Annotated in this window: 44 protein-coding genes (1 of these 44 cut by a window edge); 26 read left to right on the top strand and 18 right to left on the bottom strand. The window is 61.0% G+C overall.

All coding sequences use genetic code 11. The features are described 5' to 3' along the window. Positions 1–667 carry the 5' portion of a carboxypeptidase-like regulatory domain-containing protein gene (locus I5L79_RS12925; protein ID WP_196955477.1) on the bottom strand. 56 nt of this gene lie to the left of the window's left edge, so 667 of the gene's 723 nt are visible here — the first part of the coding sequence; it begins with the start codon at positions 665–667; the stop codon falls past the left edge of the window. A gap of 245 nt (positions 668–912) precedes the next feature. On the opposite strand from I5L79_RS12925, the gene I5L79_RS12920 reads away from it, so the two are divergent. The 4 genes from I5L79_RS12920 (at position 913) to I5L79_RS12905 (ending at position 9,444) form a co-directional block, all read left to right on the top strand. Further along, a complete protein-coding gene (locus tag I5L79_RS12920; RefSeq protein ID WP_394368804.1) occupies positions 913–2,691 on the top strand; it encodes an amino acid permease in 1,779 nt (592 codons plus the stop codon). Between the two features lie 102 nt (positions 2,692–2,793). After that, positions 2,794–7,677 carry a DUF3320 domain-containing protein gene (locus tag I5L79_RS12915; protein ID WP_196955476.1) on the top strand — a complete coding sequence of 1,628 codons (4,884 nt, stop codon included), beginning with the start codon at positions 2,794–2,796 and terminating at the stop codon, positions 7,675–7,677. A 56-nt stretch (positions 7,678–7,733) separates the two neighbouring features. Then, positions 7,734–8,330 carry a transposase gene (locus tag I5L79_RS12910; RefSeq protein WP_196955475.1) on the top strand — a complete coding sequence of 199 codons (597 nt, stop codon included), beginning with the start codon at positions 7,734–7,736 and terminating at the stop codon, positions 8,328–8,330. A 112-nt stretch (positions 8,331–8,442) separates the two neighbouring features. Continuing rightward, positions 8,443–9,444, top strand: coding sequence for a lipid A deacylase LpxR family protein (locus I5L79_RS12905; protein WP_196955474.1), 1,002 nt, complete (start codon positions 8,443–8,445; stop codon positions 9,442–9,444). 54 nt (positions 9,445–9,498) lie between these two features. Here I5L79_RS12905 and I5L79_RS12900 read toward each other — a convergent pair whose 3' ends face one another. Together I5L79_RS12900 and dusB are read right to left on the bottom strand one after the other, a co-directional pair. After that, positions 9,499–10,461 (bottom strand): DMT family transporter, encoded by a 963-nt coding sequence (locus I5L79_RS12900; protein ID WP_196955473.1) that lies wholly within the window; start codon positions 10,459–10,461, stop codon positions 9,499–9,501. 166 nt (positions 10,462–10,627) lie between these two features. After that, entirely contained in the window at positions 10,628–11,617 is a 990-nt protein-coding gene (dusB, locus tag I5L79_RS12895) for a tRNA dihydrouridine synthase DusB (protein ID WP_196955472.1), read from the bottom strand. Between the two features lie 150 nt (positions 11,618–11,767). On the opposite strand from dusB, the gene I5L79_RS12890 reads away from it, so the two are divergent. From I5L79_RS12890 to I5L79_RS12875, 4 genes are all read left to right on the top strand, one after another. Beyond that, a complete protein-coding gene (locus tag I5L79_RS12890; protein ID WP_196955471.1) occupies positions 11,768–12,814 on the top strand; it encodes a CPBP family intramembrane glutamic endopeptidase in 1,047 nt (348 codons plus the stop codon). A gap of 49 nt (positions 12,815–12,863) precedes the next feature. Further along, a complete protein-coding gene (locus I5L79_RS12885; protein WP_196955470.1) occupies positions 12,864–13,808 on the top strand; it encodes a phosphatidate cytidylyltransferase in 945 nt (314 codons plus the stop codon). A gap of 231 nt (positions 13,809–14,039) precedes the next feature. Beyond that, positions 14,040–15,329 (top strand): Glu/Leu/Phe/Val family dehydrogenase, encoded by a 1,290-nt coding sequence (locus tag I5L79_RS12880; protein ID WP_196955469.1) that lies wholly within the window; start codon positions 14,040–14,042, stop codon positions 15,327–15,329. 190 nt (positions 15,330–15,519) lie between these two features. After that, positions 15,520–16,200: a phosphatidylserine decarboxylase family protein gene (locus tag I5L79_RS12875; RefSeq protein ID WP_196955468.1), complete on the top strand. Its 681-nt coding sequence runs from the start codon at positions 15,520–15,522 to the stop codon at positions 16,198–16,200. A gap of 229 nt (positions 16,201–16,429) precedes the next feature. On the opposite strand, the gene I5L79_RS12870 is transcribed toward I5L79_RS12875, so the two are convergent. The 4 genes from I5L79_RS12870 to ribD all read right to left on the bottom strand — a co-directional run bounded on the left by I5L79_RS12870 (position 16,430) and on the right by ribD (position 20,240). After that, positions 16,430–17,605, bottom strand: coding sequence for a glutathionylspermidine synthase family protein (locus tag I5L79_RS12870; RefSeq protein WP_196955467.1), 1,176 nt, complete (start codon positions 17,603–17,605; stop codon positions 16,430–16,432). Between the two features lie 150 nt (positions 17,606–17,755). Then, complete coding sequence (locus tag I5L79_RS12865) at positions 17,756–18,439, bottom strand: hypothetical protein (RefSeq protein ID WP_196955466.1); 684 nt, start codon at positions 18,437–18,439, stop codon at positions 17,756–17,758. Positions 18,440–18,540: 101 nt separating this feature from the next. Beyond that, complete coding sequence (locus I5L79_RS12860) at positions 18,541–19,023, bottom strand: GAF domain-containing protein (protein ID WP_196955465.1); 483 nt, start codon at positions 19,021–19,023, stop codon at positions 18,541–18,543. A 176-nt stretch (positions 19,024–19,199) separates the two neighbouring features. After that, the gene (ribD, locus tag I5L79_RS12855; RefSeq protein ID WP_196955464.1) at positions 19,200–20,240 is read right to left on the bottom strand and encodes a bifunctional diaminohydroxyphosphoribosylaminopyrimidine deaminase/5-amino-6-(5-phosphoribosylamino)uracil reductase RibD; all 1,041 of its coding nucleotides are present in this window, start codon (positions 20,238–20,240) and stop codon (positions 19,200–19,202) included. 69 nt (positions 20,241–20,309) lie between these two features. Here ribD and prmC point away from each other — a divergent pair, with 69 nt between their 5' ends. From prmC to rfbA, 7 genes are all read left to right on the top strand, one after another. Then, complete coding sequence (gene prmC, locus I5L79_RS12850) at positions 20,310–21,176, top strand: peptide chain release factor N(5)-glutamine methyltransferase (protein ID WP_196955463.1); 867 nt, start codon at positions 20,310–20,312, stop codon at positions 21,174–21,176. 143 nt (positions 21,177–21,319) lie between these two features. Beyond that, a complete protein-coding gene (locus I5L79_RS12845) occupies positions 21,320–21,913 on the top strand; it encodes an acyltransferase (RefSeq protein ID WP_196955462.1) in 594 nt (197 codons plus the stop codon). A 56-nt stretch (positions 21,914–21,969) separates the two neighbouring features. Next, complete coding sequence (locus I5L79_RS12840) at positions 21,970–23,265, top strand: nucleotide sugar dehydrogenase (protein WP_196955461.1); 1,296 nt, start codon at positions 21,970–21,972, stop codon at positions 23,263–23,265. A gap of 107 nt (positions 23,266–23,372) precedes the next feature. Then, positions 23,373–24,392 carry a UDP-glucose 4-epimerase GalE gene (gene galE / locus I5L79_RS12835; protein ID WP_196955460.1) on the top strand — a complete coding sequence of 340 codons (1,020 nt, stop codon included), beginning with the start codon at positions 23,373–23,375 and terminating at the stop codon, positions 24,390–24,392. 92 nt (positions 24,393–24,484) lie between these two features. Next, positions 24,485–25,540 (top strand): dTDP-glucose 4,6-dehydratase, encoded by a 1,056-nt coding sequence (rfbB, locus tag I5L79_RS12830; RefSeq protein ID WP_196955459.1) that lies wholly within the window; start codon positions 24,485–24,487, stop codon positions 25,538–25,540. A gap of 105 nt (positions 25,541–25,645) precedes the next feature. Then, positions 25,646–26,653, top strand: a complete 1,008-nt coding sequence (locus I5L79_RS12825; protein WP_196955458.1) for an SDR family oxidoreductase — start codon at positions 25,646–25,648, stop codon at positions 26,651–26,653. 93 nt (positions 26,654–26,746) lie between these two features. Then, a complete protein-coding gene (gene rfbA, locus I5L79_RS12820) occupies positions 26,747–27,625 on the top strand; it encodes a glucose-1-phosphate thymidylyltransferase RfbA (protein ID WP_196955457.1) in 879 nt (292 codons plus the stop codon). A gap of 82 nt (positions 27,626–27,707) precedes the next feature. Here the strand turns inward: rfbA and chrA are convergent, their stop codons facing one another. Together chrA and I5L79_RS12810 are read right to left on the bottom strand one after the other, a co-directional pair. After that, positions 27,708–28,928: a chromate efflux transporter gene (chrA, locus tag I5L79_RS12815; protein ID WP_317191380.1), complete on the bottom strand. Its 1,221-nt coding sequence runs from the start codon at positions 28,926–28,928 to the stop codon at positions 27,708–27,710. A 139-nt stretch (positions 28,929–29,067) separates the two neighbouring features. After that, on the bottom strand, positions 29,068–30,045 hold the full coding sequence (locus I5L79_RS12810; protein WP_196955456.1) for an isopenicillin N synthase family dioxygenase: 978 nt from the start codon (positions 30,043–30,045) through the stop codon (positions 29,068–29,070). 143 nt (positions 30,046–30,188) lie between these two features. Between I5L79_RS12810 and I5L79_RS12805 the strand changes: the two genes are divergently transcribed. Both I5L79_RS12805 and I5L79_RS12800 read left to right on the top strand, forming a co-directional pair. Beyond that, a complete protein-coding gene (locus tag I5L79_RS12805) occupies positions 30,189–31,010 on the top strand; it encodes a hypothetical protein (RefSeq protein ID WP_196955455.1) in 822 nt (273 codons plus the stop codon). Between the two features lie 289 nt (positions 31,011–31,299). Continuing rightward, a complete protein-coding gene (locus tag I5L79_RS12800) occupies positions 31,300–33,351 on the top strand; it encodes an OmpA family protein (RefSeq protein ID WP_196955454.1) in 2,052 nt (683 codons plus the stop codon). Positions 33,352–33,602: 251 nt separating this feature from the next. On the opposite strand, the gene floA is transcribed toward I5L79_RS12800, so the two are convergent. Continuing rightward, positions 33,603–34,604, bottom strand: a complete 1,002-nt coding sequence (floA, locus tag I5L79_RS12795; RefSeq protein ID WP_196955453.1) for a flotillin-like protein FloA — start codon at positions 34,602–34,604, stop codon at positions 33,603–33,605. 90 nt (positions 34,605–34,694) lie between these two features. Beyond that, the gene (locus I5L79_RS12790) at positions 34,695–35,159 is read right to left on the bottom strand and encodes an NfeD family protein (protein WP_196955452.1); all 465 of its coding nucleotides are present in this window, start codon (positions 35,157–35,159) and stop codon (positions 34,695–34,697) included. Positions 35,160–35,280: 121 nt separating this feature from the next. On the opposite strand from I5L79_RS12790, the gene I5L79_RS12785 reads away from it, so the two are divergent. Further along, positions 35,281–35,877: a Crp/Fnr family transcriptional regulator gene (locus I5L79_RS12785; protein ID WP_196955451.1), complete on the top strand. Its 597-nt coding sequence runs from the start codon at positions 35,281–35,283 to the stop codon at positions 35,875–35,877. Positions 35,878–35,963: 86 nt separating this feature from the next. Beyond that, entirely contained in the window at positions 35,964–36,545 is a 582-nt protein-coding gene (locus I5L79_RS12780; protein WP_196955450.1) for a DinB family protein, read from the top strand. A 112-nt stretch (positions 36,546–36,657) separates the two neighbouring features. On the opposite strand, the gene proS is transcribed toward I5L79_RS12780, so the two are convergent. Further along, positions 36,658–38,133: a proline--tRNA ligase gene (gene proS / locus I5L79_RS12775; protein ID WP_196955449.1), complete on the bottom strand. Its 1,476-nt coding sequence runs from the start codon at positions 38,131–38,133 to the stop codon at positions 36,658–36,660. A 196-nt stretch (positions 38,134–38,329) separates the two neighbouring features. Here proS and I5L79_RS12770 point away from each other — a divergent pair, with 196 nt between their 5' ends. Then, on the top strand, positions 38,330–39,556 hold the full coding sequence (locus I5L79_RS12770) for a hypothetical protein (RefSeq protein WP_196955448.1): 1,227 nt from the start codon (positions 38,330–38,332) through the stop codon (positions 39,554–39,556). Positions 39,557–39,610: 54 nt separating this feature from the next. Further along, positions 39,611–41,134 (top strand): OmpP1/FadL family transporter, encoded by a 1,524-nt coding sequence (locus I5L79_RS12765; protein ID WP_196955447.1) that lies wholly within the window; start codon positions 39,611–39,613, stop codon positions 41,132–41,134. Between the two features lie 85 nt (positions 41,135–41,219). Here the strand turns inward: I5L79_RS12765 and I5L79_RS12760 are convergent, their stop codons facing one another. Next, on the bottom strand, positions 41,220–42,149 hold the full coding sequence (locus I5L79_RS12760; RefSeq protein ID WP_196955446.1) for a hypothetical protein: 930 nt from the start codon (positions 42,147–42,149) through the stop codon (positions 41,220–41,222). A gap of 142 nt (positions 42,150–42,291) precedes the next feature. Here I5L79_RS12760 and I5L79_RS12755 point away from each other — a divergent pair, with 142 nt between their 5' ends. Both I5L79_RS12755 and I5L79_RS12750 read left to right on the top strand, forming a co-directional pair. Continuing rightward, entirely contained in the window at positions 42,292–44,583 is a 2,292-nt protein-coding gene (locus I5L79_RS12755; protein WP_196955445.1) for a S9 family peptidase, read from the top strand. 88 nt (positions 44,584–44,671) lie between these two features. Next, the gene (locus I5L79_RS12750; protein ID WP_196955444.1) at positions 44,672–46,174 is read left to right on the top strand and encodes an ArnT family glycosyltransferase; all 1,503 of its coding nucleotides are present in this window, start codon (positions 44,672–44,674) and stop codon (positions 46,172–46,174) included. A 12-nt stretch (positions 46,175–46,186) separates the two neighbouring features. On the opposite strand, the gene I5L79_RS12745 is transcribed toward I5L79_RS12750, so the two are convergent. Then, positions 46,187–47,629 (bottom strand): aldehyde dehydrogenase, encoded by a 1,443-nt coding sequence (locus I5L79_RS12745; RefSeq protein ID WP_196955443.1) that lies wholly within the window; start codon positions 47,627–47,629, stop codon positions 46,187–46,189. Positions 47,630–47,734: 105 nt separating this feature from the next. Here I5L79_RS12745 and I5L79_RS12740 point away from each other — a divergent pair, with 105 nt between their 5' ends. Then, positions 47,735–49,486 (top strand): glycosyltransferase family protein, encoded by a 1,752-nt coding sequence (locus I5L79_RS12740; RefSeq protein WP_196955442.1) that lies wholly within the window; start codon positions 47,735–47,737, stop codon positions 49,484–49,486. Positions 49,487–49,551: 65 nt separating this feature from the next. Here I5L79_RS12740 and I5L79_RS12735 read toward each other — a convergent pair whose 3' ends face one another. From I5L79_RS12735 to I5L79_RS12720, 4 genes are all read right to left on the bottom strand, one after another. Further along, positions 49,552–50,496: a glycosyltransferase family 2 protein gene (locus tag I5L79_RS12735; RefSeq protein WP_196955441.1), complete on the bottom strand. Its 945-nt coding sequence runs from the start codon at positions 50,494–50,496 to the stop codon at positions 49,552–49,554. A gap of 26 nt (positions 50,497–50,522) precedes the next feature. Next, entirely contained in the window at positions 50,523–51,272 is a 750-nt protein-coding gene (locus tag I5L79_RS12730; protein WP_196955440.1) for a class I SAM-dependent DNA methyltransferase, read from the bottom strand. Positions 51,273–51,322: 50 nt separating this feature from the next. After that, positions 51,323–52,039, bottom strand: coding sequence for a glycosyltransferase (locus I5L79_RS12725; RefSeq protein WP_196955439.1), 717 nt, complete (start codon positions 52,037–52,039; stop codon positions 51,323–51,325). A gap of 264 nt (positions 52,040–52,303) precedes the next feature. Further along, positions 52,304–54,556, bottom strand: coding sequence for a hypothetical protein (locus tag I5L79_RS12720; RefSeq protein WP_196955438.1), 2,253 nt, complete (start codon positions 54,554–54,556; stop codon positions 52,304–52,306). A 103-nt stretch (positions 54,557–54,659) separates the two neighbouring features. Between I5L79_RS12720 and I5L79_RS12715 the strand changes: the two genes are divergently transcribed. After that, positions 54,660–56,234: a glycosyltransferase family 39 protein gene (locus I5L79_RS12715; protein WP_196955437.1), complete on the top strand. Its 1,575-nt coding sequence runs from the start codon at positions 54,660–54,662 to the stop codon at positions 56,232–56,234. A gap of 17 nt (positions 56,235–56,251) precedes the next feature. Further along, a complete protein-coding gene (locus tag I5L79_RS12710; RefSeq protein ID WP_196955436.1) occupies positions 56,252–57,658 on the top strand; it encodes a hypothetical protein in 1,407 nt (468 codons plus the stop codon). Positions 57,659–57,671: the final 13 nt, after the last annotated feature.

Raw genomic sequence — 57,671 nt, 5'->3', positions numbered from 1 at the left:
CAGTTGGCCGGCTAACCGGTTGAAGTAGCCCAATACCTCCAAGTATCATCCCTGTATAGCGAGACTTTAGCTTTATAACTGACACATGCGTCTTCCCCGGTACCAATCGAACGGGCCGTTCTGCGCTTTCGTAATCGGCCGAAGAAAATCGAAGCGTGGTCTTGCCCTTCTGCGTTCCTAAAGCTTCCACGCTAATTGTAAATGAGCCATCAGCGGCCGTTTGGGCTCCCGCGGTATTGTCATCAAGCATCACAATTACACCGCTGATACCCTGGCCCGTTTCCTGATCAACAACACGGCCATACAGCGTAGACTTTACTTTTTTAAAAGCTTTATCACTAGAATCCGAGGGACGAGACTTCCCATGAGCACCCTCCGGCTCGGGCTGCTGCCCCAGCTGTGAAACTGGCGCCTGTGCCCGTGCGGTACTTGCTACCACCTCACTCAGCCCTAGCGCCAACGCTACTGCCGTCAGCCAGCGGCGCCACGGCTTGTGCGCTGCTGGCACTACCAACGGGCGGTTGAGCTGCTGCGAAGTGAACCGGCCGCAGCTGGTAGCGGGCTGCCGGTGTAGAAAACCCAGTAGCTCCGCGTCGCTCATGCGGGTGAAGTCGACCACGACTTTGCTGCAGGCGCCGCAGTAGCGGCCCTGGGTAGCGGGCGTCATGGCCAACCAGCTTTCGTGGCAGGGCTGAGGTACGGTGAGGGTAGGGCGGGCCGGCATTGGTGGTGAGACTAGGTTTCTTTGTTGATGCGCCCGCGGGCCGGATTCCACACGAGCACCCTATTATTCCCTTGGAAAAAGCGGCTGCCTGCTCGCCGGCAGGGGCTGAATACCGTGCCCCGCCGCATTATTCTCTATCTTTTGGGCCTGAAATTCCCGTACCCTCTCTCCCAGCCCCTGCACCCACATTGTCTACTCCGCTTCCTCCCTCGCGTATCAGCGGCCTGTTCCGCCGCAAATCCCTGACGGATCTGCTCGTTAGCCCGCCGGCCGATACGGACCTGCACGGCACTCACCCCGGCCAGCATAGCCTGGCCCGCCACCTCACCGTGCGCGACCTGACCTCCCTCGGCATTGCCGCCGTTATTGGCGCGGGCATCTTCAGCACCATCGGCAACGCCTCCCACGACGGCGGCCCGGCCGTGTCTTTGCTGTTTGTGTTCACCGCTATTGCCTGCGCGTTTTCGGCTTTGTGCTACGCGCAGTTTGCGGCCACTATTCCCGTTTCAGGCTCGGCGTATACCTACGCCTACGCCTCCTTCGGGGAGCTGGCCGCCTGGATTATCGGCTGGGCCTTGATCATGGAATATGCCGTCGGCAACATCGTGGTGGCCATATCCTGGAGCGACTATTTTACCGGGCTGCTCTCGGGAATAGGCGTACAGGTGCCCGTCTGGCTCACGATGGGCATGCAGAGTGCCCACAAATACTACAACGAGGTGCTGGCGTTGATGCAAGCCGGCAAGGCGCTGCCCGCCGCCGAGTCGGCGCAGATGGTGGGCTACCGCGCCTGGAGCACGGCCCCCGAGCTGCCCGGCGGCCTACGTTTGGTTATCGACCTGCCCGCCGGCCTTATCACTCTGCTGATTACGGCCGTGGTGTACATCGGCATCAAGGAATCCAAAAACGCTTCCAACCTGCTGGTGCTGCTCAAGCTCATTGTGGTGGCTACCGTCATCGGGGTAGGCGTGTTCTACGTGAATCCGGCCAACTGGAGCCCATTTGCGCCCAACGGCGTGGGGGGAGTGCTCAAGGGCGTATCGGCGGTGTTCTTTGCCTACATCGGCTTCGACGCCATCAGCACTACGGCTGAGGAGTGCAAGAACCCGCAGCGCGACCTGCCCCGGGCCATGATTTACGCCCTCATTATCTGCACTGTCCTTTACGTTATCATCACGCTGGTACTCACAGGTATGGTGAGCTACACGGAGCTGGGCGTGGGCGACCCGCTGGCGTTTGTGTTTCAGAAAGTGGGTCTCAACTGGCTGGCCGGCGTGGTAGCGGTTAGTGCCATCTTCGCCATGGCCTCGGTGCTGCTGGTGTTCCAGATCGGGCAGCCCCGCATCTGGATGACCATGAGCCGGGACGGACTGCTGCCCCCGGTGTTTGCCAGGGTGCACCCGCGCTTCCAGACGCCCTCGTTCAGCACCATCGTTACGGGCTTTTTCGTGGGCGTGCCGGCTATGTTGCTGAACATGGATCTGGTGATTGACCTGACCAGCATCGGTACCCTGTTTGCCTTTGCGCTGGTGTGCGGCGGCATCCTCATTATCGACCCCTACGGCCGCTCCGATGCCCGCTTCAAGGTACCCTACATCAACGGGCAGTTCTTGGTGCCGCTCATCATGCTCATCGGGTTGGGGCTGCTGTTTGCCTACAACCAGGACGGCCTGCGCGCGTTCGGCAGCGCCGTGCGCGGCGACGGGGGCTACGAGGAGTTCCGCCACTACATTCCCATGCTGGTCTTCATCCTGTTCTGCCTCGGGCTGGCCTGGCTGTCGTTCCGCAAGAAGCTGAGCTTGCTGCCCACCTTGGGCTTGCTCACCAACCTCTACCTGATGACGCAGCTGGGTATCAACAACTGGCTGCTCTTCTTCGGCTGGCTGATTATCGGGCTGGCTTTGTACTTCAACTACGGGTTCAAGCATTCGAAGCTGGGGCTGAAAAACCGCCCGGCGGCTGGCTAAGCCCGACCGCTCTGGTTAACTTTCCCAAACCCGTCAGCTGTTGCAGGTGGCGGGTTTGCTGCGTTTGGCACCTACTTCACTTAGTATTTATCCTGATGTACTATGCCCGGTGATGCTACGCTAGCCGCCCGCCTCGAAGCCTCGCGCCAGGAACTGCTCGATCTAGGCCTGCGCAACCCCCTGCTCAACTTTCGGCCCTCCCCGGCGCGGGGTGTAAAGGTGGTGCGGGAGCAGTCGGCGCCGGTATTCGATCTGCTGGTGCGACAAGGAAAAACCATGTACTTCGCCGCCTCTGCGCCGGAGAAGCCTAAGTTACCAGTCGCCGCCCCACCTACCAGCGCCAAAACCGCTCCGCCCGAAGTCACAGAACCAGTAACCGCCGGTGGGGCCGCGCAGCGCGAGCGAAGCAGCCCCACCCCGTTGCTGATGTCAGGCTCCCCCCTCTCCACGGGAGAGGGGGGCCGGGGGGGTGAGGCCCTCACCGACAACAAGCTGCAAACCGATGAGCCGGTGGACAAGCTGGAAAGCCGGCTGCTCAACACCTACTACACAGCCCGCACCAGCCTGGAAGAAACCGGCGTCAACGTCCTCTACCTGGCGCTGGGGCAGCTCAACTGGTACGATGCGGAAAGCAGCCCAGAGCCCCGTCAGGCCCCGCTGGTGCTGGTGCCCGTGGTGCTGGAGCGCGGCGCGGTAGCCGAGCGGTTTAAGCTTACCTACTCCGGGGCCGAGGTGGAAGGCAACCTTAGCCTGCAGGCCCGCCTGAAAGCCGACTTCGGCATCCTGCTGCCTTTGCCCGACTTTGACATCCAGCCGCTACCCGACTACTTTGCGGCCGTGCAGGCGGCCCTGGGTGGCCGCAGCCGCTGGAGCGTGGAGGCCGATGCCATTGCGCTGGGTTTCTTCTCTTTCAGCAAGCTGCTGCTCTACCGTGACCTGGACCCGGCCACCTGGCCTGCCACGGCTGAGGGTACGTCCATGCTGCTGGAGCACCCGGCCATTCGGGCTTTGCTCGACCACGAAACCGGCTTCGACGATACCGCGCCGAGCGTGGGCGAGCAGGCGTTTCTGGACACCGAAAGCCCGGCTCACGAGCTGCACCAGGTGCTCGATGCCGACTCCTCACAGCTGCTGGCTTTGCTGGCCGTGCAGGAGGGGCGCAACCTCGTCATCCAGGGCCCGCCCGGCACCGGTAAGTCGCAGACCATTGCCAACCTGCTGGCCGAGGCTATCGGGGCGGGCAAGAAAGTGCTGTTCGTGGCCGAGAAAATGGCCGCCCTAGAAGTAGTCAAGCGCCGCCTCGATGCGCTGGGGCTGGGCGTGGCCTGCCTGGAGCTGCACAGCCACAAAGCCAACAAGAAAAGCCTGCACGACGAGCTGAGGGCCACGCTGGCCCTCGGTCGGCCCGCTGCCGTTGCGGCCGTGCAGGACCAGACCGATCAGCTGCCGCGCTACCGCCTCGCCCTCAACGACTACGCCCTGGCCGTGAATGCGCCCATTGGTCGCAGCCGCCGCACCGCCCAGCAGGTGACCGGCGAGCTGCTGCGCCTGCGCACCGAGCAGGGCGGGGCAGAGCTGGCGCGCGTTCCGTTCAGCGGGCTGCCGGAGTGGACCGATGCCGATGCTGCCCACGCCGAAGACCTGGCGGCCCGCCTGCAGGCCACGTTGCTCAAAACCGGCGCCCCCAAGCAGCTGCGCTTCTGGGGCAGCGAGCTGACCGTGCTGCTGCCCGCCGACCAGGACCAGCTAACCCGGCACCTGCAGCGGGCCGCCGCAGCCGTAGCCGCGCTGCAGCAGCAGGCCGAAGCCCTGGCCCTGCACCTGCAGCTCCCGGTGCCGGCTGCCCGCGCTGCCGCCGAGGCCCTGCTGCCCGCCGCCCGTCACGCGCAGCTGGCCCCGGCCCTGGCCGGCGTGGCCATGGCCGATGCAGCCTGGGCGCAGCAAGCCAGTCAGCTGCACGAAATTCTGCAGGCCGGGGCCGAGCACAATGCCCTGCATCAGCAATACGACGCCCTGCTGCTGCCCGAAGCCTGGCAACAGCAGCTGCTGACTGAGCGTGCGGCGGTGCTGGCGTACGGCGACAAATGGTGGAAATTGCTGAGCGGCGACTTCCGCCGGGCCCGCAAACGCCTGCAAAGCCTGTGGCGCACGGTACTGCCCGCCGAGCCCGCCACCCTGGTCGCCGCCATCGACGCGGTGCACGACGCCGGCCGCCACGCCCAGGCTGTGGCCGACGCCCGCAGCCTCGGCCAACGGCTATTCGGCTCCGGCTGGCAGGAGCTGCGCTCCGACTGGCCAGTCCTGCGCCGCACCACCGACTACCTTACCCTCACCCACCAGCGCATTCAGCGGGGCGAGCTGCCTGCCGCTCTGCTCAGCTACCTGGCAAGCCGGAGCGGCACCCAAGGCCATAACGGCGCTACAGCCGAGCAGCCCGGCTTCGCCACAATGCCCGACGAACTGAGCAAGCTGCTGGCTGGCCTGGAAGCGGCGCTGTCCGAGCACCGCACGGCCGTGCAGGCGGTGGTGGAGGCGCTGCGCCTGAACGAGGTCCGGCGTTTCGGTCCGGAAGGCCGGCTGCAGTTTCAGCCGTTCAAAGAGCAGAGCGCCGTGCTGGCCGCCTGGCAGGCTCACCTGCCCGAGCTGCACCTGGCCACGGAATGGAACAACGTAGCCGCCGCGGCCCAGGCCGAGCACCGGCCCGAACTGCTAGTGCTGGCCGAAGCCTGGCCCGATGCGGGGCAGCACCTGCGGGCCGCCGTGCGCCAGACCTGGCTGGAGTTTTTGCAGAAACAGGCCTACGAGCAGCACCCAGCGCTACGGCAGTTTGAGCGCGCCAGCCACGAGGAAACCGCCGCCCGCTTCCGCGCCGCCGACCGCGCCAGCCTGCTGCACAACCGCGCCCGCGCCATGACGCGGCACCACGAGAGCCTGCCCAACCCGCAGCTGCCCACGGCCGGCGGGCAGATGGCCATCCTCAAAAACGAATTCGCCAAGAAAACCCGCCACCTGCCCATTCGCCAGCTCATGCAGAAGGCCGGCCGGGCGGTGCAGGCCATCAAGCCGGTGTTTATGATGTCGCCGCTGTCGGTGGCCAGCTTCCTGCCGCCCGGCGCGGTGGAGTTCGACCTGGTGGTGTTCGATGAAGCCTCGCAGGTGAAACCGGTGGATGCGCTGGGGGCCATTGCCCGGGGCAAAAAGCTGGTGGTGGTGGGCGACTCCAAGCAGCTGCCGCCCACATCCTTCTTCGACTCTTTGACCGGTACCGGCGAGGCCGCCGACGAGGAAAACGTAACGGCCGACATACAGAGCATCCTGGAGCTGTGCAAGGCCCGTCAGATGCCCGAGCGGATGCTGCGCTGGCACTACCGCTCCCTGCACCAGTCCCTGATTGCGGCTTCCAACCACCTGTTTTACGAAGACAAGCTGGTGATTTTCCCTAGCCCTGGCGGGCAGGGCCAGCTGGGCTTGGTCTACCATCACCTGCCCGAAACCTACTACGAGCGGGGTACCACGCGCACCAACCCGCGGGAGGCGCAGGCGGTGGCCGCAGCCGTGCTGCACCACGCCCGCACCACGCCCCGGCTCACGCTGGGCGTGGTGGCCTTCAGCACCGTGCAGCGCCAGGCCATTCAGGACGCGCTGGAAGTGCTGCGCCGCCAGCACCCCGAAACCGAGGCTTTCTTCGCCGCGCACCGCCACGAGCCCTTCTTCATTAAGAACCTGGAAAACGTGCAGGGCGACGAGCGGGACGTGATTCTGATCAGCATCGGCTACGGGCGCACCAGGGAGGGCTACCTCTCGATGAGCTTTGGGCCGCTGAACGGGGAAGGCGGGGAGCGGCGCCTCAACGTGCTCATCACCCGGGCCCGGCAGCGCTGCGAAGTCTTCACCAACCTCACCGCCGATGATCTGGACCTGAGCCGGACCCGCGCCCGGGGCGTGGCCGCGCTCAAAACCTTCCTGAACTTCGCCCAGCACGGCCGCCTGAACCAGAACGAGGAAACCGGCCGCGAAATGGAGTCGCCCTTCGAAGAAGCGGTGCACCGCGCCCTCACGGCCCGGGGCTACCAGCTGCGCCCGCAGATCGGCTCCCAGGGCTTCTTCATCGATCTGGCCGTGGTGGACCCCGAGCAGCCGGGGCGTTACGTGCTGGGCATCGAGTGCGACGGGGCCATGTACCACTCCGCCCGCTCGGCCCGCGACCGGGACCGGCTGCGCCAGCAGGTACTGGAGGCCGTGGGCTGGCGCCTCCACCGCATCTGGAGCACCGACTGGTTCCGCAACCCGGCTCGGGAAACCGAGCGGGCCGTGCAGGCCATTGAGGAAGCCCGCCGCCTGGCCGCCCTGGATGAGCCCGACGGGCCGAATGATGAGCCGTTGCCCGAACCCGCCGCGCTGGAGCGCGAAGAGCCCGCAGAAGCCAATGTCAATCCGCCCGTAGTGCTTTACCAGGTAGCGTTGTTGCCCGATGCCATCCGGCGGCAGGAGCTGCATCAGTATAGCCTGGGGCAGTTGGCGGGCTGGCTCAGCCAGGTGGTGCAGATAGAAAGCCCGGTGCATATCGAAGAAGCCACCCGGCGCCTGGCCAATGCCAGCGGCGCCAGCCAGGTGGGCGCCCGCATCCGCAAAGCGGGCCGCGAAGCCGCTTTACTGGCGAAAAACCTGCGCCACCTACGCCAGGAAGGTGACTTTCTGTGGACCCCTGCCATGCAGACGCCGCCCCTGCGCGACCGAAGCCAGCTGCCGGCCATTTCCCGCAAGCTCGCCTTCGTGGCGCCGGAGGAGCTGGCCCTGGCCCTGCGCACCGTGGTAGCGCAAAGCTTTGCCCTGCCCCGCGAGGCGGTGTTTCTGCCGGCCGTGCGCCTGCTGGGCTTTGCCCGCCTCAGCGACGACATGCGCCAGCAGCTGGAACCCATAGTAGCGGACCTACTGGCGCGGGGCGAGCTGGTGGAAGTCAACGGGATACTGAAGCCAGCCGACTGATAGAACAGCTCCGCGCCCTCCGCGCTAACCTCCGCGTCCTCTGCGGTCTGAAACCTATGCTACCTCCCGGCGAAACCCTGCTGCTTACTCTCCGCCTGGCGGGCTCGGTTCCCGGGCGGGCTGGCCGGGAACTGCACGCCCGTCGCGTGTCGGCTCAGGAAGCGGCCCGGCAAGCTTCCTCGCCCGAAGAAGCCCAGGCCCTGCACCGCCGCGCCGACAAGCGTTTCTTCGCCGACTTCGATGCCCTGCTCGACGCGGCCACGGTGGGCGGGGCGTACCTGGAAAAGGAAAAGCTGGCCGAAATGGTAGCCGGGGAGCTGCTGATGCTGGAGGAGCAGGGGCTGCGGGTGCCGTGCTTCGTACTGCTGCCCAACCACCTGCACGCAGTGCTGCATCTGCCGGCCAGCGCGGGCCTTTCCCTCTACAAAGCCGTGGAGCTGCTGCACCAGCGCACCGCCACCCAGGCCCGCCGCCTGCTGCGCGGCCAGCTCCCATCCGAAGCCGACTTCTGGCAGACGGGTTTTCACCACCTGCCGGTACTCGATGCGGCCGAGCTCAGTCGCGTCCGGCAGTACCTGCTGGCTCACCCCAGGCGCCTGGCCCTGCCACCCCGCTTCCATGAATGGCCGTACCTGCACGATGCGCCGCTTTAAAGTCTGTCCGGGTTTCGGAAGCGCCTAATGCGTAGCTATTTAGGCCAGCGGGCATTCTGCCTAGCCAAAGTGCCAAACCCGGCCGGCCGCAACCCTGCGTATGTAGTTCCTGATGCTACATTACCGACTTCGCTGGGCCGTAATAAGCGGGCTACTGGGCCTGCTGCCAGTGGGCGCGGCTGCCCAGGTGGCCACCGCCTCTCCCGGCTCCGCCTTCCTCAGTCCCGAACGTCTCATTGGCTACACCTTTGCCAACGACGCCTACTTCCGCACCGACTACTACTTCACCCAGGGCATGACGGGCACGGTGGTGCACCCCGCCCTGGCCTGGCTGCCCACCCACCACCTGCTGCGCCTGGGGCCGGCCAAGGGCACTGAGTATTTTGGTGTGCGGGTGCACTATGATGGATTCACGCCGCTGCGCATTCAGGATGCCTTCATTCGGGTAGGTGACCGGCCCTATGCTGCCTACCTCTACGCCGATTTCTTTCGCATCCTCAACCAGCCAACCCAGCGCCTGCGCCTGACTATGGGGCTGCAGCTCGGCGTCATTGGGCCAGCTGCTGGAGCCAAAGGGTTTCAAACCAAGCTGCACGAATGGCTGGGTGCCCCCACTCCCCGGGGCTGGGACTACCAGATTCAGAATGACCTGATACTAGGCTACTCGGGACGACTCGAAGGACAACTTGCCCGTGTGGGCCGGGCCGTGGAGCTGATTGGCGGGGCCACGGCTAGCCTCAGCTCCCTGCGCACCTACGCCTCCGCCGATGCTCGCCTGCGCGTGGGGTTGCTTGATCCTTATTTCGCGAATCTGGGTGTGACCAGCCGCGCCAGTCGATCCGGCCAGCGCCGCGTGCAACTCTACACAGAAATGCGCTTGGAAGGCCGCGCCGTGGGCTACGACGCTACCCTGCAGGGCGGCTTGCTCCGCCGCGACAACCCCTACGCGTTGCCTGCTCAAGCTATCAGCCGCACAGTGGCCCTGGGCACCGGCACGCTCGGCCTGGGCTACGCCGGCGTGAGGCTGGAAACCTCCGCCAGCTGGATTTCTCCGGAATTCGAAGGAGCCCGCTCCCATAAATGGACGCAGTTCAGCTTGTTGGTGGGGTTTTAAGAGGAAGTGCTGTCATGGTGAGGCGTAGTCAAAGCAACGAACGTCGGTTCTGCCTTACTTCGCCCGGTTGATGATAAATACGCTGAGCAGGATAATGGCCATGCCCAGCAAGTGCCAGCTGTTGATGGTTTCGCCATCGAGCACGCCCCAGGCCAGCGCCATTACGGGCACGAGGTAAGTATTGGAAGAAGCAAACAGGGGCGTAGACTGCTGAATGAGCTTGTTGAACAGAATCATAGCCACGGCGGTGCTCATGGTGGCCAGCAGGGCAATGTAGCCGAAGGCCGTCCAGGCGCCGGGCACGTGCTGGAGCTTGTACAGAAACTGAGTGCCAAGTAGCAGGTACAGCACCGCCGGTCCGCCAATGAGCATGAGCAGTAGCGCCGTGACAGCCACCGCCGGAATGCCGTGAAAGTGGTGCTTGATCATGTTGATGCTCACCCCGTAGCCCACCGTGGCCAGCACGATGTAAAGACCGTACCAGGCGTTGCCCTCGCCAGTGGGCGTGGCCGTGCCGCCGCTCCCGCCCAGGGCAATGAGCACAATAGTACCCAGCAAGCCCACGCCAATACCGGCCAGCCGCAGTCCTGTAATTCGCTGCCCGAAAAACAGGGCGCCCATTAGCAAAGTGAAAGCCACGGTGAGGGCGTTGAGTACGCCGGCCAGGCCCGAGGCTATTTTGGTTTCGGCGTAGGCAAACAGGAAAGCGGGCAGGAGGGTGCCAATCACCCCGCTCAGTAGCAGCCATTTAAAGCGGCTGCGCTCCACCTGGCGCACGTGGCGCAACGCAAACGGCAGCAGAATGAGGGCCGCCACCGTGACGCGGGTAGCGCCCAGTTCCAGGGCCGAAAACACTACCAGTCCCTTCTTCATCAGGATAAAAGAAGTGCTCCAGATGCCCGCCAGCAAAATTAGCAGCCCCCAGGCCGAAGCCGGTACGCGGTGGGGCGGGGGCGAGGCTACGGGCGGATTCTCGGGCGCAATGGAAACAGCTGGCGCGGGGGTATCAATAGGCATAGCGGTAGCAGATACTACGGAAACGATGGAATAGAGCAACAAATAAGACCGTCATGCTGAGCTTGCCGAAGCATCTTTACCTCTGGCTAATTTCTGGCGTGAGAACAAAGCGGTAGAGATGCTTCGGCTGCGCTCAGCATGACGGTCAGCTGTCAAAACGGCTACCTTACCCCACCAGCACCGGTTCGGCGGCAATGATTTCGTCCATGATGGCGTGGATTTCCGTGGGGTCGTTGCTTTCCACCAAGCGGGTGCGCCACTGGCGGGCGCCTTCCAGGCCGCGGAAGTACTGGGCGTAGTGGCGGCGCATCTCAAACACCCCGGCCCGCGGGCCCTTCCATTCCAGGCTCTTGTCGAAGTGAAAGCGGCAGGCCTGTACCCGCTCTTCCACGGTGGGCGGGGCCAGCAGCTCACCGGTGGCCACGTAGTGTTTCACCTCCCGAAAAATCCAGGGGTAGCCAATGGCGGCACGCCCAATCATGACGCCATCTACGCCGTAGCGGTTTTTGTACTCCACGGCTTTCTGGGGCGAGTCGATGTCGCCGTTGCCGAAGATGGGAATCCGGATGCGCGGGTTGTTCTTGATGGCCGCAATCAGCCGCCAGTCGGCCTCGCCCTTGTACATCTGCACGCGGGTGCGGCCGTGCACGGTAAGGGCTTCAATGCCGATATCCTGCAGGCGCTCGGCCACTTCCTCCACGTTCTTGGTGGTGTCGTCCCAGCCCAATCGGGTTTTTACCGTCACGGGCAGGTGGGTGGCTTTCACCACGGCCTCCGTCATCTGCACCATCTTCGGGATGTCGCGCAGCAGGGCCGCGCCGGCGCCGCGGCAGGCCACCTGCTTCACCGGGCAGCCGTAATTAATGTCAATGAGGTCGGGGCCGGCCTCGGTGCTGATGCGGGCGCACTCGCCCATGGTATCTACATCGGAGCCGAACAGCTGTATGCCGATGGGCCGCTCATAGTCGAACACGTCGAGCTTCTGGCGGCTTTTGGCCGCAGCCCGAATCAAGCCTTCCGAGGAAATGAATTCGGTGTACATCAAATCGGCGCCGCCCTGCTTGCACACGGCCCGGAATGGTGGGTCCGACACATCCTCCATGGGGGCGAGCAAAAGAGGGAAATCGGGCAGGGCAATGTTGCGGATGTGTACCACGGCAGGCTATTCTAGTATTTTGCGCAAATTTACGACTATATCAGGGTCTTAAGGCCTTGGAGGCTTAGCGTCTTGATTGACGTTCTTGCGTAAAGACGTTGCCCGGCCCCCAAGCCCCCAGAATCTTAAGCCCCAAGACCCCGAACACATATGAAAGGTTTCGTATCCAGCCGGCTACACCCCTTGCTCGCTCTGCTGCTGCTGCTTGCGCTGATCATAGGGGCAGCCTGCCTGGCGTATTTTCTTGTTGCGCTGGCTTGCATTGCGTTCTTTGGCGTTCGGAGTACGCAGGAGTTTGAAGCCTTGCTCCGGAACCCACAGCTGAGTGCCCACGGCTGGAGCGCGCTTATGTTGATGCAGGGCTTACTGCTGCTGATCGGGTTTGGGGGCGCGGCCCTGGCGCTGGCTTCAGCGCAGGGTGTGCCGTGGTCCGAGTACTTCGCCCCGCGCCGCCCTGTATCGGGGTGGTGGCTGGTGCTGGCGGCTTTAGTCATTGTGGTCAGCCTGCCCGCTATGTCGGGGCTGATTGCGTGGAACGCTGACGCGCAGTTTCCAACCTTTATGCACAAGTTTGAGGTTTGGGCCCGCGAAAAGGAAACCCAGGCTCAGGACCTCACCCGGTACCTCACTCAATTCACGTCCACGGGCCGCCTTCTGGTGGCGCTGCTAGTTGTTGCCGTGGTACCGGCCATCAGCGAGGAACTGGTGTTCCGGGGCGTGGTACAGAAGCAGCTTACGCGCTGGTTTGGCTCCTACCACGCGGGCGTGTGGCTGTCAGCTATTCTGTTCAGTGCCATTCACACGCAGTTTTTTGGGTTTGTGCCGCGCCTGGTGCTGGGGGCTGTCTTGGGCTACCTCTTCGCCTGGAGCGGCAACATTCTGGTGCCCATGGCCGCGCACTTTGCTCAGAACGCCGTGCAGATTCTGCTGCTCTACGCCCAGCAGCGCGGCGCCCTGGGCGCCTCCTACGACCCCGATTCTACAGAGGCATTGCCCTGGCCCTGGATGCTGCTCTCGGCCGTACTCACGCTGGGACTGTTGCGGCTGGCTTACCAGCAGTTTCGGGTGCCGGTGGTACCGGTAGTCAGCCATACGCTCACGGGCGCGGGCCTCGTCGTTGAGGGCCAGGCGCCGCCTGTCGGGCACACCCTCACCGGCCACGGCGTAGAGCCGGCCCCTGGCAGCCCGACCACGTAGACGGGTTTCGCCACTTTTTCTCTTTCCTGACTTCTCACGCTGCTGCTGCTTGCCCGACTCTCCCGCTCCCGCCCCTTCCTCTGCTTCCGAGAAAAAGCCCATGTCGAACCTGGCGCAGCGCCTGCTCTACGGCGTGCTGGGCGCCATCGTGCTGCTGTTCTGCATCTGGTACAGCGCCTGGACGTTCGCGCTGTTCTTTGCCCTGGTGCAGATGCGGATGCTCTGGGAGTTCTACCGCATGATGCGGGAAGCCGGCTACAAGCCGGCGGCTATGCTGGGCGGCGGGTTGAGTATTGTAATATTCGCCTCCATTTTCCTTGTCAAAGCGGGTGCCATTGGCTCTGTTAACTATGATTATGCAGTAGCTTCCGGTTGGCACACAATCATCCTTCCTGCTAATTTCATAGGTGCTCTTCTGAGCCTGCCGTTGCTGCTCCTGCCCACTATCCTCATCCTGCGGGAAATGTATGCCTGGCCGCGCAAAAACCAGCCATTTTCGCCGTTTGCCAACGTGGGCGTGGCCTTGCTGGGCTTGCTGTACGTGAGCCTGCCCATGAGCCTGCTGAGCGTGCTGGCCTTCGATGCGCACGGCTACGACTACCGCCGCATCTTCGCGCTGCTGCTGCTGGTGTGGTCGTCGGATATCGGGGCGTACGCGGCGGGCAAAAACTTCGGCAAGCACAAGCTGGCGCCCAAGATTTCGCCCGGCAAAACCTGGGAAGGCGCCATCGGGGGCTTCCTGCTCACGCTGGGTACAGGCTGGGCCCTGGGCTACCTGCTGCCCGAGCTGCCACTGGCTTACCGCCTAGTAGTGGCCGGGGTGGTTGCCGTCTTCGGCCCGCTCGGCGACCTGGCCGAGTCCATGCTCAAGCGCAGCGTGGGGGTGAAGGACTCCGGCCGCATCCTGCCCGGCCACGGCGGCCTGCTCGACCGGTTCGACGCCTTCCTGTTTATCCTGCCGGTGCTGGCTTTGCTGCAGTTGCTGCTGGGCTAGAGGCGCGGAAAGAATCCAGCCTTATAAGGTAAGCCCACCGTAGCTGTAACAGCCCGGAAAGCCCGCGCCACCCACAAATCCAGCCTACGCCACATCCTGGGCGCAGGCGGACGCGTATGGCATAAACTGCTACCTTTGGCGTCTTAAAAATTCGCGGTGTGCCAGGCAAATTTCCACCCTTGCCGTACGCCCGCCGTTTTCACCCACCTCCACCCTTTTTTCTTCACCCGTATGGCTACCACCACGGTGTACAAAGAACCCGCCCCCCGCGTCGATGCCGAAAACCCGCTGGAATCCATGATGTCGCGCTTCAACGTGGCCACGGAAATCCTGGGACTCGACGATGAAACCTACAATGTTCTTAAAGCGCCCGACAAGCAGGTTATCGTGCACATCCCCGTGACGATGGACAACGGCAAGGTGCGCGTGTTTGAGGGCTACCGGGTGATTCACAATACCATTCTGGGGCCTTCAAAAGGCGGCATCCGCTACGACAAGAACGTGCACCTGGACGAGGTGAAGGCCTTGGCTGCCTGGATGACCTGGAAGTGCGCCGTGGTAGATATTCCCTACGGCGGTGCCAAGGGTGGTATCATCTGCGACCCGACCACCATGAGTCCCGGCGAAATCGAGCGACTCACGCGTGGTTACACGCTGGCGCTGAAGGACGTGTTCGGCCCGGACAAAGACATTCCGGCCCCTGACATGGGCACCGGCCCCCGCGAAATGGCCTGGCTGATGGACGAATTCTCCAAAACCGTAGGGGCTACCTCCCCGGCCGTAGTTACGGGCAAGCCCCTGGTAATGGGCGGCTCCCTAGGCCGCACCGAGGCTACCGGCCGCGGCGTGATGGTATCGGCACTGGCCGCCATGAAGAAGCTGGGCATGGACCCCAATAAGGCTTCGGCCGCTGTGCAAGGCTTCGGCAACGTGGGCTCCTGGGCCGCCAAGCTGCTCTGCGAGCAGGGCGTGAAAATCAAGGCCGTGTCCGACGTAAGCGGGGCCTACTGGAACGACAACGGTATCAACATCGACGAGGCCATTGCCTACAAGAACGCCCACAAAGGCCGTCTGGATGGCTACACCGGTGCCGTGCTGATGGAAAATGCCGACGACCTGCTGCTGGCTGACGTAGACGTGCTGGTGCCCGCCGCCGTGGAGGACGTCATCACAGAACACAACGCCCACGACATCAAGGCCCGCCTGATTGTGGAAGGTGCCAACGGCCCCACCTCGGCCTCGGCCGACCCCATCATCAACGAGAAGGGCATCATGGTGGTGCCCGACATCCTGGCCAACTCCGGCGGCGTAACGGTATCTTACTTCGAGTGGGTGCAGAACCGCCAGGGCTTCAAGTGGACCGAGGAAATGGTAACCGAGCGCGCCGACCGCATCATGTCCGACGCTTTCGAGAAAGTGTACGCCACGAGCCAGAAGTATAAAATCCCGATGCGCATTGCGGCCTACGTGGTGGCCATCGACAAAGTAGCCCAGACCTATAAGTACCGCGGCGGCTTCTAAGCCGGCTAGGAACACCGAGAAATTTCTCTCCGTATAGCCCGGGCCGCATGGCTCGGGCTATATTTGTACGCCGCTGAAGGCTGAATTCCCGTATGCACTACGGACGCCCGCTGTACCGGCCCTTACCCCGACCCCTGCCTTGACGACTGAGGCCGCGCCCCCAAGCGTCTTCAGCGCAACTCAACGCTCTATGAAGATCCACAAAGAAGGACGACGTATTCTGTTCTTTACGCTGCTGGCCTTGCTGGCCGTGAACCTGCTGCTGTACCGCTACAATGCGCAGAACGACGGCTTCAACAAGGTATTTGCGGTTATATCCGTCATCGTATTTCTGACGCTGCTGCAGTTTTTCCGCAGCCCGGCCCGGCGCCTGCTCACCCACGAAGACCACATTATTTCGCCGGTAGATGGCAAGGTGGTGGTGATTGAGGACGTGCACGAGCCGGAGTACTTCGACGACGTGCGCAAGCAGATCAGCATCTTCATGTCGCCCATCAACGTGCACATTACCCGCAACCCGGTGTCGGGCATTGTGCGCTACTTCAAGTACCATCCCGGCAACTACCTGGTGGCCTGGCACCCCAAGAGCAGCACCAAAAACGAGCGGACCACGGTGGTGGTAGAATCGGAAGCCGGGCCGTTTGTGCTTTTCCGGCAGATTGCCGGGGCTATGGCCCGCCGCATTGTGTGGTACGTGAACGAGGGCGATGAAGTAAGCCAGGGCGAGGAGTTCGGCTTTATCAAGTTCGGCTCCCGCGTCGACATCTTCGTGCCCGTAGACACCGAGGTGAAAGTGCAGATCGGCGAAAAGGTGAAAGGTGGTCAGAGCATCATCGCCCAGCTCAAAACCGACACTCCCAGCATTTTCTAAAGCCTGCTTTTCTCTTTACGACAACGGCCGCTCCTGCACAGGAGCGGCCGTTGCTTTTGGGCTGCTGAGTTGGCTTTCTGCTTTGCTTGAAATTCTGCTTTGCTTGAAATAAAGAAAGCAAGGACATGCACCATGTCATTGCTTTGCACGGCGCATGTAAAGCAATGACATGCGCCGTGCAAAGCAATACTTTTTGCCCGAGTGCTTCTTCCATTGCTGCCCGGGCCGGCTATACCAGCAGGTGGGGCACGAACTCGGACAGGTTGGTGATAAAGCCCGCGTCGCGGCGGAAACCTAGGGCGCAGGCCTCGCCGGCCCAGAACACGCCGGCCTGGTAGCGGCGCTGTTGCGCGTCGGTTGGCAGCTCAGCCCACCGCTGGTGCACCTGGGGCTGCTCACCGAATTCGCCCTCGATGGTGGTACCGAGTTGCCCGTTGGGTTGAACTTCTGTCACATTCTGGCCTTCGCGGCCAAAGAGTGGTTTGCTGACGGCGTGACCCGCCAGCGGCTGCAGAGAGGCTTCCAACAGCAGCGGGTGATGCGGAAATACTTTCCAGAGCCAGGCCAGCATACCCTTGCTTTGGAATAGCAGCGCGTACGCCGGGTTGGCAATGATGACGTCGCGGGAAAGGAGCAAGTGCGTAAGGTCGGCGGTGAGGTCAGGCTCTTCCTCAGCCAGAATTTCCCAGGGTACCAGCTTGAACAAGAAGCCGAACCGCTGCCACTGCTCCGGCCCTACCTGCGCCCAAACACCCCGGTCTTCGCCCGCCACCGACACCTGCATAGCATCCACGGAGCATACGTGCGCGGTAGCAAAACCGGCTGCCCGCGCCGCCTCAGCTAGGATGGCGCAGTTGGTTTCGTCCTCGGCGCTGCCGGGCAGGTGCACCAGCAGCAGGCTGGGGTCGAGGTCGGGGTTGAGCTGACGCCATTCTTCCAGCTGACTTTGCAGGCCCTCAAACAAGCCGTTTGCCTGTCGCTCTTCGTCGGCCTGACCGGCAGCTACCAGGCTGGCCCACTGCACCACGGCGGTTTCGGGTAGGCTGGTGGCGGTATCGGCGTTGAACTCCAGGAGCTTGATGCCGTCGGGCGTCTGAGCCAGATCGAAGCGGCCGTAGAGGTGCCAGTGCCGCTCGTCGTTCCAGGAGTGACGCACGGCAGCCCACAGGTTGGCCGGAATAGCCAGCAGTTGGAGCAGGTCGTCGGGGATAGGGTCGGGAATGGCTTGCACCAGCATTTCGTAGAGCGTGTCGGCGGCCTCAAGCAGGGCCTCCGCCTCGGCCTCGGGCACCTGCACGGCTTCGCGGGCCACATAGCCGGCACAAGCATCTTCCACGGCCCAGTCCCAGCCCAGCGCCCGCACGGCCGGCGTCACGTCACCGGTAAGAGGAAGAAGGGAAACCATGTTTCTAATGTGCTAATGTGGTTGAATGTGGACAATGTGCTAATGTGGGAACAAGGTGCTAGCGTGGCGTCAATACTGGCTTGATGCGCACTATGACATCTCATGCATCAGCACCTTGTCCACATTCAACCACATTAGCACATTAAAAAGCTACCCGCCAAACCCACCACTACTGCGGCTGCCGAAGCCGCTGCTACGGCTCATGCGCGGAGCCGAGCTGCGGAAGGTGCCGGTGCGGTAAGCCGAGCGCCGGAACGAGGGGCTTTCCTGCACCCCGGCCGAGCGCGAGTTGCGGGCGCCCGTGAAGCCCCGGCCAAAAAAGCCCCGGCCCTCGTTTTCCCGCTCCCGGGTAATGCCCTGGCGCCAGCCCATGTTGCGCTGCATAAGGCCTGGGTTGGCATAGTAGCCGGGGTTAGGGGTGAGAAAGCGCCCGGCCATGTACCCGATGCCGCTCCACATCAGCACATCCATCATGCCCGTGCCCGCCACCCGGTTTTCGGGATTCTGACGGCTGTAGTCCTGCATCTGCTTTTGCAGGGCCGCGCCTTGCAGGGTATCCACCTTGCCATCGAAATGGTGCAGTATGGCGGCTACCTCTTCCTTGCCGGCCGGCTTTTCGGCCGTGATTTTCCAGTTGCCCGGCTGCACCTCGGTCATTTCCGTGATAACGCCCTGGCTGTAGGTTTCGCCGCTCCAGTCGCCGGTGGCGGTTTCCGTATCGGTGCGGTTATCAGAAGAACAGGCAGGCAGCGCACCCAGGCCCAGACTGGCGGCAGCGGCCATCAGCACCACGTTGCGGCGCCAGTCACCAAGAGAGTAAAACGGCTTTTTCATCGGGAATTCGGTTGAGAGCTGTCAGTTATTGGTTGCCCGTTGTGAGTTGTCAGACTGCGCTCAGCATGACGAGCAACAGGCAACCCACGATTGGCACCAAACTAAAACCAGCGGGCGGCCATCTGCATAAGCTGTTCCAGGGCCTGCTGGTCGTCCTGGTTGAAGTCGTTCAGCTGGTCGCTGTCTACGTCCAGCACGGCTACTACCTGCCCATCTTTCAGCACGGGCACCACAATTTCGGACTTCGACTCGGAACTGCAGGCAATGTGGCCGGGAAACTGCTCCACGTCGGGCACCAGCAGAGTGGCGGCTTGTGCCCAGCTGCTGCCGCACACGCCCTTGCCGTGCCGGATGCGGGTGCAGGCAATCGGCCCCTGGAACGGGCCCAGCACCAGCTCGTTGCCCTTCACTACATAAAAGCCCACCCAGAAAAACCCGAAAGCCTGCCGCAGCGCCGCCGCGGTATTGGCCAGGTTGGCTACCAGGTCAGGCTCGCCGGTGGTCAGGGCTTCAATCTGGGGCAGCAGTTGCCGGTATTGCTCGGCTTTGGTGAGCGTGGTATCGAGGTGCAGTTCTTCAGCCATTGTGTTTTGGGTGATGAGGTTACAGGTAACAGGCAAGAGTAACACGGGGCTGTTACGGAACAAAGGTCAAGACTTGCGAGGTAAAAATCGGTAGAGTGGGTAGCAAGGCAGCGAATTGGCTCCAGTTGGTCAGGCATTCCCTGTGTCACCTGTTACGTATCACCCAATCACCCGAATTACCCTTTCCGATACACGAACACCTGGTCCTCGCCTAACGTGAACTGCTCCCGCAGGCCGGTGAGGCCCAGGTGCGGGGCTGCTACGCCGCCGCCCAGCAGCTTCGGGCTGCGAATGACGCGGATTTCGTCCCATAGCCCGTCTTTCAGCAGAGAGTTGAGCACCGTAGGCCCACCCTCCACCAGCACCGACTGCACCTGCCGCTGGTGCAGGTTGGCCAGAATCTGCGGAAACAAGTCTTCCGCCTCCGACAGCGTAACGTAGCCCACGTTGTTGGTGGTAGCGCGGTGGCGGTAGGTATAGACTACCGTAGGCTGGCTGCCGTCGAGGAGGTTGTGCGTGGGCGGGAGGCTCAGGTTTTTGTCGATGACGAGGCGAATGGGGTCCTGGCCGGGCCACTCACGCACGTTCAGGCGGGGGTTGTCGTGCAGGGCCGTGCGTGTGCCCACCAATATGGCGTGCTCCTCGCTGCGCCACTGGTGCACGGCCACCCGCGCCAGCTCCCCGCTGATGGGCACTGGCTGAAAATACGGCCCTGCCAGGTAGCCGTCGGCGGTTTCGGCCCACTTCAGCACCACGTAAGGCCGCTGCTGCTCCTGATAAGTAAAGAAGCGCCGGTTCAGCCAGCGGCCTTCCGCCTCCAGCAGCCCTGTTTCTACGGATATACCCGCGTCGCGCAGCTTTTGCAGGCCCCGGCCGGCTACCAGCGGGTTGGGGTCGAGGTTACACACCATTACTTCTGCCACGCGCTTTTCGATCAGCAGGTCGGCACAAGGCGGAGTTTTGCCGAAGTGCGAGCAGGGCTCCAGGGTCACGTACACGCGGGCTTCGGGCAGCAGGTGCGGCTCCATCACAGAGGCCACGGCATTCACCTCGGCGTGGGGGCCGCCGTACCGCCGGTGCCAGCCTTCCCCAATCACGCGGCCTTGATGAGTGATAACACAGCCGACCATCGGATTGGGGCGCGTGTAGCCGGCACCCAGGCGGGCCAGGTCAAGGGCCCGGCGCATCATCAGCTGGTCAAAATCGGAGAAAGGCATAGGCGGAGCGGAGGCAGATGGGTCGGTGAAGATACGCGGCCCCGGGGTTTCGGGCGCTACCTTTGCCCCATGCCCACGCTCCGCCAGCTCACCCTCGACCTTACCACCGCGCTACAGGACGTGTACCCGCCCGAGGAAGCCGCTGCCATAGCCGGGCAGGTGCTGGAGCATCTGCTGCACCTCACACCCCTGCAGCGCAGCATGCGGGCCCGGGAAGAAGTAGCCGAGGCCGACCTGGCTGATTTGCCTAATGTGCGGGCCCGGCTGCTGCGCCATGAGCCTCTGCAGTACGTGCTGGGCGTAGCGCACTTTGCCGGCCTGGAGCTGGAAGTCACGCCCGCCACCCTCATTCCGCGCCCTGAAACCGAGGAGTTGGTAGCCCTGATTGTACAGGAGCAGCGGGGCCGCGCCGGCCTGCGTATGCTGGATGTGGGCACCGGCTCCGGCTGCATTCCGCTGGCGCTGGCGCTGGCTCTGCCCGGCAGCCAGCTTACGGCCGTGGATGTTTCAGCTGAAGCCCTGGCCGTAGCCCGCCGCAATGCCCACAAGTACTCGGTAGCCGTCGATTTTCAGTTGGTCGATATTCTGCAGGAGGCTCCGGCGCTAAGCGGGCCGCTGGATGTGCTCGTCAGCAACCCGCCGTACGTGCTGGAAAACGAGCGGCCGCTGATGCGTCCCAACGTGCTGGGCTACGAGCCCGGCACCGCGCTGTTTGTGCCCGACCACGACCCGCTGCTGTTCTACCGCCGCATTGCCCGGCTTGGTCAAACGCTTCTGGCGGCCGGTGGGAATCTGTATTTTGAAATCAACGAGCAGTTTGCCCGCGAAACGCTGGAGCTGCTGCACCAGCTGGGCTACACCGGGGCCGCCGCTCAGCTGGATATCTTCGGCAAAGCCCGAATGGTGCGGGCTGCGTGGCCGGGCCGGCAACCTTAGTTACGGGCGGTTTTGCCGGCTGTAAATGGTCCGCGCGGGGCGTTAGTAACCGGTAATGCGGAAACGCCCACCTGACGAGCTGCTTAAAGCGGTAAAACTCCTACCTTTGCCGGCTCAATTCCTGCTCACGGGCTTTACTTTGTATGGCTGACGCTTCCGGTTATTACGCGCACCCCACCGCCGTCCTCGACGAGGGCTGCCGGGTTGGGGCTGGGTGCCACATCTGGCATTTCACGCACGTAAGCACCGGGGCCGAGCTAGGGGAAGGCTGCAGCCTGGGCCAGAACGTGTTTGTGGCCGAAGGCGTGAAGCTGGGCCGCAACGTGAAGGTACAGAACAACGTGAGTTTGTACACCGGCGTGGAGTGCCAGGACGACGTGTTCCTGGGCCCCTCGGTGGTGTTTACCAACGTACTGAACCCCCGGGCCGCCGTGCCCCGCCGGGGTGCCGACCACTACCTGCCTACCCGTCTGGCACAGGGCGTCAGCATTGGGGCCAACAGCACCATTGTGTGCGGGGTAAGCCTCGGGGAATATGCCTTTGTAGGGGCCGGCTCGGTAGTCACGAAGGATGTGGCCCCTTATGCGCTGGTCTATGGCAACCCCGCTCGTCCGCGTGGCTGGCTCAGCACCCAAGGCCACCGGCTAACTTTCGACAAAGCGGGCCGCGCCGCCTGCCCCGAAACGCACGAGCAGTACCAGTTAACCGACGGCCGGGTTTGCCGTATCAGCCCCTGACCGTAGGGGCTTTGCTTCCTGAAATTCAATAAACTCCAGCTTTTAACCAGTTACCCGTGTACGAGCAACTTCTTCAGAAACAGGCCAAAATAGCCGTTATCGGCCTTGGCTACGTGGGCCTGCCCATTGCCCTCGAATTCGCCCGCAAACTAAACGTGATTGGCTTTGATATAAATGCCAAGCGCGTGGAAATGATGCGTAACAACATCGACCCAAGCGGCGAGCTGGAAGCCAAGGATTTTGAGGGATGCTCAATTGAGTTTACGGACTCCCTGGACGTGCTTCGCGAAGCGCAGTTCTTCATCGTAGCCGTGCCTACGCCTATTGATGAGCATGCCCAGCCCGATCTGAAGCCGCTGCTGGGTGCTTCGGGCTCCGTGGGCAAAGTGCTGAAAAAAGGCGACTACGTGGTGTTTGAAAGCACCGTGTACCCGGGCTGTACCGAGGAAGACTGCATTCCGGTGATGGAGGAGCTTTCGGGCCTGAAGTTTCCTGAAGACTTCAAGGTGGGCTACTCGCCCGAGCGCATCAACCCCGGCGACAAGGAGCACACGCTCAGCAGCATCGTGAAGGTGGTGTCGGGCTGCGACGCTGAGTCGCTGGAGGAAATTGCCAAGGTCTACGAGCTGGTGGTGAAAGCCGGCGTGCACCGCGCCTCGTCCATCAAAGTAGCCGAAGCCGCCAAGATCATCGAAAACACGCAGCGCGACGTGAACATCGCCCTGATGAACGAGCTGTCGATGATTTTCGACCGCATGAACATCAACACCTACGAAGTACTGGAAGCGGCCGGCACCAAGTGGAACTTCCTGAAGTTCTCGCCCGGTCTGGTAGGTGGCCACTGCATCGGCGTGGACCCGTACTACCTCACCTACAAAGCCAAGGAGCTGGGCTACGATGCCAAGGTGATTCTGAGCGGCCGTACTACCAACGACAACATGGGGGCTTACATCGCGCGCAAAACCGTGCAGACGATGATCAAGCAGGGCAAAGATGTAGCCAAGAGCCGTGTGCTGGTGATGGGCGCCACCTTCAAGGAGAATGTGGAAGATATCCGTAACTCCAAGGTGGCCGACGTCATTCAGGAGCTGAAAAACTTCTCGGTGAACGTGGACATCATCGACCCTCACGCCGATAGCGACGAACTGCACCACGAGTACGGCTTCCGCCTGACGCCGGAAAGCGAAATCCGCAACGACTACGATGGTATTGTGGTGGCCGTAAGCCACCAGCGCTACACGGAGCTGGACGAGGCCTATTTCAAGTCCATCACCAACCAGCCGGCCGTGGTAGTAGACATCAAAGGCCTGTTCCGCAACAAGATTCAGGACCTGGCTTACTGGAGCCTCTAAGGTGCTTTAGTGGCTTAGTGATTTAGTGAGTTTGATGTGCTATCTGCCTAGGTAGGACAGGAACTCGTTAAATCACTAAGCCACTAAAGCACTAAATCACATTCAAGATGGAGCGGACGAAAATTCTGGTTACGGGCGGCGCAGGCTACATTGGCTCCCATGCCGTGGTAGAGCTCTACGAGGCTGGTTTTCAGCCGGTCATTGTCGACGACTTCAGCAACTCGCAGGAGTCGTCGGTGCGAGGCATTGAGGATATCCTGGGCGTGCGCGTTGCCTGCCACCACATCGACTGCGGCGACGCCGAGGCGCTGCGGGCCATTTTTGCGGAGGAAGGCAGCCTGCGCGGGGTTATTCACTTTGCCGCCTTCAAGGCCGTGGGCGAATCGGTGCAGAAGCCGCTGGCCTACTACCAGAACAATGTAGGCTCCCTGCTGACGCTGCTCACGGTGATGCAGGAGTTTGGGGTGCCGCATCTGGTGTTTTCGTCGTCGTGCACTGTGTATGGCGTGCCCGACGTGCTACCCGTAACGGAGCTGACGCCCCGCAAGCCGGCCAACTCGCCCTACGGCAACACCAAGAAGATCTGCGAAGACATTATCACGGACGTGGTGCACGCGCCGGCCAGCACGGTGCGGGCTATTTTGCTGCGCTACTTCAACCCTATCGGGGCCCATGCTTCGGCCAAGATCGGGGAGCTGCCGCTGGGCGTACCGCAGAATCTGGTGCCCTTCGTAACGCAGACGGCGGCCGGTATCCGCGAAAAGCTCACCATCTACGGCAACACCTACGACACGCCCGACGGCACCAACATCCGCGACTACGTGCATGTGGTGGACCTGGCCAAAGCACACGTGACGGCCGTGCAGCGCCTGCTCGATGGCGCCGGCGAGGCCGTGGAAACCTTCAACGTGGGCACCGGCCGCGGCAACTCCGTGCTGGAGGTGGTGCAGGCATTTGAGCGGGCTACCGGTGTGAAGCTCAACTATGTTATCGGGGAGCCCCGCGCCGGCGACGTGCCGGCCATCTACGCCGACGTAACCAAATCGGTGCAGGAACTGGGCTTTCAGACCACCACCTCGCTCGAAGACTCCCTGGCCAGCGCCTGGAAATGGCAGCAAACTTTGTAATGTGAAAAATCAGAGAATGTGGGGAATGTGAAAATCAATTGACGGATCATTCAGCACACTTTTCACATTCCCCACATCAGCACATTTCCCTCATGAAAATCATCATCACCGGCGGGGCCGGTTTTATCGGGTCGCACGTGGTGCGCCTGTTCGTGACGAAGTATCCGGAGTACCAGATTCTGAACCTGGACGCCCTTACGTACGCCGGCAACCTCGAAAATCTGCGGGATATTGAGCACACGCCCAACTACCGGCTAGTGAAAGGCGACATTACCGATCAGGCTTTCGTGGATGAGCTCTTTGCCCGCGAAGAGCCCGATGCTGTGATTCACCTGGCTGCCGAAAGCCACGTAGACCGCAGCATCACGGATCCGCTGGCCTTCGTGAAAACCAACGTGCTGGGTACGGTTCATCTGCTGAACGCGGCTAAAAACCTGTGGAAGCCGCTCGGCTACGAGGGCAAAACCTTCTACCACGTGAGCACCGACGAGGTGTACGGCTCCCTGGATTTCGGCCCCGAGATGTTCACGGAGCAAACCGCCTATGACCCCCGCTCGCCTTACTCGGCCAGTAAGGCGTCGTCGGACCACTTCGTGCGGGCTTGGCACCACACCTACGGCCTGCCCGTTAAGCTCAGCAACTGCTCCAACAACTACGGCCCCAACCACTTCCCCGAGAAGCTGATTCCGCTGGCCATTCACCGCATTCAGCACGGGCAGCCCATTCCGGTGTACGGCAAAGGCGAAAACGTGCGCGACTGGCTGTTTGTAAAAGACCACGCCACGGCCATCGACGCGGTGTTTCACAAAGGCAAAGTGGGCGACACCTACAACATTGGCGGGGTAAATGAATGGGCCAACATCGAGCTGATTCATCTGCTCTGCGACACGCTGGATGAGAAAACCGGCAAGCCCCAGGGAACCTCCCGCCAGCTCATCAAGTTTGTGACGGACCGCGCCGGCCACGACCTGCGCTACGCTATCGACTCCTCCAAAATCATGCGGGAGCTTGGCTGGAAGCCGTCCGTGACGTTTGAACAAGGCCTGGCACAAACCGTAGACTGGTACCTGGAAAACCAGGAGTGGCTCGACCACGTGACCAGCGGCGCCTACCAGGACTACTACCAGAAGCAGTACGCTGCACGTTAATGTGAAAAGTGTGGAAATGTGCCTAATGTGGGACTCACTATTGCCCGCATACCGCCTCGTTTTTCACATTTTAACACATTCTACACATTTCAACACATTACCATCGTGTACGAAACTCCCTTTCACGACCAGCCACTCGATAATCTGGCTTTCTTGGTAACCGGCGGCGCTGGTTTCATTGGCTCCAACCTGGTGGAATACCTGCTGAAGTACGGGGCCAAGGAAGTGCGCGTGCTGGATAACTACTCCAACGGCTTCCGCAAGAACGTGCGGCTGTTTGAAGACAACCCGGCCCTACGCGTGATTGAAGGCGACATCCGCGACCGGCAAACCTGCATCGACGCCTGCCAGGGCATCGACGTGGTGCTGCACCAGGCCGCGCTGGGCTCTGTGCCGCGTTCCATCAACGACCCGATTACGAGCAACGACGTGAACGTGGGTGGCTTTGTGAACATGCTGGTAGGTGCCAAGGAAGCCGGGGTGAAGCGCTTCGTGTACGCCGCTTCTTCCTCCACCTACGGCGACCATAAAGCCCTGCCAAAAGTAGAGGACCGCATCGGCAAGCCCCTGTCACCCTACGCCGTGACGAAGTATGCCAACGAGCTGTACGCCGACGTGTTTGGCAAAACCTACGGCATGGAAATCATCGGGCTGCGCTACTTCAACATCTTCGGCCCGCGCCAGGACCCCAACGGCGCCTACGCCGCCGTGATTCCGCTCTTTATTGATGCCGTGCTGGAAGGCAAGCGCCCGCGCATGAACGGCGACGGAGGCCAGACGCGCGACTTCACCTTCGTGGAAAACTGCGTGCAGGCCAACATCAAAGCGGCGCTGACAACCAACCCCGAGGCCGTAAACCAGGTCTACAACGTGGCCGTGGCCGACCGCACTTCCCTCAACGACCTGTTCAACATCCTGAAGGAAGAAGCCGGCTCCGACATCACGCCTGAGTACGGCCCCGACCGTGCCGGCGACATCCGCGACTCCCTGGCCGACATCAGCAAAGCCAACAGCCTGCTCGGTTACGACCCGCAGGTGCGCATCCGGGAAGGTCTGCAGAAAACCCTGGAGTGGTTTAAAACCCACCAGGAGTTTATTGCCGAAAGGAATTAATTGTCAAACGGCTGAATGAGTAAATGGCTGGCTGTTCAAACACACTTGAGCGACCAGCCATTTACCTATTTAACAAGCTAACCATCCTCTCCAATGAAAGGCATTATCCTCGCCGGCGGCTCCGGCACGCGCCTGCACCCGCTCACGCTGGCCGTCAGCAAGCAGCTCATGCCCGTGTACGACAAGCCGATGATTTATTATCCGCTGTCCATTCTGATGATGGCGGGCATCCGCGAAATCCTCATCATCACCACACCCCACGACCAGGCTCAGTTCCAGAAGCTGCTGGGTGATGGGGCCAGCTTGGGCTGCCACTTCGAGTACGTGGTGCAGGAAGTGCCTAACGGTCTGGCGCAGGCCTTCGTGCTGGGGGCCGATTTCATTGGCGACGACAAAGTGGCCCTGGTGCTGGGCGACAACATCTTCCACGGCGAAGGCATGGAAGAACTGCTTAAGTCAAACAACGACCCCGACGGCGGCGTGGTATACGCCTACCACGTGCACGACCCGGAGCGCTACGGCGTGGTGGAGTTCGACGAAAACAATAAGGCCCTCAGCATTGAGGAAAAGCCCGCCCAACCCAAGAGCAACTATGCCGTGCCCGGGCTGTACTTCTACGATAACGAGGTAGTGCAGATTGCCCGCGACCTGAAGCCCAGCCCGCGCGGGGAGTACGAAATTACCGACGTAAACCAGGAATATCTGCGCCGGGGCAAGCTGAAGGTAGGCATCCTGGGCCGTGGCACCGCCTGGCTGGACACCGGCACCTTCGAGAGCCTGATGCAGGCCGGCGAGTTTGTGCGGGTGCTGGAGCAGCGCCAGGGGCTGAAGGTAGGCTCCATTGAAGAAGTAGCTTACCGCCAGGGCTTTATTGATGCCGACCAGCTGCGCCGCATTGCCGAGCCCCTGCGCAAAAGCGGCTACGGCGACTACCTGCTCCACCTGCCAGACCACCAGCTGCGCAAAAGCTAATCTTCTGGCAGTTTTAAACGCCGCACCGGATGTCTTTTTTACCTGAAGAGGCAGCCGGCGTGGCGTTTTCGGGTACGGCTGGCTACAAAATCGCGCCGGCAAGCAGGGCCGCTAATACCATGAGGTAAGACGGTATCTTTTCCCACAGCAACAGCAGAAAGGTAGCGGCTACCAGCGCCAGGTTGATGGGCGTGTCGGGCAGCGGGTGGTAGAGCAGAAACGAGGCCGCCACCACCAGCCCGGCCGACACCGCGTTGATGCCTTCCAGTGAGGCCTTTACCACGCGGTACTGCTTGAGCTGGTCCCAGAATCGAATCAGAAAGAAGATGAGCAATGTGCCGGGCATGAAGATGCCGACGGCCCCAACCAGTGCCCCCAGTACCTGCCCGCCCACGCCATACTCACGCATAGCCAGCGCCCCAATGTAGGAGGCAAACGCGAAGTTGGGGCCCGGTAGCGCCTGCGTCAGCCCGTAGCCCGACAGGAACTCCGGCCCCGACAAGTACTCTTTGAACTCCACAAACTCGGCGTAGAGCAGCGGGGCCAGCACCTGCCCGCCTCCAAACACCAGGGAGCCGTTGCGGTAGAAATTTTCAAACAGGCGCACCGGCAGCAGGCGCGTGTAGTGGCCCAGCACGGCCGCACTCAGAAATACGCCCAGCCACAGCACAAAGTTGGACCACTCGATGTGCAGAGGCTCTTTGTGCTCGATGCGGGGCATCTTGCGGTAGCGGAAGGTGGTAACCAGCCCGCCGCCCAACAGCAGCAGCGGCAGTACCCACGGCAGCTGGAAAAAGTACGCCACCAGCGCCGACGTCACGAGCAAGGCCACCGACGTTTTGGTGTGCACCACCTTCTCGGCAATCTTGTAGGCAGAATACGCCACAAAGCCCACGGCCACGGGCTGCACAAACCGCACTAGGCGCGCTACTACATCTTTATCGAGGTAGCTCATAGAAAGGCCCGCCACCGTCATCAGGCACACGGCCGGCAGCATCCAGATCAAGAGCGTGAGGTAGGCCAGGTTGGGTCCGCCCAGCCGGAAGCCAATGGCCGTAATGGTCTGGGTGGAGGTAGGGCCCGGCAACACCTGGCACAAGGCCATTAGCTCCAGCAGCTCGGCCGAGGTGAGGTAGCGGCGCTTATCTACCAGCAGGCGCAGCATCATGGCCGTGTGCGCCTGGGGGCCGCCGAAAGCCGTGAAGCCCAGCTGTGCTACATCCCGCAGAAAGATGATGCCGCGCACCCGGCGGGTCCGTTTGCCACGAGCTGGAGGCGTAAGGATGCGTTCTTTCGTTTCCACGAATAGGGCGGGGCTGTCAGGAATGCATAAGCAGGGAAGGGCAACCTAGCAAAATAAAACCGGTTGAGGATGGTTTTCCGTTTTGTAGCAAACAGAAAACCATCCTCAACCGGCACATAAACGGAGGACAAGCTGCCGCTTACTTTTTCTTCAGGCCCAGCTCAATCAGCCGCTCATTCAGGAACTCGCCAGCGGTAATATCAGCTTCCTTTTTGGGGTTTTCGGCCGATACGCAGCTTTCCAGCGCCGCCAGACTCATTTCGGAGCGCGGGTGCATAAAGAACGGAATGCTGTAGCGGGAGGTGTTCATCTTTTCCCGGGCGGGGTTTACCACCCGGTGAATGGTGCTCTTGAGTACGCCGTTGGTAAGGCGCTGCAGCATGTCACCCACGTTTACCACAATCTGGTCGGGCAGGGCCGTGATAGGAATCCACTTGCCGTCGCGGCGCTTCACCTGCAGGCCGTCGGCGGAGGCGCCCATCAGCAGCGTAATCAGGTTGATGTCGCCGTGCTCGGCGGCCCGTACGGCATCGGCCGGTACGGAGTCCGGGTTTTCGATGGGGTAGTAGTGAATGGGGCGCAGGATGCTGTTGCCGTTGCGCACCTTGTCGTCGAAGTAGTTCTCGGGCAGGTGCAGGTACAGGGCAATGGCGCGCAGCACGTCCTTGCCGGCCGCTTCCAGGGTTTTGTAGGTCACCAGTGAGGTATCCTGGAAGCTGCTTACTTCCTGAGGCCAGATATTGTCAGGGTATTCGGCCTTGATGGGGTCGTTCTGGTCGTCAACTTCCTGACCTACGTGGTAGAACTCCTTCAGGTCGCCGGTGTTGCGGCCCTTGGCGTGCTCCTTGCCTTTGCTCACGTAGCCGCGCTGACCAGCCAGCTCCGGCTTTTCGTACTGCTGCTTCACGTCGTCGGGCAGGCTAAAGAAGGCCTTCACATCGGCGTAGAGTTTGGTGGTCTGCTCGTCGGAGAGGCCATGGTTTTTGAGCGCCACGAAGCCAATGTTCTGATAGGCTTCGCCCAGCTGCTGTACAAAGCGGGCTTTGCGCTCAGGGTCGCCGGAACGAAAGTCGGCGAGGTCGAGGGATGGAATTTCTTCCAGCAATTTTTCCTCCATAGTGAAAAATCAATATACTTTTGGGGCAAACCTTACGTATTGCGCAAGGTACTTAAAAAAAAGCGCATCCTTGCCGGCCGTTTACCGGTAAAGTCCCATCGTTCTCAACTCCCTTTTTGCTTCATACCTCTCGACTTCTCCTTATGAAAGGACCTGCTTTACTACTTGCCGGCACGCTGCTACTGGGCCTGGGCGCCTGCGATTCGGCGCGCCGCCAGAGCGACAACAGCGCAGCCACGGCCGAACAGGTGAATACGCCTGTTGCGGAAAACATGGAAAAGAACGGCATCCGCCTGACGCCTTTCACCGACTCGCCGAAGTACCCCGAGGCGCAGCTGCAGCTTAAGTCGCCGCTGGCAGGCTCTACGGTTCCTACCGGCGCCGTAGCCTTCGATTACGACCTGAGCAACTTTCAGCTTACCAAGATGACCGGTGGCATGCACGCCCACGAAATGGCCAACTCGGAGAAAGGTCAGCACATCCACAATATTGTGGACAATGAGCCTTACACAGCCCACTACACCACGGAGTTCACCAAGCCCATAGCCGACGGCCAGCACGTGGTGCTGTCGTTTCTGTCGCGCTCCTATCATGAGAGCCTCAAGCACCGCGGTGCCTTTGATCTGCGGGTGGTAAGCGTAGGCAAAGTAGCCCAGCCCCTGCAGGTAGACCTGAAAGCGCCGCACCTGTTCTACAGCCGCCCCAAGGACACGTACTCGGGCAACGACGCGCAGAAGGTGATGCTGGACTTCTACCTGGTAAATACGACGTTGTCGCCGGAAGGCAACCACGTGCGGGCTACTATTAATGGCACCGAGTTCATGCTGGAGCAGTGGACGCCTTACATGATGGAAGGACTGCCCATGGGCCAGAATACTATTAAACTGGAACTGGTAGATGCCAGCGGTACCCTGATTCCCGGCCCATTTAACTCCGTTACGCGCACGTTCACGCTGCAGCCCTAAGCCAGTTTGTTGGCTGAAAATGATGCCAGAGCCAGCTTCGACCCGGAAGTTGGTTCTGGCACTTTTTTTTCTATAACTAGCTTACCTTTGGGTAGCGCCGGGTACTGAATAGAATAATTCGGATATGTAAATAGCGTAGGAAGAGGCCGGTCGGGTTGGCAGGGGAGAAATTCCGCTCCGCGCAACATCTGGCCAAGGCTCTACGTCTTGCAACATACTACTCCGGCGGCTGCTTTATCTTGCCAAGCGAAACATTTCGACTTTGGCCTTACTTTTTTCTGTTCCGTGTATGCGGCATCTGAAATACTCTTTGGCTTTTCTGGCGGCGTGGGCTGTGAGCACGGCTTCGGTGCAGGCTCAACACGCGGTGTGGGCCAACAAAATTGTGGACGTGTCTTCGCAGAAAGCCGAGGGCAAAGAAGCGTTTTCGCCGGAAAAGGTACTGGGTGAGCCAGATGCCCTGCCTTTGGGTCAGATCAGCAACGAAGCCTGGATTCCAAAGAAAGAGGGCTCGGCGGAGTACATTGAAGTGAAGTTCGGCCGCTCCCTGATAGCCAGGCAGGTGACGGTGATTGAAAACTTCAATCCTGGCTCGGTTATAAAGATTGAGCTGATTGATACCCGCGGCGGCAAGCACCAGGTGTACGAAAACCGCAACCCCGGCCCTATCCCGGAAGCCTTTCGTACGCTCACCGTTACGTTTGCTCCTAGCAACTACCGCACCATTGGGGTAGGCGTGACGATGAACACCAAGGCTGTGAATGGGGTAAACCAGATCGACGCCATCGGTATTGCCGACGTGGCGGAGCTGATGGTGAAGCAGGAGTTCAAGCAGGACCCCAAGGCCGTGGGTATCGACTCCAGCATGGTAAGCCTGGGGCCCAAGGTGAACTCCAAGTACGTAGACACGCACCCGGTAATTTCGCCCGACGGCCGCACGCTGTTCTTTGCCCGCCAGGACCACCCCCAGAACACCGGCGGCAACAACGATGCCCAGGACGTGTGGTACAGCACGCTCACCAAAACCATCGGGGATAAGAAAATCTGGAGCGAAGCCAAGAACATCAGCAGCCCCATTAATACCACCGGGCCAAACGGACTGGCCTCGGTATCGTCGGACGGTAACGTGGCCCTGCTCATCAACGTGTACAACCCCGACGGCACGCTGAACCCTAAAGGTGCCAGCATCACGAAGCGCACGAAAACCGGCTGGACCAAGCCCGAGAAAATCGACATTGAGGATTTCTACAACGATGACAACGAGCACGTAGACTATTACCTGGGTACATCAGGCAAGGTGCTGCTGATGGCCGTGGACCGCAAAGACGGCCAGGGTGAGCAGGATATCTACGTGAGCTTTCTGAAAGCCGATGGCAAGTCCTGGACCCGCCCCCTGAACGTAGGCCCCACTATCAATACCAAGAAAGCTGAGTTTGCACCCTTCCTGGCGGCCGACGGCAAAACATTGTATTTCGCCTCCGAAGGCCGGGGCGGCTACGGCAAGAGCGACATTTTCTACAGCAAGCGCCTCGACAACTCCTGGACCAACTGGAGCACCCCGCGCAATATGGGCCCCAGCATCAACTCCTCGGACTTCGACGGCTACTTCACGCTGTCGGCGGCCGGCGACGAGGCCTTTCTGGTGTCGTCGCGCAACGGTATTGACGGGTCGCGCGACATTTTCAGCATTGGCCTCACCCCGCAGTTCAAGCCCGAAGCCGTGACGCTGGTGCGCGGCAAGGTGCTGGATGCCGCCACTCAGAAGCCGATTTCCTCCGTCATTCACTACGAAAACCTGCTGACGGGCGAAGAACTGGGCGTAACAGAAACCAACCCCGTAGACGGCTCCTACACCATTGTGCTGCCCTCGGGCGTGCAATATGGCTACCGCGCCGAGGCCCGCGACTACCTCTCCGAAAGCGCCAACCTGGACGTGACGGACCGCGAGAAGTACTCCGAAGTCACACAGGATCTGTTTCTGGTCCCCTTCGCCGTTGGTCAGAAAATCAAGCTGAACAACATCTTCTTTGCGCAAAGCAAGTACTACCTGCGCGAAAATTCCTACCCGGAGCTACAGCGCCTGATCAAGATTCTGAAGGCGTACCCAACGGTAGAAATCAAGCTGGAAGGCCACACCGACAACCAGGGCGACCCGGCTTTGAACCTAAAACTCAGCCTGGACCGCGTAAACGAAGTGCGGAAATATCTGATATCCAAAGGTATCAACGGCTCCCGTATCACGGCACAGGGCTACGGTGATACGCAGCCCATTGCCAGCAACGAGCAGGAGGAAACCCGCAAGCTTAACCGCCGCGTGGAATTCACGGTGACGAAGAAGTAGGGTTTCTAATATGCTAATGTGGGAAATGTGATGCGCTCCGCTAATGTGCTAATGGATTAGCTGTCAGCGCGAAGCAATCTGGCTTGAACAATGCTCTAAGCCATAAAATGCAAAAAGCCCCTACTTGTACATGCCAGGTAGGGGCTTTCTGGTTGAAGAACGAGAATTATATTTCAGAGGACGGATGGCTTCGCTATGCTCGCCATGACACGTTTATAGACTCACCATTTAACTATTTCACCACCTCGCCCTTAGCTTAGCCGCTGCTCGTCGCGGCCGGGCTTGGTGCTGCCGCTCTGACCGCCGGGGTTGGCAATGGAGTCGCGCATGTCGGTGTCGGCTTGCACGTTGCGCATTTTGTAGTAGTCCATTACACCCAGGTTGCCGCTGCGGAAGGCTTCGGCAATAGCCCGCGGAATCTCGGCTTCGGCTTGCACTACCAGGGCTTTGGCTTCCTGGGTTTTAGCGCGGTTTTCCTGCTCCACGGCCACGGCCATAGCGCGGCGCTCCTCGGCCTTGGCTTCGGCCACTTTCAGGTCGGCGGTAGCCTGGTCGATCTGCAGCTTGGCCCCGATGTTTTCTCCTATGTCAATGTCGGCAATGTCGATGGACAGAATTTCGAAGGCCGTACCGGCATCAAGGCCTTTGCTGAGCACCAGCTTGGAAATCTTGTCGGGGTTTTCGAGCACCTCTTTATGCGACTTCGACGAGCCGATACTCGTCACGATACCCTCGCCCACGCGGGCCAGAATCGTTTCTTCGCCGGCGCCGCCTACCAGTTGCGTGATATTGGCGCGCACCGTAATGCGGGCCTTGGCAATCAGCTGAATGCCATCCTGCGCCACGGCCGCCACGTTGGGCGTGTTGATGACCTTGGGGTTAACGGACGTCGTAACGGCCTCGAATACGTCACGGCCGGCCAAGTCGATGGCGGTGGCTTGCTTGAAAGTGAGCGGGATGTTGGCTTTGTCGGCCGAAATCAGCGCCTTAATGACGCTGGGAATATTTCCCCCGGCCAGGTAGTGTGTTTCCAAATCGTTGGCCGTAAGCTCCAGTCCAGCTTTTGTGCTGGTAATCATGGAGTTGACAATCAAAGATGGCGGCACCTTTCGCACCCGCATAAAGGCCAGTTGGAACAAGCTCACGCGCACGCCCGAAAACAGCGCCGTAATCCAGAGGCTGATGGGGAAGAAATACAGCAGCACCAGCAGGGCCACGGCTCCCACCGCCAGCGGGAAAAAGGGAAACTCCATGAAAAAAGGAAATAAGGTGGTGATTTTCAGGTACCGGAAGGCTGCAGGCGGCAACTAACAACTAAATACTGACAAGTCCTGCTGCGCTGCTCAGGCCTGCTCTACTACAATGCGGTTCTGCTCGATGCCCAGCACCCGAATAGGCGTGCCAGCCGCCAGAAACTCCCCGCGCGTTACCACCTCGCGTCGGGCTTCGGCAAACAACGCAGTGCCGGCCGGCCGCAGCGCCGACAGCGTGCGGCCCACTGTGCCGGCTGGTACGTCGGGGCGGCGGATATCGTGCACGCTGGTATTGTTGACGCTGGTGAGGGCCATCTTATTGAGGTTGCGCGGTCGCAGCCCCACGTACACCAGCAGGCCCACTACCAAGGCCGAGCCCAGCAGCATGTAGTGGCCCAGCGGAGTGCCCAGGTCGCGGTAGCTTAGCCAGATGCCCGCAATCAGCAGCCCCAGCCCCACCAGTCCGACGATGGTAGTGCCGGGAATGAAAATGACTTCGGCAGCCACAAACAGCAAGCCGAACAGCAAAAGCAACGCAATAGTAAGCCAGTCCATAAGCAACGGGAAAGTTGAGTGCTAGAAGCAGGGGAAGATACGCAGAATAGCTGCGCAAAATGAGGCCGGCACCGTAATTTGCCGGTGAGCCGCCAAAGTGGCTGACCAATGTATTTGCCTGATGGCTGAACCAGCTTCCCGTTCCACTGAAGCACTGGGCCCGCAGCGCCTGCGCCAACTGCTGCACCATGTGCCGGGGCTTACGGCCGCCGACATTGATGCACTGGTGAGCCGTTGGCAGCGCCCGGTGCAGCTGCGCCGCGGCGACTTCCTCATCCAGCCCGGCCAGACCGACCACTATTTGTACTTTATAGACGAAGGCGTGCTGCGTATTTTTCTGCCCACCCAGCACGAGGAAATCTGCGTGGGCTTCGGCTACGCCAGCACGCTTATCTGCTCGTTTCCGTCGTTTGTGGAAGGGCGTCCGTCTTCTTATAGTATTCAAACCCTGAAAGCCAGCCGCCTGCTGGCTATAACCCGTGCTGATTTGCTGGAGTTGGTGGAAAGCCGGCCCAATATCGGGCGGTTCTGGCGGGCTGAGATGGAGCGGGCCGTGGTAGGGCGCATCGAGCGGGAAATAGACTTGCTGCTGCCTGAGCCCCAGCGCCGCCTCGACCGGCTGCGGGCCCGCAGCCCGCACCTGTTTCAACTGGTGCCGCGCAAGTACATTGCCTCCTACCTGCGCATGACGCCCGAAACCCTGAGCCGCCTGCGCTAAAATCTTGCGCGAAATCAAGATTTTGCAGCCGGGCAAGCCGGACTTTTGACGGGTTCAACTTCTTCAGCTCACGTCCATTTCTGGCTATGAAAACCCAACCCTTCCTGCAGCAGCTCCACAACCAGGTGCACGAGCTGCTTGCCGTCCTCAGCACCGAACTGGAGCCCCGCAACGGTCAGGCGCTACAGTTTAAGCCCAGCGCTACCAGCTGGAGCGTGCTGGAATGCCTAGAGCATCTTAACCGCTACAGCCGCTTCTACAACCCGGCGCTGCGCAAAGCCCTGGCAGCCGGGCGCAAAGCAGGCACTGATGCGGAAGTAGGCTTCAGCTGGCTCGGCCGCAAGTCGTACGAAACAGTACGGCCTGAGAACCGCAAGCTGCAGAAAACCCTCAAGCACATGAACCCCAGCCAAAGCGCCCTGAGCTGGGACGTATTGGTGGAGTTTCGGCAGCATCAGGAAACCCTGCTGGAACTCCTACGCCAAGCCGAAACGACCGACCTGAACCGCAAGGCCGTGCCGGTGGAGTTTTTTCGGGTGCTGAAGTTGCGCATCGGTGAGGCGTTGCTGTTTGTGGTGGCCCACCAGCAGCGCCACATGCAACAGGCCCAACGTGTGCTACAGCAATACACCGCGCAACAGGAAACGGCTCCGCGCTTGGTTGTTTGAGAGTTCCGCTTTCTTTTTCATAATGCTAAACGGCGCTTCTTTCCCGGGAAAGCAGCGCCGTTTGGTGCTTGAGGCCGTCTACAAGATTCGCGAAATCCGCCGGAATCCGTGGTTAATACGCCCGGGCGAAATAGGCGCGCCGCACGCTGGGCTTGCCCGTCAGAATGCAAATGCCGTCTTCGTCGGGTTCGTTCAGGGCTAGGCAGCGGATGGTGGCCTTGGTTTCTTCCTTGATGCGCTCCTCGGTTTCGGAAGTCCCGTCGTAGTGCGCTACCACAAAGCCGCCTTTGCCATCGAGCACCTGCTTGAACTCCTCGTAGCTTTCCACGCGGGTGGTGTGTGTGTTGCGGAACTCCAGGGCCCGGCGGTAGATGTTAGCCTGAATGTCCTGCAGCAGTTGGTCGATGCTGGCCACGATATCCGTGAGTGGCAGGTTCATTTTCTCCTTGGTGTCGCGGCGGGCCACTTCCACGGTACCGGCGTCCAGGTCGCGCATACCCACAGCCAAGCGCACGGGCACGCCTTTCAACTCCCACTCGGCAAACTTATAGCCGGGGCGCTCCGTGTCACGGTCATCAATCTTCACCGAAATACCGCGGGCAATCAAACCCATCTGAATGGGACGGATGCGCTCTAGCAGCTCGTCGAGCTGGCCGGTTTTGTAAATGGGCACGATGACGACCTGAATAGGCGCCAGCTTGGGTGGCAGCACCAGGCCTTCGTCGTCGGAGTGCGCCATGACGAGGGCACCCATCAGGCGGGTACTCACGCCCCAGCTGGTACCCCACACATGCTCCAGGCTGCCTTCCTTGGTTTGAAACTGCACGTCAAACGCCTTGGCAAAGTTCTGCCCCAGAAAGTGGCTGGTGCCCGCCTGCAGTGCCTTGCCATCCTGCATCATCCCCTCAATGCAATAGGTTTCCACGGCGCCCGCAAACCGCTCGTTCTCGGTTTTCACGCCTTTCACCACGGGCAGGGCCAGGTGCTCTTCGGCAAACTCAGCGTACACGTCCAGCATCTGGCGGGTTTCGGCCAGGGCTTCTTCGGCGGTAGCGTGGGCCGTATGGCCTTCCTGCCACAGAAACTCGGCGGTGCGCAGAAACAGGCGGGTGCGCATTTCCCAGCGCACCACGTTGGCCCACTGGTTGATGAGCAGGGGCAGGTCGCGGTAGCTTTGAATCCAGCCTTTGTAGGTGCTCCAGATAATGGCCTCGGAAGTGGGGCGCACCACCAGCTCTTCTTCCAGCTTGGCGTTGGGGTCCACGCGCAACTTGCCGGGCCGGTCGGGGTCGGTCTGCAGGCGGTAGTGCGTTACTACAGCGCATTCCTTGGCAAAGCCTTCGGCATTTTTTTCCTCGGCCTCAAACAGGCTTTTGGGCACGAACAGCGGGAAGTAGGCATTCTGGTGGCCGGTGCGCTTGAACATATCGTCGAGCGTACGCTGCATTTTCTCCCAGATGGCGTAGCCGTAGGGCTTAATCACCATACAGCCGCGCACGGCCGAGTTTTCGGCCAGCCCGGCGCGCTTCACCAATTCATTGTACCATAGCGAGTAATCTTCGCTCCGCTTCGGCAGGCTTTTGCTCATGTTGGGCGTATCTTTGAGTATAGTGAAAAAGTTCCCCAATCTGGTACAAGATTTGAGTAGAGAAAAGGGCACCGTTTCGGGGCGAAATTACGTTATTATACCGGAGCAATGTGCGGTTGGCCAGTCTGCCCATGCAACGGTTACTTTTCGGCTGGCATCTTCTCCTTGACCCACTCACTTTTCGCGTAGGCAGACTATGAAAACGTACTTAACTTCCTGCTTGTCGGCCGTGGCCTTGCTCGCGCTGGGTGGCTGCGCCAGCATCCCCGCCGTCACTTCCACGGAAACCGACGGTGTATATTATTCTTCCAAGGACCGCACCACGGAAAACCCGGCTTATGCAGCCGTGATGCAGAACCGCCAGCCGGAGGTAACGGACCAACAGTCATCTACCACCGCGCCTACTGCTTCCTCTGATGCGCAGTACAGCCAGGACGGCGGCTATTCTTCCGGTAGCACTACCGTCTATACCGACGATGCTTATTATGATGACTACGATTACGACTATGCCGCGCGCATTCGCCGTTTTCATCAGCCCAGCTACTGGAGCTTCGCGCCCAGCTACTATTCCTACGCTTACACCAACTCCTGGGACCCGTGGGGCTATAATCCCTACGCTTACTCGCCCTGGGGCCCTTCGTACGGCTACTATGGCTATAGCCCTTACGTTAGCATCAACATCGGCTGGCCATACCGCTCCTATGGGGGCTGGGGCGGCTACGGCTGGGGCTACCGTACGGGCTATTACAATGGCTACTATAACGGGTACTACGACAGCCCCTATTACGGCGGTGGCAACTGGGGCGGGGGCCCGCGCCGCAATGTGAACTACGGTCCGCGCCGGGACCGGAGCTCCGGTGTAACGGCTGGCACGGGCATTAACCGGGAGCGGTTCAACGGCGGCCGTACCTCTACCCCCGGGGGGGGACGCGCCAACCAGCCCACTACACCTCCGGCTACGGGCGGCATAGTTGCCGGTGACAACACTACCCAACCAGCATCGGGTCGGGGACGCGCCACCGAAGGCACTGCTGACCCCCGCGGCCGTATGACGACCTCAACCCGGGGCAATGTGACCGAAACGCCCATCGACACGCGTAGCAGCGGGCGGGCAACGGAGGCAGTACCAGCTTCAACAGCTACGGAGCCCGTGGTTCGTACGGAGCAAACCCCTGCCCAGCAGCCGGATGTGCGTCCGCGGCGCCGGGTACTGGATGTGAGTGACGCAACCGGGGAAAGCCAGCCCCGGCGCCAGCGGGAGCGTGACGTAACGCCGGCCGCGCAGCCCACCCGTTCTGAGCAGCCTTCCCGCTCGTACGAGCGGCCTACGCGGTCTTATGAGCCCAGTAGCGCACCTTCCCGCTCATCTTCACCGGCTCCCAGCAACAGTGGCGGTGGTGGCCGCGGACGGGGACGTAACTAGCCGTACTTTATTGCTCAGCAGGCCCATACCCCGTACTCTCCCTTCTCTCTTCCTATGAAACAACGAAAATATTGGTTGAGCATGGCCCTGATGGGCCTTGCCAGCTACAGCTTTGCCCAAAATGAAACCGATGTGCTGCGCTATTCGCAGACGCAGCCCGCCGGCACCGCCCGTAGCTTGGGCATTGGAGGTGCCACTGTATCGTTGGGCGCCGATTTAGGCAGCCTTTCCACGAACCCCGCCGGATTGGGCCTGTACCGGGGTTCCGAATTCACATTTACTCCCGGCTTGGGCGTGGGCAACACGGATAGCCGGATAGATGGCGTTACTTCCTCCGACAACCGCAACAGCCTGCATGTAGCCAGCCTGGGAATGGTATTTGCCAACCGGCGCCCTGATTCGGAGGATAACCCGTGGCGGGGCGGCACCCTGGCATTTGGCCTCACGCGGGTAAATGATTTTAACGCCGCCTTCCGCTACCAGCATAAGCCAGCGCTTAATCAGGATTTACTTTCGTACCTGAACCGGAACCCAACCACGCAGCAGGAAACCGGGCTGGATGATCTGGCTTATCAGACGTTTCTAACGGAGGAGGATGCCCAGGGCTTGTTTGTGCCGCAGGACTTTGAAAATGCCGGCCCGCTAACCCAGACGGAAACTGTGCTCAACACGGGCTCCCAAACTCAGTTCGATTTTGGATATGGGGCCAGCTACCGTGACAAGCTGTACCTGGGCGGTGCCATCGGTATCCTCAGCACGCGCTTCAACTCAACGAAAACATTTAACGCCACGGACCCATCACCTGCCACCCCGAATGAGCCGGGCACGGCTTTCAGCACAGTTGATTTCCGCGAGACGCTGAAAGTCCGAGGTACGGGCATTAATGCTCGTTTCGGGGCCATCTACCAGCCGGTTGATGCCGTGCGCATCGGTGCTTCCGTGCAAACGCCCACGTACATGCAGCTGTCGGAAAATTTCACCTCGACGATGGATGTGAAGTTTGACCGGACTGTGACGGTAGACGGGCAGGACTATAATGAAGCCAACGCCGGCTCGGAGGGTGAATACGATTACGCGCTGGTTTCACCGTTTCGGGCTTCGGGCGGAGCTACGGTGGTTATTGGCAAGTTCGGCTTCCTGAGCGGTGACGTAGAGTACGTCAACTACGGGCAGGGCCGGCTCAGCAATACCAGCGACAATGAAGGCACCAACAATGCCACCGACTTCAGCTCCCAAAACGACGCCGTACGGGCGGGCTATAAGCAGGCAATAAACCTGCGCGTCGGCGGCGAAGCCCGGCTGGATATTTTCCGGCTGCGCGCCGGCTTTGCCCGCTACGGTGACCCATACAAACTGGAAAACGGGGACCGTAGCCAGAATTACATTACCGGTGGGGTAGGGCTACGGCAGAAAAACTTTTTTCTGGATGCAGCCGGCGTATACGCTACGGCTCGTCAGTACTACAGCCCGTACACCTTCTACAAAGCCAACGGAGCCGTGGATTCCGACCGTACGCCTATTGTGAATATAGAAAGCAGCCGGTTTACTACCTCGATTACGGCTGGGTTCCTGTTCTAGCGCAAACCGTTTTTTATCTTACTAAACAGGCCCGCCGGATTTCCGGCGGGCCTGTTTTGGTATATGGATATGGACTTGGAAACAACTATCGGTTCACTTTGACGCGGACAATGGCGGCCGGAGCGGCAGTAGTGCCAAACAGCTCTTTCACGTGCAGCGCCCCGGTGCGGCCTGTAGCCGTACGGAAAGCTATAACCCGGTCTTTGGCCAGCACCCCGGTATTGGGTACAACGGCAGCCGGCGATGCATCAAAGGAAGAAGTGATGAGGGCGCTGGTATTCAGGGCATCAAACTGAACTGGCGTGAGAGCGGTAACCTTCAGGCTGGTACCATTGCGCGTTGTCCAGGCGTTGGCCCCCACAGCTTCGGCCATGGCGGCTACACTCTCATCGTTGGGCGCGGCCAGGGCTACCGTACCATTCGCCGCCGGAATCAGTACTAGGTCGATGGAGGCTTGCAGGGTAGAGTTCGTAAGCAACGGATACGCCGGGAACACGAGTCCCTCGCGGGCAGCCAGGGAACTGCGGCTGGTGGCACTGCGGGCTGCGTACAGCGGCACCTGGTAAGAGTGGAAGGTGCGGGCCGAGTCGGAGTTATTGACCGTGAGCAGGTAACGGCGGCTGTCTTTGTTGCCCTCGACATCTTCCACCTCAAACGTCCACCGCTCCCGGCCCGACTGCGTGCGGGCACTGAACCGTTGCAGGTAGTAGAAAGTGGAGCCGGTAACGGCCTGATCCAGATACACCAGCTCCGGCGTGTTGGCGGCAGCGGTATCATTGGTCAGCGGGGTATAATCTACCTTGATGGTAAAGCGACGCAGTTCAGGGCCCTTGCCGTCGCGGTTATCGGCGAAAACGCGCGTTACCAGGGAGTCGCCGGGCGTGGTGAGCACCCGGTCGTTGGACGTGAGGCCGGTGGCTCCGATGAAGTCGAGGCGAGGGCCCGAATCCGAATCTGAGCAGGCACCCAGGGCGGCGCTCAGCAGCACTCCATACAAACTCAAACGACGTGGCATATAGCTGCAAAGGTGGCAGGAAGATGGCAAACACAGCGGGAAAGTTGCGGTGGCCGCGCAACGCTGCCGCCAAAACCCGGGACTTTGCGCCGCGCCCCGCTACCTTTAACGGCTAAATCCCTCCGACATTTTACCTCCCCGCATGAATTTTCGCTTTCTCGGCCTAGCCCTGCTGCTTTCCGCGGCTAGCCCGGCCCTGCTGCCCGGGTTTATACCTGCGGCCGTAGCCCAGCAAAAACAAGCCATTACCCTCGAAGACATCTGGCAGAAAGGCACCTTCGCGGCCAAATCGGTGCCGGGCTTCAACTGGATGAAGGATGGCCGCTACTACTCCTCGCTTAGCCAGGGCAACCTGGTGCAGAACGATGTGACCACCGGCCAGCCCGTGCAGACGCTGGTGGCCGGACAAGACCTGAAGCTGCCCGGTCAAAGCCAGCCACTGCCGGTGGATGGCTACAGCTTCAACGCCGATGAGCAGAAAATTTTGTTCAGTACCGATACCGAGCCGATTTACCGGCGCAGCAGCAAGTCATATTTTTTCGTGTACGACCGCGCCACCAAAAAGCTCACGCCCCTGAGCCAGGCGCCGGGCAAGCAGCTGTACGCCACGTTTTCGCCGGACGGGCGGCGCGTGGCCTTTGTGCGCGCCAACAACCTCTACGTAACCGATCTGGCGACTATGCAGGAAACGGCCGTGACGACGGACGGGGCCGAAAACCGCATTATCAATGGCGGGGCCGACTGGGTGTATGAGGAAGAATTCGACATGTCGCAGGCCTTTAGCTGGTCGCCCGACTCGCGGCAGCTGGCCTATCTGCGCTTCGACGAAAGCCCGGTGCCGGAGTACAACATGCAGGTGTGGGGGCCGCTGTACCCGAAAGACTACCGCTTTAAATACCCCAAGGCCGGCGAGAAAAACTCGGTGGTGACGGCCGCCGTGTACGATGTGGCCGCCGCCCGCACCACGAAGCTGGACGTGGGCACCGAAACCGACCAGTACATTCCGCGGGTAAGCTGGACGGCGACGCCCAACCTGCTCAGCATCCGGCGCCTCAACCGCCTGCAGAACAAGCTGGAAATACTGCACGCCGACGCCGCTACCGGTAAAACCCGCGTGGTGCTCACCGATACTGACAAGGCCTACGTGGAGCTGACCGACGATTTACGCTACCTGGCCGGCGGCAAGCAGTTTCTGTTTACGAGCGAGAAGGACGGCTACCGCCATTTGTACCTCTACGACATGAACGGCAAGCTGGTGCGCCAACTCACCAAGGGCAACTGGGAAATTACCAGCATCGATGGGTTTGACGAGAAAAAGGGCTTCGTATACTACACCAGCACCGAAAACAGCCTGCTGACGCACGGCACCTACTCGACGGCCAATATCGGGCTGATGCAGAACCGGCCGCTGGAGCGCCATCTGTACCGCATCAGCCTGAAAGGCAAGGACAAAGTGCGGCTGAGTGACGCCCCGCGGGGCACCGACGTGGTAAACATGAGCCCCGACTGCCGCTACTACCTAAACTACCACTCCGAGGCCGGCGACCCGCAGGTGGTGAGTTTGCGCAACGGCCAGGATGGCAAGCTGGTGAAAGTGCTGGAAGACAATGCCAGGCTGCGCCAAAAGCTCAGCGAGTACACCCTCAACAAGCTGGAATTCATGCCCCTGGACTTGAACAACGAAGACGGTAGCAAGCAGACCTTGGTGGCCTCCATTCTCAAGCCCGCCAACTTCGACCCCAGCAAAAAGTACCCCGTGCTGATGTACGTGTACGGCGGCCCCGGCTCCCAGACGGTGAAGGACGACGCGGGCGGAGGCATAGCCTTCACCAACTACCTCTGGCACCAGCTGCTGGCCCAGCAGGGCTACATCATCGTGTCGGTAGATAACCGTGGCACCGGGGCCCGGGGCGCGGCTTTCAAGAAAAGCACCTACGCCAACCTGGGCAAGCTCGAAACCGACGACCAGGCTGCCGCCGCCCGCTACCTGGGCCAGATGCCCTTCGTGGATAAAAGCCGCATCGGCATCTGGGGCTGGAGCTTCGGCGGGTACATGACGGCCCTGGCCCTGACCAAAAACGCCGACATCTTCAAGATGGGTATTTCGGTGGCGCCCGTAACCAACTGGCGCTACTACGACACGGTGTACACCGAGCGGTTCCTGAAAACTCCGCAGGACAACCCCCAGGGCTACGACGACAACTCCCCCGTGCAGCACGCCGACAAGCTGCGCGGCAAGCTGCTGCTGGTGCACGGCACCGGCGACGACAACGTGCACTTCCAGAACTCCACGGCCTTCGTGGATGCGCTGGTGAAAGCCAACAAGGACTTCCAGACGCTCTATTACCCCAACCGCAGCCACGGCATTTCGGGCGGCAACACGCGCCTGCACCTCTACCGGCAGATGACCAACTTCGTGCTGCAGAACCTGTAGGCCGCAACTCATTCGGTCGGGTTTGATAACGCCCGGCGGTAGCTACCTTTGGCTGCCGCCGGGCGTTTTTGCGTGGGGCTTGTCTTTTATGTCGTTATCCTTTCTGGCTGCCCGCCCCGTGCCGCGCTGGTTCTGGCCCCTGCTGCTGGGGCTGAATTTTCTGCTGCACCTGCCGTTTTTCGCGCTGCCGCCCAATGCCAACCACAGCTGGCGGCAATGCAACACTATGGCTGTGGCCCGCAACTTCGCCGAGGAAAGCATGAACATCCTGCGGCCCCGCGTAGACCGGCGCGGTACCACCGATGGCGTGACGGGCATGCAGTTCCCGGCCTACGAGTGGACGGTGGCGGCCGCCTACCAAACCCTGGGCTTCCACGAAAGCCTGCCCCGGCTCATCAACTGGCTGATTTTTGCGGCGGGGGTGGTGGCCTGCTTCGGGTTGGTGCGGGAGTTGAGCGGTTCGGTGGGGCTGGCAGCCGTGGCCGCGTGGGCGCTGGCCTGGAGCCCGGAGCTGTTTTACCATTCCATCAATGCCCTGCCCGATGTGCTGGCGCTGTCGGCCTCCCTGGGCGGGCTGTATTTCTTTCTGCGCTGGTACCGGGGCAGTGGCAGCGCAAAAGCCTACAGCGCGGCCTTGCTGCTGACGATATTGGCGGGCCTCACCAAGCTGCAGTACCTGGCCATCGGCGCGCCCATTGCGGTGCTGGTGCTGCGCGACCTGTGGCAGTGGCGCCTCACAGTAAGCCGCGGCGCGTGGCTGGCGCTGTTTGCGGGCCTGGCGGTGGGCGTGCCGTTGCTGTGGTACGCCTACGCCCTGCGCCTGATTCAGGAGTCGGGCCTGGCTGACTTTGGGCTGGAGCTGCGCCCGGCTGAAAGCCTGGTGGCCGGCCTCAAAACCCTGCGCGACAACCTGATTTCAGACCTGCCGGAGCTGCTGGTGGGCTATAGTGGCGCCGTGCTGCTGGCGCTGGGACTGGTAGCGCTGGTGCGGGGGCGCTACGCCCGGCGCTGGTGGTTTGGGCCGCTACTGGCCTGGGCCGCTGTGCTGCTGGCTTATCACCTCATTGAGCTGCGCCAAATGGATGTGCACCAGTACTATATGCTGCCCTACCTGCCGCTGCTGGCCCTGGCAGTTGCGCTGGGTGCTGCTTGGCTAAGCCAACGCGGCCGCCGGGCCGTAGTGCTGCTGGCGGTGTTGCTGGTGGCTCAGCCGGTTATTGCTGCCTTCCGCATCATTCCGGCCCGCTGGCTGAAGGGAGCCCGCGAAGTGCCCGCCGAGCTTTTTGACCCCGCTAGCCGGGCCGCCTTGTCCTCCGCCGTGCCCAATTCCGCGCTGTGCGTGGTTGGCCCCGATGTATCGGGCTGCAAATACTTCTACTTCCTGCACAAGAAAGGCTTCGGCTTCAGCGAAACGGCCGAGCTGACAGCGCCCGGCAGCACCTACCTGGCCGACTGCATCCGACAGGGGGCCCGCTACCTCTACACCAGCGACTCTACCATCTTCAACAGCCCCCCCGCCCGCCCATACATGGGCCGGGAAATCCGGCGGGCCGGCGAGTTCCGGGTGGTGGAACTGCGGCCAGTGCCGTAAGCAGGCTTCTACCTACAGCTTAACCGTAATGCTTTGCGGCTCGGTGAAAAAGCGCAGGGCTTCCAGGCCGCCTTCGCGGCCCACGCCGGAGTTCTTCATGCCGCCGAAGGGCGTACGCAGGTCGCGGTGCAGCCAGGTGTTTATCCACACGATGCCACTGTGTAGGGCGTGCGCCACGCGGTGGGCCCGGTTCAAGTCGCGCGTCCAGATGGTGGCAGCCAAGCCGTACTCGGTGCCATTGGCCCAGGCCAACACCTGCTCTTCCGTATCGAAAGGCGTGAGCGTGACTACGGGGCCGAAGATTTCCTCCCGGTTCACGCGGCAGTCGGGTGCCAGCCCTTCAAACACCGTAGGCTGCAGGAAATAACCCCCGGCGCAACGGCCGGCCACCTGCACGCGCTGCCCGCCGGCCAGCAGCGTGCCGCCTTCCTGGTGCGCCAGCTCGATGTAGCTCAATACTTTCTCTAGATGCGCCTCGCTCACCAAGGCGCCCTGGCTGGTATCGGCGGCCTGCGGGTCGCCCACCGTTAGCCCGGCCACGCCAGCCAGAAACTGCTCTTTAAATGGCTCATAGATGCTGCGCTCAATGAAAATGCGCGAGCCGCACAGGCAGATCTGGCCCTGATTGGCGAAGGAGCTGCGCAAACTGGTGCGCACGGCCTCGGCCAGGTCGCAGTCGGCGAAAATGAGGTTGGGGTTTTTGCCGCCCAGCTCCAGGGAAAGTTTCTTGAACATGGGGGCGGCGGTACGGGCAATATGCTCCCCGGTTTTGGTGCCCCCCGTGAAGCTGATGGCTTTCACGCTCGGATGCTCCACCAGAGCCTGGCCTACCACTGGCCCGGTGCCGTGCACAATGTTGAGCACCCCGGCCGGTAAGCCGGCTTCCAGGCACAGCTCACTCAGCAGGAAAGCGGTGTAGGGCGTAACTTCCGACGGCTTGGCCACCACGCAGCACCCGGCGGCCAGGGCCGGCGCAATCTTCCAGGTGAACAGGTAAAGCGGCAGGTTCCAGGGCGAAATGCAGGCCACTACCCCCAGCGGGTGGCGCACCGTGTAGTTGAGGGCCACGCCTTCCTGAAAGTGGGTTTCGGAGGCAAAATGCTGGGCCGCCGTGCCGAAAAACGCGAAGTTGCTGGCTGCCCGCGGAATATCCACCGTGCGGGCCAGACTCACGGGCTTGCCGTTGTCCTGGCTTTCAGCCTGGGCCAGCGGTTCCAGGTCGCGCTCAATAAGCTCGGCAATGCGCACCAGCAAACGGCCACGCTCCTCGGCCGGCAGGCGCCGCCAGGCGGGCAGAGCCGCTTCGGCAGCCCGCACGGCCTGGGTTACGTCTTGGGCATCGGAAGCCGGAATCTGGCTGAATACCTGGCCGGTGGCGGGCTCGATATTAGGCAGGTACTGGCCGTTGGCGGCGGGTACCAGCAAGCCATTAATGTAATTCTGAAGCTGCACCATAGCGGGAAAGAAAGCAACGGCAAGGTAACGGCAGCTAACGGGAATAGCTACTTTTGCCGGGCGCAGCCGCAGGCTGGCTGCTCTTCGTGCTTTATCGACTTTATAATGAAAAACTGGTTGCGCGTGGCGCTCCTGCTGGCCGCCTATGGCCTGTTGTTCGTGGTGTTTACGTGGCCACTAGCCCAGCATTTCACTTCCTCCTTTCTGGCCGTGCCCGGGCGCGACTCCTACCAGTTTTTCTGGAATGCCTGGCATTTTCGCGAGGCCGTGCAGAGTGGTAAAAATCCGTTTTTCACCGACTGGATCCTGTATCCGCAAGGCTCCGGCTTGGTGATGCATGCTTACACACCTGTCCTGGGTGCGTTGAGCGTGGTGCTGGGCAACGATATGCTGGCCGTGAATATGGGGCTGCTGCTGAGCTACGCCTTTTCGGGCACGGGGGCGTACCTGCTGGCGCGGCGCTGGGTGCGCAGCCCGCTGCTGTGCCTGCTGGCGGGGTTCATCTTCGCGTATTCGCCCTACAAGCTCCAGCGCCTGCCCGAGCACTACAACCTGGTACTCACGGCCACGGTGCCCTTCTATATCCTGCTGTTTCTGCGGGCTTTCGAGTTTCGGGAAGGCCGGTTTCTGCCGCTGGTGCGCAGCTGGGCGGCGGTGGCAGGCTGCTTTGGGCTGGGCGTGCTCACCTTGCTGAGCGACTACTACGTGCTGTTTGGCCTGCTTTACTTCTCCCTGCTCTATGCGGCGTGGTTCTGGCTGCGTATCGGGCGCATCCGGTGGCGCACGTGGCGGCCGTGGGCCTGGCTGGCGGGCATTCTGGTCGTAAGTCACATTGCCATCCGGCTGCTGCGCCTGGCCGGTGCAAACGAAAACGGCGGCATCTGGTGGGGCGGCGACGTGGTGTCCTACCTGATGCCGCCGCCTACCAGCCGCTTCGTGTACTGGGACTGGGCCGCCCGTCTGTATACTAATGCCAAGGTGTTCAACATGCCCGGCTCCCTCGAAAATACCGTGTTCATCGGCTACGCGCTGCCGCTGCTGGCTCTCGGGCTGTGGGCTATGCGGCTGGCAGGGCAGCGGCCGGCCTCGCGGCGGTTTCAGGATGTTGGCGGCCGGCCGCTGGCCTGGGTGCTGATTGTTTTCCTCTTGTTTACGGTGCCGGCCCTGCGCATTTACGGGCACGAGCGGCTGAACCTGCCTACCGCTTTTCTGCACTTTATTCCGTTTTTCAACAACATCCGCTGCCCCACCCGCTGGAGCATGATGATAGGCTTATTACTGCCGATTGTATCGTTCAGTGCCCTGGAAGCGGCCTGGCACCTGCGGCTGCGCCCCCTGGTGCAAACCGCACTCAGCTTGTTGCTGCTGGTCGTTGTAGGCATCGAGTTCTGGCCCAAGCCCTACCAGCGGGCTTCACAGGCCAGCATTCCGGCGGTATACCGGCAGGTGGCCAGGCTGCCGGGCACTTCCCTTATTCCCATTCCACTGGGTGTCCTCGATGGCTACCACCAGGTGGGCTACCTGGAGGCGGAGCAGATGTTTTACCAAACGCTGCACCGCAAAAAGCTGCCCATTGGTTACCTCTCGCGGGTGCGGCCCGAGCTGTTTGCCTCGATGAGGCAGGAGCCCGTGCTGCGCGCCATCCTATATCAGCAGACCAAGCCCGACACGGTGCAGCCCGCGCCGCCCACCGTCCCACAGGTGCAGGCGTTTCTGAAAACCTACGACCCGGCAGCCTTTGTGGTAGGGCCTGCGTACCGAAACCAGCCGGTACACACATTCCTGCGCCAGCTGCTGTTGCCCTACGGCTACCGCGAGCAGCTGATAGATGGCTACGTGCTGCTGGCTGCCCCGTAATCCGTTGCCAGTTGCCCGTTACCCGTTGTCAGTAGCCAGCGTTTATTTCTGGCAACTGGCATTGGTTAGTGGGTAACTGATTCATTAATAGGGATATTGGTGTCGGAGATGATGTATAGGGGTCGGCGGCGCACGTTGGCGCTCAGGCGGGCCAGGTACTCGCCAATCAGGCCAATGGCAATGAGCTGCACCCCGCCCAGAAACAGGATGCTCACCATCAGCGAAGCCCAGCCTGGCTGGTAGTCGCCCGTTACAAAGCGGGCGTAGAGCGTGTAGAGCATCACCAAAAAGGCCAGGCCCGATACCACGAAGCCGCTCACGGTGGCCACTTTCAGGGGCACGTCCGAAAAGCCCGTGATGCCGTCCAGGGCCAGCCGGATCATCTTGCGGTAGGTGTAGCCGGTTTCGCCCCCGGCCCGCTCGGCGCGGTCGTACTCGATGTAGGTTTGCCGGTAGCCAATCCAGGAAATCTGCCCCCGGATAAACTTGTTTTGCTCGGGCATCTGCTTGAGCGCCTCCACCACCTTGCGCGACACAATGCGGAAGTCGCCGGTATCTACGGGGATGGAGATGTTGGTGATGCTGGCCAGCAGGCGGTAAAACAGCTTGGCCGTGAACTTCTTGGCGGCACTTTCGCCCTGGCGGGAACGGCGCTTGGCGTACACCACCTCAAAGCCCTGCTGCAGCTTCTGGTAAAGCTGCGGAATCAGCTCGGGCGGGTCCTGCAAGTCGGCATCGATGATGGCTACGGCCTCGCCCAGCGACAAGTCCAGCCCGGCCGTCACGGCAATCTGGTGGCCGAAGTTGCGGCTGAAGTCGATGTAGCGCACGTCGGACTCCCGGGCCGCCAGATCCTGAATCAGCTCCAGGGACCGGTCGCGGGAGCCGTCGTTGATAAAGATGTACTCGCAGCGCAGCTGCGTGGGGTCCAGCACCGAGCGCAGCCGCGCGTACAGGGTTGGGATATTGGCTTCCTCGTTGTAGATGGGAATAATAACGGACAGATCCACGGCGCGAAAGAGTAAGTCAGGAAACATCAGGCAGGTTTTCGGGCCACGGCAAAGGTGCTCACGCCCAAGGGGAAGTTCAGGCGGCGCAGCCAGCGGTTTTCCGCCTTCAGCAGGCCAAAAAGGGCGCTGTTGGCGGGACCGGCCAGCTGCTTCAGGTCGCCGGCCCCAGTGGTGGCCAGACCGGTGGCCTGCGCCAAGCGCTGCAGGCGGCGCACCAAGGCCGTTGGGAAGAACAGCAGGAAATTCCAGTACGAAGCCCGCTCTACCCGGAAACCCGCAATGCCCAGCACCTGGCGCAGATAGGAAAGCGTATAGCGCCGAAAATGGTGGTTTACTTCGTCGTGGCGGCTCCACAGAAACTGGTAGGCGGGCACAAACACGATGAGGTGGCCGCCGGGCCGCAGCACCCGTTGCCACTCGCGCAGGGCCTCGGCTTCGTCTTCAATATGCTCCAGCACGTCGGAGGCTACCACTACATCAAAGGAGTTATCGGCGAAATCAAGGCGGGCACCGTCCATCACCATCACCTGCTCGAAGCCCCGGGCCTGGGCCATGGCAATGGCATTGTCGCTCACATCAATACCGGTGAGGTGCTGGTAGCCGGCCGCCCGCAAGGCCAGCAGCAGCGGCCCGCCCGAGCAGCCGATTTCCAGAATATCGGCTGTGCGCGGCAACCGGAGCTGCTGAATCTGCTCAAATACAATGTCGCGGCGGCCTGCAAACCACCAGTGCTGCTCTTCCAGCTGATGATACCGGGCTTCGTAGGTAATATCCATAAGCGGCCTAAAGATACACGATTGGGCTGGGTGGTAAACCGAGTCTAGCGCTAGCGCACCCGTTGTACCAGCAGTTTCAGGAAGCTACTTCCTTCTGTCAGCAATACGCCCAGGTTCATGCGTGAGAAGACTACGCTAGGGCGCAACTGCACCGGTACCGGCATTACCCGCAGCCCCGCTTCCGGCCGCGAAGCCAGGTAAATAAACTCCAGGTCGAAGAGGTAGCGGTTAATGGTAGTAGCCAGAAAAACGGCCCGCCCGCGGGCATTGAAACCCTTAAGGCCACATTGGGTATCAGATACCTGTAAACCCAACAGGTAGTGCGTGCTGCGCCGCAGCAACTTGGAAATGACAATGCGCGCACGCGGGACCTGGGCATAATACTGCGGACTACGGCTGCCCACAGCAATATCGGCTCCGGCCTGCAAGGCGGCCAGTACCTGTTGCACGCTAACCTCTTCGTAAGGAAAGTCGATATCAGTAAAAAGGCACAGCGCATGCTGCGCGTGCTGTACGCCATAGCGCAGGGCGTAGCCCTTGCCTTGGTTGGCACTGTAAGCCAGGTAGCGAGCTGTAGGCAACAACTCCCGCAAGTGGGCTACCTCGGCAGGCCCCACGCCGTGAGTAGAGCCATCATTCACCACCAGTACGTGCAGGTCAATGTGGGGCAGGAGCCGGGCCAGTCGCTCTACACTAGCCGCCAGGTTGGATACCCAGTTGGCGGGCGGGTTGTAGCAGGGCAGAATTAAATCGACGGAAGTAAGCATTCAGGTAGCAGGCTACGCACGGATTTTTTGGGAAGAGAGCAGATAAGAATTCACAGGGTAAGGCAGCAGAGGTTATAGGGGTATAGCTAGACGTAAAACATAAAGCAGATAATGATAAATGATACCCGATGATCAGTATGCAGATAGCTCGTGGCAGAAATGCACAGCCAAAGTAACGCTGGAGAAAAGATCAGCCTGTTTTTGACACGACAAGGCGCATTTAGCGGTGAGCAGAAAGACAGGGAAATACTGAAAAGTGGGGTACTACTCGTGCAGAGGGTAATTGTTGTATAATACCTGGCGACCAAGGGTATCGACGACAGGGGTACTGGCTGGCCTTAAGAGCAGGCTGGTAGCTGCCAGGCTGTCCTGAGTTGCCACTATTTCCACCTGGCGGGTATCGGGGGCAAGCCGGAAGCGGACAGCCGCGCGGCCCCAGCCCTGATATAAATCCATCAGCTGGTTAAGAAAAGCGTCGTGTGTGGGGCCGGGTTGCCCTGCGGCATTCAGTTCCCGTACTTGCAGCACGGGTAAAGCATCAGTTAAGCGCAGCCACGCCGAAACCTCCAGCCCGGCCGAGTCGGGGGGAGGGAAGGGGCCACGGTATAGCACTGTCAGGCCAGTCCCGGTTATTACACCGTCGCCGAGAGGGCTGCGGCGGCCTGGCCAGCGAGGCCGCAGATGGGGGCCGGCCGGCCGGGGCCGGGTTAGCACGGCCTGGCGTGCCGGCTCGGCCGCCATAGCCGCCACTGGTAGCTCGTACAGCTGCACGCCTTGGACCGTCAGCAGGTGCCGTGCGCGAGCCAGCAACTGTTGTTCGGCGGGGCGTAAATGCTCGGGCGCACCCGTTACCAGCACTAGCAGGGGCTTGGCCGAAGGCAGCGCCGAAATCAGCTCCCGCGGCAGCCAGGGCGCCCCTAGCAGTTGCATTTCACTCAACATCTGATGCCGGGAAGTGCGAGACAGCATAGCGGCGTGCAGCGGTAGCCCTGTTGCCAGGGAAGCCCGCATTGACTCCCACTCCGAAACGCGGGTGCCTTCCAGCCCTATGCCCTCGCCCCCCACCAGATAGAGTGGCAATGGCAGAATAGCCTGAAACTGCTCGGGCCGCCGATGCGCCCACGACAGCAAGTCCGGGTAGTTGCCGCGCGGCGACGTAAACGATTCGCCGATGGGGCTAAGTACTATTCGATTGGCTCGCAGATGGGAAAAGGTATAGCCTTCCAGCAGCCAACCGCCACCCAGGAGCACTAGAGGGGCCACAGCCAAGGCACCAACCCGATGCTGGCGCAAGTAACGCGTGAGCTGGTACAGATAGAATACCGCGTAGGCCCCCCAGATATAGTAGAACACCCAGGCGAATCGGCCGATGGAGCGGAACTGTCGCAGGGGCGGCAGGTAATTCAGCCAATGCTCTAAGCCAAATACGAAGGGCATACCACTAGCAAATAAAAGGACCAGCACCCCAGCCCATATGCCCCGCTGTAGGGCAGGAGGCAAGGCCGGCCGCAGTATCAGCCTCCAGTGGCCACGTACTAGATAGCGCAGCACCCGCCAACCACTCAGGACCAATACCAGCCCCGGCACCAGGCCCACGTATGACCAGCCTTCCCACAGGGGCTCTTCGTTATGAAACGCACTACGCCAGCCCGTAGCAAGGGGCTCGTATATAGGAAACCATACGCTGCTGAACGTCGCCCGGTACACCAGAAAGCCAAAAGGGGTGGCAGGACGGTCGGTAACGGCATCAGTGAGGGCCATCCAGCCCTGAAACAATATTACCGGTACTACGGTGGCCAGCAGAAGCCAGCCAACTATGGACAGCGCGTAGCGCCCCCTGCGGCGCCACTGTATGAGTGCTAGCAGGGCATGGGCCCCGCTGAGTAAGGCGGCGGTAGGTACGTAATAGGGGTGTAGCAACCCAGCCAGGGTAGCCGCCGCCACGTAGGCCAACAGCCAGCCCCACCGGAGCCTGGTTTCGGTGGCCCGCAGCAGCAAATACCAGAGCAGGGGAATAATGAAGGCATAGGCTAAGGCGTAGTGAGCTAAGGCACGCTCAAACTGGGGAGCCATTAGAGTGAGTAGTAAGGCTCCAGCCGCCGCCCACCACGGCGGCAGCCAGCACCGCCGCAGCACTGCGTACAGCACCAGCGCAGTAGCAGGCACACAGCCCAGTAGCAGCAGATTTTGCAGCCCTAGTAGCTGCCCTGCCGTGTAGTTAATGCCTAGCTGGCGCAGCGTAGCCAGTGGGATGCTCAGCAGCGGCTGTCCATCGGCGTATACCACATGCTCGCCGAAGGGATGCAGCATACCCTGAAAGTGTAGCCCCTTGCCATAGAGCGCATGGTATATGACCGTATAATAGTTTTTCACGGAGTCCCCCTCCGAACCACTCATGTACTTGTCGGGAGCTAATAGCACAGGGCTGTACTCCCACGCCAGCCAGATGGCTAGCAGCAGCAGCAGCACATGCCAAGCTGCTACCCGCCGTAGCACCGGAAAACGAATTAAACGCATAGAAAGCGGGCCTTGAAGTCAGGAACCATCAAAAGTAGAGAATTCGGCTTCGTGTGTAGTTGGTAGTAGGTTACAGTTGGCAGCGTCGTATTACTTTTGACGCATGCCCGCGTCCGCCGCTCTGAATCCGCTGCCTGCCTTTTCCCGCCGAACCTCCTGGCTGGTGGCGGCTGGTCTGCTGGTCTGGGCTCTTCTGCTGCATGGCCGCTACCTGAGTCACCTGCCCGAAGGCATTCACTCCTGGGCACAGGCCGACCGCCTGGCCCTGGCCTTGAGCTACTATGACCACGGCATGCACCTGTTTCGCCCGCAAACTTTCAGTTTGCAGTCAGTAGATGGGGTAGTGGGCGTAGAGTTTCCGTTACTGGCCTACCTGGCAGCCCTAGGAGGCAAGATGCTGGGCCGGGAGGCCGTGGTGCCCCTGCTACGGTTGCTTACTTTATTGACAACGGTACTAGGTGGATGGTACGCGTTTCGGATGGTGTATGAGCGCAGTGGGCGGGTACTGCTGGCTTTGGTGCCAGCGGTTTTTTGGTTGACCTCACCAGTGGTAGCCTTCTATGCCAATAACTTTCTGCCCGATTCCCCGGCCGCGGCCCTTTGTCTGGTGGGTTTTTACTACTATCTGCGTTTCGTCGATTATCGGCGCCTTGGCGACCTACGCTGGGCGGCCTTGGCGCTGTTGGTGGGTACCCTGCTTAAAACATCCGCAGGCGTGTACCTGATAGCCGTGCTGGGTAGTACGGTCTTGTGGGCCTACCTGCAACCGGTCTACTTGGGGCTATACGGCCGTTTGTGGCTGCTGGGGCTTCTACTGACCAGCCTAGGCCTGATAGTGGGCTACACGATTTATAACCAGCAACTTAATGCGCTTTATCAGTCTGATCTGTTTATTGCCGCTCCGCGCCCGCTCGAGTCCTGGCACCAACTCGACGCCGTCTGGATCCGCATCCGCGACTTATGGGCCCGCGAATACCTTACCCCTCTGCACTATGCGGTGCTGGTAGGTACTCTGGTGGTATTAGCTGTGCGCCGTGGCAGCTACCGCACCTATGGAGCCTGGTACGCGCAGGTGGGACTGGGCTTGATAGGGGCACTGTGTTTTTTCGGCCTAATGGGGCAGCAGTATTTCGACCACGATTACTACGTCATTGCCCCATTTGGGCCGGTGCTGGTTTTGCTGGTAGCCTTGGCCGCTCTACAGCTGGCGCACAGCTCTTGGCCTCGATGGGCGCCTACACTGGCAGGTATGCTGCTGCTGGCACTGGTCGGGTGGGGCGGCTGGCGTTTCTGGCAGCGGCAGCAACCGGTCTATTTGCCATTCAGCGGGTTCTACGACCACCAATGGCTTATGGGTGGGGCTGAGGCCCTGCGTCAGGCCGGCGTGCCAGATCAGGCCACGTTGCTGGTAATGAGTGATATGCAGGCTCCCAATACTGCCTTGGTTTATTTCGACCGGCGTGGGCTTGTCTGGAAGCGTAACCCTCTCGGAACGACGCTACCCGATGTAGAAAAGCAGATGGCCGATTTCGGCCTTAGCCATCTGGTTCTGCCCCGCGCGGCTTTCGAGCAATGGTGGGCCAGCACACCGGCAGCCCAAGCGTCTTTTCGGCCTATAGTACGCCAGCCGGCCTTTGTAGTGCTGGCTCGTCAACCCGCCGTTCCTCACTGGCCCTAATTTCTGTCCCGTTTCTGATGAACAGGCAATTCTCTTATTTGCAGCAGAGGGCAGGCGTATTCTGGGGTGCTCTGAGCATCCTTACCCTTCTTACGGCAGCGCTGTACAACGGCTTCCCGCTGGTCACTTCCGACACGGGTACGTACATCTTCAGCGGCTTGCACCTGCAGGTTCCTTTAGACCGCCCGCTTACTTACGGCTTGTGGCTGCGGCTTACCAGCCTGCGGCATACGCTGTGGGGACCGGTGCTGGCGCAAAGCGTGGTAATAACCTATTTGTTGCTACGCAGCCTCGCTACCTGGGCTCCACGGCTGCAGCCGGGGCTGGGGCGCTGGCTGGTAGTGGCAGCGGTGAGCTGGGGCAGTGGGCTGCCCTGGTTTGTGGGCCAACTGATGCCTGATATTTTCACAGCTATCGGCGTATTGGCACTCGGGCTGCTGTGGCTGCGTCCGCGGCTGGCAGCAGTAGAAACGCTGTTACTGTTAGGGCTGGTAGCCTTGGCCGCTACTGTGCATGCTTCCAATCTTGTTTGCTACTCGGTGCTGGTTGGGTTGGTGGGGGGCTACCGCTATTGGAGCCATCAGTCGTCCCCGGTGGTGCAGCGCTACTGGCTCACTACAGCAGTGGTACTGGCCGGGTGGGTTTTGTTGCCAGCCCTGCATGCTGCTTTTGGAGGCGGTTTTGCGGCCTCACGCGGGAGCCATGTGTTTCTTATGGGCCGACTAGCGGAAACCGGTATGCTGGACCGGGTACTTCACGATCAGTGCCAGAACCACAATTGGCAGTTGTGCCAGCACCGGGCCGAGCTTCCCGACAATGCCGTGGACTTTATCTGGCCCACCGAAAGTGTCCTCAACCGCACGGGAGGATGGGAAGGTAGCCGGGCCGAATACACCGAAATTTTAGGCGTGGTAGCCCGCACACCCCGCTACTACCCGGTGTTGCTGGAAGAAGCCTTACAGGCCACCGGCCGCCAGCTGGTGCATAATAAGGTAGGCGACGGCCTTACCCGCCAAGTCGAAAACAGCAACGCCTTCTGGAAAATCCAGGAAAGCTTTGGCTACGAGCTCAAGGAGTATACCAACTCACTGCAAAATCATAACCAACTGCACTTCGATGACCTAAACGAGCGGTATACTCTACTGCTGGTGCTAAGCGGGATAGGGCTTTTGCTCGTGTGGGCCTCCGGCCAACTAAGGCCCGACGCCCGGGCCTGGGTTCTGCTGGTGGTGGTAGCTCTGGTGCTCAATGCTGCCGTTACGGCCAACCTGGCCAACGTGCTAGACCGCCTGCAGGCACGGGTAGTGTGGCTGTTGCCATTTGTGGCTTGTACGCTGCTGGTACAGCACGGACTGCTATGGTGGCACCGGCTGCGTCCTCGTTTCCGCTTGGTAGCCGACGAGCCGAGCCCCCCCATGGTGTAAGTTGCCGGCTCAA

Source organism: Hymenobacter guriensis (genome assembly GCF_015773195.1).
Classification (GTDB): domain Bacteria; phylum Bacteroidota; class Bacteroidia; order Cytophagales; family Hymenobacteraceae; genus Hymenobacter; species Hymenobacter guriensis.
This window is presented reverse-complemented; position numbering and strand designations above follow the sequence as displayed.

What these genes read in the sequence shown, in the direction of transcription:
- I5L79_RS12740 (WP_196955442.1), top strand. Translation starts at nt 47,735, where the DNA reads ATGAAAAACTGGTTGCGCGTGGCGCTCCTGCTGGCCGCCTATGGCCTG.
- prmC (WP_196955463.1), top strand. Translation starts at nt 20,310, where the DNA reads ATGCCCACGCTCCGCCAGCTCACCCTCGACCTTACCACCGCGCTACAG.
- I5L79_RS12720 (WP_196955438.1), bottom strand. Translation starts at nt 54,556, where the DNA reads ATGCGTTTAATTCGTTTTCCGGTGCTACGGCGGGTAGCAGCTTGGCAT.
- I5L79_RS12760 (WP_196955446.1), bottom strand. Translation starts at nt 42,149, where the DNA reads ATGCCACGTCGTTTGAGTTTGTATGGAGTGCTGCTGAGCGCCGCCCTG.
- I5L79_RS12785 (WP_196955451.1), top strand. Translation starts at nt 35,281, where the DNA reads ATGGCTGAACCAGCTTCCCGTTCCACTGAAGCACTGGGCCCGCAGCGC.
- I5L79_RS12790 (WP_196955452.1), bottom strand. Translation starts at nt 35,159, where the DNA reads ATGGACTGGCTTACTATTGCGTTGCTTTTGCTGTTCGGCTTGCTGTTT.
- I5L79_RS12865 (WP_196955466.1), bottom strand. Translation starts at nt 18,439, where the DNA reads ATGAAAAAGCCGTTTTACTCTCTTGGTGACTGGCGCCGCAACGTGGTG.
- I5L79_RS12710 (WP_196955436.1), top strand. Translation starts at nt 56,252, where the DNA reads ATGAACAGGCAATTCTCTTATTTGCAGCAGAGGGCAGGCGTATTCTGG.
- I5L79_RS12730 (WP_196955440.1), bottom strand. Translation starts at nt 51,272, where the DNA reads ATGGATATTACCTACGAAGCCCGGTATCATCAGCTGGAAGAGCAGCAC.
- I5L79_RS12750 (WP_196955444.1), top strand. Translation starts at nt 44,672, where the DNA reads ATGTCGTTATCCTTTCTGGCTGCCCGCCCCGTGCCGCGCTGGTTCTGG.
- I5L79_RS12805 (WP_196955455.1), top strand. Translation starts at nt 30,189, where the DNA reads ATGAAAGGACCTGCTTTACTACTTGCCGGCACGCTGCTACTGGGCCTG.
- I5L79_RS12715 (WP_196955437.1), top strand. Translation starts at nt 54,660, where the DNA reads ATGCCCGCGTCCGCCGCTCTGAATCCGCTGCCTGCCTTTTCCCGCCGA.
- I5L79_RS12755 (WP_196955445.1), top strand. Translation starts at nt 42,292, where the DNA reads ATGAATTTTCGCTTTCTCGGCCTAGCCCTGCTGCTTTCCGCGGCTAGC.
- I5L79_RS12745 (WP_196955443.1), bottom strand. Translation starts at nt 47,629, where the DNA reads ATGGTGCAGCTTCAGAATTACATTAATGGCTTGCTGGTACCCGCCGCC.
- rfbB (WP_196955459.1), top strand. Translation starts at nt 24,485, where the DNA reads ATGAAAATCATCATCACCGGCGGGGCCGGTTTTATCGGGTCGCACGTG.
- I5L79_RS12725 (WP_196955439.1), bottom strand. Translation starts at nt 52,039, where the DNA reads ATGCTTACTTCCGTCGATTTAATTCTGCCCTGCTACAACCCGCCCGCC.
- galE (WP_196955460.1), top strand. Translation starts at nt 23,373, where the DNA reads ATGGAGCGGACGAAAATTCTGGTTACGGGCGGCGCAGGCTACATTGGC.
- rfbA (WP_196955457.1), top strand. Translation starts at nt 26,747, where the DNA reads ATGAAAGGCATTATCCTCGCCGGCGGCTCCGGCACGCGCCTGCACCCG.
- I5L79_RS12770 (WP_196955448.1), top strand. Translation starts at nt 38,330, where the DNA reads ATGAAAACGTACTTAACTTCCTGCTTGTCGGCCGTGGCCTTGCTCGCG.
- I5L79_RS12860 (WP_196955465.1), bottom strand. Translation starts at nt 19,023, where the DNA reads ATGGCTGAAGAACTGCACCTCGATACCACGCTCACCAAAGCCGAGCAA.
- I5L79_RS12810 (WP_196955456.1), bottom strand. Translation starts at nt 30,045, where the DNA reads ATGGAGGAAAAATTGCTGGAAGAAATTCCATCCCTCGACCTCGCCGAC.
- I5L79_RS12880 (WP_196955469.1), top strand. Translation starts at nt 14,040, where the DNA reads ATGGCTACCACCACGGTGTACAAAGAACCCGCCCCCCGCGTCGATGCC.
- ribD (WP_196955464.1), bottom strand. Translation starts at nt 20,240, where the DNA reads ATGCCTTTCTCCGATTTTGACCAGCTGATGATGCGCCGGGCCCTTGAC.
- I5L79_RS12780 (WP_196955450.1), top strand. Translation starts at nt 35,964, where the DNA reads ATGAAAACCCAACCCTTCCTGCAGCAGCTCCACAACCAGGTGCACGAG.
- I5L79_RS12915 (WP_196955476.1), top strand. Translation starts at nt 2,794, where the DNA reads ATGCCCGGTGATGCTACGCTAGCCGCCCGCCTCGAAGCCTCGCGCCAG.
- I5L79_RS12905 (WP_196955474.1), top strand. Translation starts at nt 8,443, where the DNA reads ATGCTACATTACCGACTTCGCTGGGCCGTAATAAGCGGGCTACTGGGC.
- I5L79_RS12800 (WP_196955454.1), top strand. Translation starts at nt 31,300, where the DNA reads ATGCGGCATCTGAAATACTCTTTGGCTTTTCTGGCGGCGTGGGCTGTG.
- I5L79_RS12870 (WP_196955467.1), bottom strand. Translation starts at nt 17,605, where the DNA reads ATGGTTTCCCTTCTTCCTCTTACCGGTGACGTGACGCCGGCCGTGCGG.
- I5L79_RS12910 (WP_196955475.1), top strand. Translation starts at nt 7,734, where the DNA reads ATGCTACCTCCCGGCGAAACCCTGCTGCTTACTCTCCGCCTGGCGGGC.
- I5L79_RS12900 (WP_196955473.1), bottom strand. Translation starts at nt 10,461, where the DNA reads ATGCCTATTGATACCCCCGCGCCAGCTGTTTCCATTGCGCCCGAGAAT.
- I5L79_RS12875 (WP_196955468.1), top strand. Translation starts at nt 15,520, where the DNA reads ATGAAGATCCACAAAGAAGGACGACGTATTCTGTTCTTTACGCTGCTG.
- proS (WP_196955449.1), bottom strand. Translation starts at nt 38,133, where the DNA reads ATGAGCAAAAGCCTGCCGAAGCGGAGCGAAGATTACTCGCTATGGTAC.
- floA (WP_196955453.1), bottom strand. Translation starts at nt 34,604, where the DNA reads ATGGAGTTTCCCTTTTTCCCGCTGGCGGTGGGAGCCGTGGCCCTGCTG.
- I5L79_RS12765 (WP_196955447.1), top strand. Translation starts at nt 39,611, where the DNA reads ATGAAACAACGAAAATATTGGTTGAGCATGGCCCTGATGGGCCTTGCC.
- I5L79_RS12845 (WP_196955462.1), top strand. Translation starts at nt 21,320, where the DNA reads ATGGCTGACGCTTCCGGTTATTACGCGCACCCCACCGCCGTCCTCGAC.
- I5L79_RS12890 (WP_196955471.1), top strand. Translation starts at nt 11,768, where the DNA reads ATGAAAGGTTTCGTATCCAGCCGGCTACACCCCTTGCTCGCTCTGCTG.